51 protein-coding genes and 2 pseudogenes (2 of these 53 running past the window's edge) are annotated in these 56,070 nt (G+C 70.5%); 31 read left to right on the plus strand and 22 right to left on the minus strand.

From position 1 onward, the window contains the following. Positions 1–1,192 carry the 3' portion of a D-alanyl-D-alanine carboxypeptidase family protein gene (locus Aco04nite_RS16815; protein WP_244876054.1) on the plus strand. 92 nt of this gene lie to the left of the window's left edge, so only the last 1,192 of its 1,284 coding nucleotides appear in the window; its start codon lies beyond the left edge, outside the window; the stop codon is at positions 1,190–1,192. Here the strand turns inward: Aco04nite_RS16815 and Aco04nite_RS49615 are convergent. Next, the gene (locus Aco04nite_RS49615; protein WP_212998150.1) at positions 1,181–3,043 is read right to left on the minus strand and encodes a glycoside hydrolase family 5 protein; all 1,863 of its coding nucleotides are present in this window, start codon (positions 3,041–3,043) and stop codon (positions 1,181–1,183) included. The genes Aco04nite_RS16815 and Aco04nite_RS49615 overlap by 12 nt on opposite strands. A gap of 88 nt (positions 3,044–3,131) precedes the next feature. Here Aco04nite_RS49615 and Aco04nite_RS16825 point away from each other — a divergent pair, with 88 nt between their 5' ends. From Aco04nite_RS16825 to Aco04nite_RS16835, 3 genes are read left to right on the plus strand one after another with little or no spacing between them, the layout of a single operon-like run. Then, positions 3,132–3,686: an RNA polymerase sigma factor gene (locus Aco04nite_RS16825; protein ID WP_244876055.1), complete on the plus strand. Its 555-nt coding sequence runs from the start codon at positions 3,132–3,134 to the stop codon at positions 3,684–3,686. Continuing rightward, positions 3,683–4,738 (plus strand): hypothetical protein, encoded by a 1,056-nt coding sequence (locus tag Aco04nite_RS16830; RefSeq protein ID WP_212998152.1) that lies wholly within the window; start codon positions 3,683–3,685, stop codon positions 4,736–4,738. Before Aco04nite_RS16825 ends, Aco04nite_RS16830 begins: the two co-directional genes overlap by 4 nt. Positions 4,739–4,790: 52 nt before the next feature. Further along, on the plus strand, positions 4,791–5,621 hold the full coding sequence (locus Aco04nite_RS16835) for a helix-turn-helix domain-containing protein (protein WP_212998153.1): 831 nt from the start codon (positions 4,791–4,793) through the stop codon (positions 5,619–5,621). Between the two features lie 189 nt (positions 5,622–5,810). Here the strand turns inward: Aco04nite_RS16835 and Aco04nite_RS48860 are convergent. Further along, positions 5,811–6,011: pseudogene (locus Aco04nite_RS48860) on the minus strand (winged helix-turn-helix transcriptional regulator); the annotation flags it as partial. Positions 6,012–6,055: 44 nt separating this feature from the next. Here Aco04nite_RS48860 and Aco04nite_RS16845 point away from each other — a divergent pair. Next, positions 6,056–6,631 (plus strand): class I SAM-dependent methyltransferase, encoded by a 576-nt coding sequence (locus Aco04nite_RS16845; protein WP_212998154.1) that lies wholly within the window; start codon positions 6,056–6,058, stop codon positions 6,629–6,631. Positions 6,632–6,635: 4 nt separating this feature from the next. On the opposite strand, the gene Aco04nite_RS16850 is transcribed toward Aco04nite_RS16845, so the two are convergent. Beyond that, positions 6,636–7,394, minus strand: coding sequence for a DeoR/GlpR family DNA-binding transcription regulator (locus tag Aco04nite_RS16850; protein ID WP_212998155.1), 759 nt, complete (start codon positions 7,392–7,394; stop codon positions 6,636–6,638). A gap of 190 nt (positions 7,395–7,584) precedes the next feature. Here Aco04nite_RS16850 and Aco04nite_RS16855 point away from each other — a divergent pair, with 190 nt between their 5' ends. Genes Aco04nite_RS16855 through Aco04nite_RS16870 form a run of 4 tightly spaced genes read left to right on the plus strand, consistent with a single transcriptional unit; the run spans position 7,585 to position 11,718 of the window. Then, positions 7,585–8,913, plus strand: coding sequence for an ABC transporter substrate-binding protein (locus Aco04nite_RS16855; RefSeq protein WP_212998156.1), 1,329 nt, complete (start codon positions 7,585–7,587; stop codon positions 8,911–8,913). After that, a complete protein-coding gene (locus tag Aco04nite_RS16860) occupies positions 8,910–9,806 on the plus strand; it encodes a carbohydrate ABC transporter permease (protein WP_212998157.1) in 897 nt (298 codons plus the stop codon). The genes Aco04nite_RS16855 and Aco04nite_RS16860 overlap by 4 nt, the downstream gene beginning before the upstream one ends. Then, positions 9,806–10,657, plus strand: a complete 852-nt coding sequence (locus Aco04nite_RS16865) for a carbohydrate ABC transporter permease (protein ID WP_212998158.1) — start codon at positions 9,806–9,808, stop codon at positions 10,655–10,657. Before Aco04nite_RS16860 ends, Aco04nite_RS16865 begins: the two co-directional genes overlap by 1 nt. After that, positions 10,654–11,718, plus strand: coding sequence for an SIS domain-containing protein (locus Aco04nite_RS16870; RefSeq protein WP_212998159.1), 1,065 nt, complete (start codon positions 10,654–10,656; stop codon positions 11,716–11,718). The genes Aco04nite_RS16865 and Aco04nite_RS16870 overlap by 4 nt, the downstream gene beginning before the upstream one ends. Here the strand turns inward: Aco04nite_RS16870 and Aco04nite_RS16875 are convergent. Next, complete coding sequence (locus tag Aco04nite_RS16875; protein WP_212998160.1) at positions 11,715–12,380, minus strand: hypothetical protein; 666 nt, start codon at positions 12,378–12,380, stop codon at positions 11,715–11,717. The genes Aco04nite_RS16870 and Aco04nite_RS16875 overlap by 4 nt on opposite strands. 342 nt (positions 12,381–12,722) lie before the next feature. Here Aco04nite_RS16875 and Aco04nite_RS16880 point away from each other — a divergent pair, with 342 nt between their 5' ends. Further along, positions 12,723–13,088 carry a hypothetical protein gene (locus tag Aco04nite_RS16880; RefSeq protein WP_212998161.1) on the plus strand — a complete coding sequence of 122 codons (366 nt, stop codon included), beginning with the start codon at positions 12,723–12,725 and terminating at the stop codon, positions 13,086–13,088. A 44-nt stretch (positions 13,089–13,132) separates the two neighbouring features. Here the strand turns inward: Aco04nite_RS16880 and Aco04nite_RS16885 are convergent. Beyond that, a protein-coding gene (locus Aco04nite_RS16885) for an IS5 family transposase (RefSeq protein WP_212998228.1) occupies positions 13,133–13,950 on the minus strand; the annotation gives its coding sequence in 2 pieces (ribosomal slippage) (positions 13,133–13,620 and positions 13,620–13,950; 819 coding nt in all). A gap of 243 nt (positions 13,951–14,193) precedes the next feature. Here Aco04nite_RS16885 and Aco04nite_RS16890 point away from each other — a divergent pair. Continuing rightward, positions 14,194–14,409 carry a hypothetical protein gene (locus Aco04nite_RS16890; RefSeq protein WP_212998162.1) on the plus strand — a complete coding sequence of 72 codons (216 nt, stop codon included), beginning with the start codon at positions 14,194–14,196 and terminating at the stop codon, positions 14,407–14,409. Positions 14,410–14,587: 178 nt separating this feature from the next. Here the strand turns inward: Aco04nite_RS16890 and Aco04nite_RS16895 are convergent, their stop codons facing one another. Further along, positions 14,588–17,605 (minus strand): EAL domain-containing protein, encoded by a 3,018-nt coding sequence (locus tag Aco04nite_RS16895; protein WP_212998163.1) that lies wholly within the window; start codon positions 17,603–17,605, stop codon positions 14,588–14,590. A 90-nt stretch (positions 17,606–17,695) separates the two neighbouring features. Between Aco04nite_RS16895 and Aco04nite_RS16900 the strand changes: the two genes are divergently transcribed. After that, complete coding sequence (locus Aco04nite_RS16900) at positions 17,696–19,294, plus strand: chitinase (RefSeq protein WP_212998164.1); 1,599 nt, start codon at positions 17,696–17,698, stop codon at positions 19,292–19,294. A gap of 76 nt (positions 19,295–19,370) precedes the next feature. Continuing rightward, positions 19,371–19,817, plus strand: coding sequence for a hypothetical protein (locus Aco04nite_RS16905; RefSeq protein WP_212998165.1), 447 nt, complete (start codon positions 19,371–19,373; stop codon positions 19,815–19,817). A 34-nt stretch (positions 19,818–19,851) separates the two neighbouring features. On the opposite strand, the gene Aco04nite_RS16910 is transcribed toward Aco04nite_RS16905, so the two are convergent. Further along, positions 19,852–20,757 carry a serine hydrolase gene (locus tag Aco04nite_RS16910; RefSeq protein WP_212998166.1) on the minus strand — a complete coding sequence of 302 codons (906 nt, stop codon included), beginning with the start codon at positions 20,755–20,757 and terminating at the stop codon, positions 19,852–19,854. A gap of 82 nt (positions 20,758–20,839) precedes the next feature. On the opposite strand from Aco04nite_RS16910, the gene Aco04nite_RS16915 reads away from it, so the two are divergent. The 4 genes from Aco04nite_RS16915 to Aco04nite_RS16930 are packed head-to-tail and all read left to right on the plus strand — an operon-like array spanning position 20,840 to position 23,671. Next, entirely contained in the window at positions 20,840–22,258 is a 1,419-nt protein-coding gene (locus tag Aco04nite_RS16915; RefSeq protein WP_212998167.1) for a glycosyltransferase family 39 protein, read from the plus strand. Further along, complete coding sequence (locus tag Aco04nite_RS16920) at positions 22,255–22,848, plus strand: class I SAM-dependent methyltransferase (protein ID WP_244876056.1); 594 nt, start codon at positions 22,255–22,257, stop codon at positions 22,846–22,848. The genes Aco04nite_RS16915 and Aco04nite_RS16920 overlap by 4 nt, the downstream gene beginning before the upstream one ends. Further along, on the plus strand, positions 22,845–23,381 hold the full coding sequence (locus Aco04nite_RS16925; RefSeq protein WP_212998168.1) for an SMI1/KNR4 family protein: 537 nt from the start codon (positions 22,845–22,847) through the stop codon (positions 23,379–23,381). Before Aco04nite_RS16920 ends, Aco04nite_RS16925 begins: the two co-directional genes overlap by 4 nt. After that, complete coding sequence (locus Aco04nite_RS16930; RefSeq protein ID WP_212998169.1) at positions 23,375–23,671, plus strand: hypothetical protein; 297 nt, start codon at positions 23,375–23,377, stop codon at positions 23,669–23,671. Before Aco04nite_RS16925 ends, Aco04nite_RS16930 begins: the two co-directional genes overlap by 7 nt. Here the strand turns inward: Aco04nite_RS16930 and Aco04nite_RS16935 are convergent. Continuing rightward, the gene (locus tag Aco04nite_RS16935) at positions 23,663–24,742 is read right to left on the minus strand and encodes an alkene reductase (RefSeq protein WP_212998170.1); all 1,080 of its coding nucleotides are present in this window, start codon (positions 24,740–24,742) and stop codon (positions 23,663–23,665) included. The two genes, Aco04nite_RS16930 and Aco04nite_RS16935, sit on opposite strands and share 9 nt — an antisense overlap. A 231-nt stretch (positions 24,743–24,973) precedes the next feature. Here Aco04nite_RS16935 and Aco04nite_RS16940 point away from each other — a divergent pair, with 231 nt between their 5' ends. After that, entirely contained in the window at positions 24,974–25,468 is a 495-nt protein-coding gene (locus Aco04nite_RS16940; protein WP_212998171.1) for a MarR family winged helix-turn-helix transcriptional regulator, read from the plus strand. Positions 25,469–25,611: 143 nt separating this feature from the next. Here Aco04nite_RS16940 and Aco04nite_RS16945 read toward each other — a convergent pair whose 3' ends face one another. Continuing rightward, positions 25,612–26,343, minus strand: a complete 732-nt coding sequence (locus Aco04nite_RS16945; protein WP_212998172.1) for a GAF and ANTAR domain-containing protein — start codon at positions 26,341–26,343, stop codon at positions 25,612–25,614. 44 nt (positions 26,344–26,387) lie between these two features. Continuing rightward, complete coding sequence (locus Aco04nite_RS16950) at positions 26,388–27,119, minus strand: GAF and ANTAR domain-containing protein (protein ID WP_212998173.1); 732 nt, start codon at positions 27,117–27,119, stop codon at positions 26,388–26,390. A gap of 457 nt (positions 27,120–27,576) precedes the next feature. On the opposite strand from Aco04nite_RS16950, the gene Aco04nite_RS16955 reads away from it, so the two are divergent. The 3 genes from Aco04nite_RS16955 to Aco04nite_RS16965 are packed head-to-tail and all read left to right on the plus strand — an operon-like array spanning position 27,577 to position 29,296. Then, a complete protein-coding gene (locus tag Aco04nite_RS16955; RefSeq protein ID WP_212998174.1) occupies positions 27,577–28,317 on the plus strand; it encodes a hypothetical protein in 741 nt (246 codons plus the stop codon). Next, positions 28,314–28,739 carry a phage holin family protein gene (locus Aco04nite_RS16960; protein ID WP_212998175.1) on the plus strand — a complete coding sequence of 142 codons (426 nt, stop codon included), beginning with the start codon at positions 28,314–28,316 and terminating at the stop codon, positions 28,737–28,739. The genes Aco04nite_RS16955 and Aco04nite_RS16960 overlap by 4 nt, the downstream gene beginning before the upstream one ends. Continuing rightward, positions 28,715–29,296 (plus strand): DUF3618 domain-containing protein, encoded by a 582-nt coding sequence (locus Aco04nite_RS16965; RefSeq protein WP_212998176.1) that lies wholly within the window; start codon positions 28,715–28,717, stop codon positions 29,294–29,296. Before Aco04nite_RS16960 ends, Aco04nite_RS16965 begins: the two co-directional genes overlap by 25 nt. A 50-nt stretch (positions 29,297–29,346) precedes the next feature. On the opposite strand, the gene Aco04nite_RS16970 is transcribed toward Aco04nite_RS16965, so the two are convergent. Then, positions 29,347–30,366, minus strand: a complete 1,020-nt coding sequence (locus Aco04nite_RS16970; RefSeq protein WP_212998177.1) for a glycoside hydrolase family 6 protein — start codon at positions 30,364–30,366, stop codon at positions 29,347–29,349. A 253-nt stretch (positions 30,367–30,619) separates the two neighbouring features. On the opposite strand from Aco04nite_RS16970, the gene Aco04nite_RS16975 reads away from it, so the two are divergent. Further along, entirely contained in the window at positions 30,620–30,973 is a 354-nt protein-coding gene (locus tag Aco04nite_RS16975; protein WP_212998178.1) for a hypothetical protein, read from the plus strand. A gap of 19 nt (positions 30,974–30,992) precedes the next feature. Beyond that, positions 30,993–31,766 (plus strand): aminotransferase class IV, encoded by a 774-nt coding sequence (locus tag Aco04nite_RS16980; protein WP_212998179.1) that lies wholly within the window; start codon positions 30,993–30,995, stop codon positions 31,764–31,766. A gap of 101 nt (positions 31,767–31,867) precedes the next feature. Here Aco04nite_RS16980 and Aco04nite_RS16985 read toward each other — a convergent pair whose 3' ends face one another. The 3 genes from Aco04nite_RS16985 to Aco04nite_RS16995 form a co-directional block, all read right to left on the minus strand. Further along, complete coding sequence (locus tag Aco04nite_RS16985) at positions 31,868–32,632, minus strand: SDR family oxidoreductase (protein WP_212998180.1); 765 nt, start codon at positions 32,630–32,632, stop codon at positions 31,868–31,870. Positions 32,633–32,695: 63 nt separating this feature from the next. Continuing rightward, complete coding sequence (locus Aco04nite_RS16990; RefSeq protein WP_212998181.1) at positions 32,696–33,556, minus strand: SDR family NAD(P)-dependent oxidoreductase; 861 nt, start codon at positions 33,554–33,556, stop codon at positions 32,696–32,698. Next, the gene (locus Aco04nite_RS16995; RefSeq protein WP_212998182.1) at positions 33,556–34,299 is read right to left on the minus strand and encodes an SDR family oxidoreductase; all 744 of its coding nucleotides are present in this window, start codon (positions 34,297–34,299) and stop codon (positions 33,556–33,558) included. The genes Aco04nite_RS16990 and Aco04nite_RS16995 overlap by 1 nt, the downstream gene beginning before the upstream one ends. Before the next feature lie 110 nt (positions 34,300–34,409). Between Aco04nite_RS16995 and Aco04nite_RS17000 the strand changes: the two genes are divergently transcribed. Beyond that, positions 34,410–35,003 carry a TetR/AcrR family transcriptional regulator gene (locus Aco04nite_RS17000; RefSeq protein WP_212998183.1) on the plus strand — a complete coding sequence of 198 codons (594 nt, stop codon included), beginning with the start codon at positions 34,410–34,412 and terminating at the stop codon, positions 35,001–35,003. Positions 35,004–35,163: 160 nt separating this feature from the next. Further along, complete coding sequence (locus Aco04nite_RS17005; RefSeq protein WP_212998184.1) at positions 35,164–35,979, plus strand: alpha/beta fold hydrolase; 816 nt, start codon at positions 35,164–35,166, stop codon at positions 35,977–35,979. Between the two features lie 4 nt (positions 35,980–35,983). Here the strand turns inward: Aco04nite_RS17005 and Aco04nite_RS17010 are convergent, their stop codons facing one another. After that, entirely contained in the window at positions 35,984–37,012 is a 1,029-nt protein-coding gene (locus Aco04nite_RS17010) for an FAD-dependent oxidoreductase (RefSeq protein WP_212998185.1), read from the minus strand. Between the two features lie 44 nt (positions 37,013–37,056). Between Aco04nite_RS17010 and Aco04nite_RS17015 the strand changes: the two genes are divergently transcribed. Next, on the plus strand, positions 37,057–38,820 hold the full coding sequence (locus Aco04nite_RS17015) for a hypothetical protein (RefSeq protein WP_212998186.1): 1,764 nt from the start codon (positions 37,057–37,059) through the stop codon (positions 38,818–38,820). An 87-nt stretch (positions 38,821–38,907) separates the two neighbouring features. Continuing rightward, positions 38,908–40,014: a glycoside hydrolase family 27 protein gene (locus Aco04nite_RS17020; protein ID WP_212998187.1), complete on the plus strand. Its 1,107-nt coding sequence runs from the start codon at positions 38,908–38,910 to the stop codon at positions 40,012–40,014. A 43-nt stretch (positions 40,015–40,057) separates the two neighbouring features. Here the strand turns inward: Aco04nite_RS17020 and Aco04nite_RS17025 are convergent, their stop codons facing one another. Further along, a complete protein-coding gene (locus Aco04nite_RS17025) occupies positions 40,058–40,702 on the minus strand; it encodes a hypothetical protein (RefSeq protein WP_212998188.1) in 645 nt (214 codons plus the stop codon). A gap of 122 nt (positions 40,703–40,824) precedes the next feature. Between Aco04nite_RS17025 and Aco04nite_RS17030 the strand changes: the two genes are divergently transcribed. Both Aco04nite_RS17030 and Aco04nite_RS17035 read left to right on the plus strand, forming a co-directional pair. Continuing rightward, entirely contained in the window at positions 40,825–41,763 is a 939-nt protein-coding gene (locus Aco04nite_RS17030; protein WP_212998189.1) for a TAXI family TRAP transporter solute-binding subunit, read from the plus strand. 105 nt (positions 41,764–41,868) lie between these two features. Then, positions 41,869–42,666: pseudogene (locus tag Aco04nite_RS17035) on the plus strand (integrase core domain-containing protein); the annotation flags it as partial. Positions 42,667–43,347: 681 nt separating this feature from the next. Here the strand turns inward: Aco04nite_RS17035 and Aco04nite_RS17040 are convergent. Together Aco04nite_RS17040 and Aco04nite_RS17045 are read right to left on the minus strand one after the other, a co-directional pair. Next, positions 43,348–44,724, minus strand: a complete 1,377-nt coding sequence (locus Aco04nite_RS17040; protein WP_212998191.1) for a sensor histidine kinase — start codon at positions 44,722–44,724, stop codon at positions 43,348–43,350. A 46-nt stretch (positions 44,725–44,770) separates the two neighbouring features. Next, positions 44,771–45,430 carry a response regulator transcription factor gene (locus Aco04nite_RS17045; protein ID WP_212998192.1) on the minus strand — a complete coding sequence of 220 codons (660 nt, stop codon included), beginning with the start codon at positions 45,428–45,430 and terminating at the stop codon, positions 44,771–44,773. 157 nt (positions 45,431–45,587) lie between these two features. On the opposite strand from Aco04nite_RS17045, the gene Aco04nite_RS17050 reads away from it, so the two are divergent. Next, positions 45,588–46,532 carry an aldo/keto reductase gene (locus tag Aco04nite_RS17050; RefSeq protein WP_212998193.1) on the plus strand — a complete coding sequence of 315 codons (945 nt, stop codon included), beginning with the start codon at positions 45,588–45,590 and terminating at the stop codon, positions 46,530–46,532. A 12-nt stretch (positions 46,533–46,544) separates the two neighbouring features. Here the strand turns inward: Aco04nite_RS17050 and Aco04nite_RS17055 are convergent, their stop codons facing one another. The 4 genes from Aco04nite_RS17055 to Aco04nite_RS17070 all read right to left on the minus strand — a co-directional run bounded on the left by Aco04nite_RS17055 (position 46,545) and on the right by Aco04nite_RS17070 (position 51,202). Beyond that, entirely contained in the window at positions 46,545–49,373 is a 2,829-nt protein-coding gene (locus Aco04nite_RS17055; protein ID WP_212998194.1) for a glycoside hydrolase family 2 TIM barrel-domain containing protein, read from the minus strand. A 45-nt stretch (positions 49,374–49,418) separates the two neighbouring features. Beyond that, complete coding sequence (locus Aco04nite_RS17060) at positions 49,419–49,673, minus strand: TM2 domain-containing protein (RefSeq protein ID WP_203842970.1); 255 nt, start codon at positions 49,671–49,673, stop codon at positions 49,419–49,421. A 168-nt stretch (positions 49,674–49,841) separates the two neighbouring features. Next, on the minus strand, positions 49,842–50,801 hold the full coding sequence (locus tag Aco04nite_RS17065) for a D-2-hydroxyacid dehydrogenase family protein (RefSeq protein WP_212998195.1): 960 nt from the start codon (positions 50,799–50,801) through the stop codon (positions 49,842–49,844). Further along, complete coding sequence (locus Aco04nite_RS17070) at positions 50,798–51,202, minus strand: PPOX class F420-dependent oxidoreductase (RefSeq protein ID WP_212998196.1); 405 nt, start codon at positions 51,200–51,202, stop codon at positions 50,798–50,800. Before Aco04nite_RS17070 ends, Aco04nite_RS17065 begins: the two co-directional genes overlap by 4 nt. A 126-nt stretch (positions 51,203–51,328) precedes the next feature. On the opposite strand from Aco04nite_RS17070, the gene Aco04nite_RS17075 reads away from it, so the two are divergent. Next, a protein-coding gene (locus Aco04nite_RS17075; protein WP_212998197.1) for a fibronectin type III domain-containing protein crosses the window boundary here: on the plus strand, positions 51,329–56,070 show its 5' end (the start). It continues 8,515 nt past the right edge of the window; only the first 4,742 of its 13,257 coding nucleotides appear in the window; its start codon is at positions 51,329–51,331; the stop codon falls past the right edge of the window.

The raw sequence follows: 56,070 nt of genomic DNA on the forward strand, positions 1-56,070 counted from the left end.
TCTGCTCGCCGTGGCCGTGCTGGTGCTGGGGTTGCTCGGTGGGGGAGGGGGCTTCCAGCTCAGCAAGGATCTCCCCGCGGCGACCCTGACCGCTGCCCTGGCCGACACCTTGAAGATCCCGGGGAAGGCGATCGACATGCCCTGGCCGTCGGCCGGGTCGGCGGAGATCATGATCGAGGGGCTGGGGCGGCTCGGGCGGTCGGGGGATACGGCGCCGGCGGCGATCGGCAGTGTGGCCAAGGTGATGACGGCGTACGTGATTTTGCAGGAGCATCCGCTGGAGGGGGACGACGAAGGTCCCGGGATCACCGTGACCGCGGCGGATGTGGCTGACTACAACGCTCGGATCCCCATGGGACAGTCGCTGGTGAGGGTCACTGCCGGTGAGGTGATGACGGAGCGGGATGCGCTCGAGGCGTTGATGTTGCCGTCCGCGAACAATGTGGCGCACATGCTCGGGGTGTGGGATGCCGGAAGCGAAGCCGCGTTCCTGACGAAGATGAACGCGGCGGCGGACGAGCTCGGTATGGACGACACCGATTACACCGACCCGAGCGGGTTCCTGCCCAGCACCACGAGCACGGCCGCTGACCAGGTGATTCTCGCGCAGGCCGCGTTGAAGTCGGAGGTCTTCGCGGAGATCGTCGCGCTGCCGTCGGCCACCATCCCGGTCGTGGGGAAGATCCGGAACTACAATGACCTGCTCGGCAGCAACGGGGTCTTCGGGATCAAGACCGGGTCGACCGACGAGGCGGGCGGCAACCTCGTGTTCTCCTCGCATCTCACCGTGGCGGGTAAGAAGCTCACCGTGATCGGGGCGGTGTTCAACCAGCCCGGTGCGAACACGCCGGAGCAGCTCGCGCAGGTCAACAAGGTGGTCCGCAGGCTGCTCGCCAAGGTCGCGGCGGTGGTCAAGCAGTACACGCTGCTCGCCGCCGATCCGCTCGGTGAGGTCCGGACGGCCTGGGGTGCGACCAGCGCGGTCCGCCCCGCCGAGCCGGTCAAGGTCGTCGGGTGGCCGGGCCTGGCCGTGGAGGTCCGGCTCAGCACCAAGGCCCCGGGCCCCGAGGTGGAGACCGGGGCGATGGTGGGCACGGTCGAGGCCGGTCCCGCCGATTCTCCCGTACGCGTGGAGCTGCGCGCCGACACCGCCACGCCCGACCCGTCCCTGTGGTGGCGCCTAACCCACTAGCGAACGGCAGTAGAGCGCGGCGGGGTTGCCCGAGGAGAAGGCGCGGCGGGTGAAGGCGATGCCGGCGGCGTACTCGTCGTTGGTGCATTGGCCTTTGTAGTTGCCGGCGGCGAAGTCGCCGCCGGGGGAGCCTGCCGGGCGGTTGTCGCCGCGGTCGAACCAGACTGTGCGGCCGGCAGTGCCGAGGGTCCGTGACGATGGTGTGCACAGGGCGCTCGATACCGCTGCGCCGCGCGCCGCGTAGCCGGTCAGGAACGATCCGGCCGGGCACTGGAACTTCGTGTAGCCGGACGCCCAGTCGCCCGAGGTGGCGTAACGCTCGTCGGTGACCGCCTGGAAGGCGCCGGTGCCGAGGGCCGTGGCTGACACGTCGGTGCACAGTGCGCGGTTTCCCGTACGACTCAGGCCTATGAGCCTTTGATCGTCGGGGCAGGCGGCCTTGCGCGCGCCGTTGTCCCAGTCACCCGCCGCCCGCATGCGCAGGGACTGGACGTAGTCGCCGTGGTCGGGGCTGAGCATGGACCAGCGGGCGACCGGGTCGACCTGGCCGTTCCTCGAGGGGGCAGCGATTAACCGCTGCCAGTCGGCCGTACGCCAGTCGCCCGCGTCGTTCACCGAGGCGCGGTTGCCGGCCTCGTCCCAGAACAGCAGCGCCCAGCCGTTCGCGGCGCGGGTCTCCTGCCAGCCGACGACCGGCCAGTACGCGAAGTCGGCGTCGGCCTGGATGAGGTAGTCGACGAAGTTGCCGAACCAGGCGCGCTGGCTCGCCCCGGTGCCGGGGTTGCCGTCGATGCCGAACTCGCTGATCCAGACCGGGGCGGTGAAGTGCTGGCCCGTCTCGGCGGCCACGTAGAACGCCTGCTGGTAGAGCGTGGCGAACAGGTCGGCGCGGCTCAGGTCGCGGTAGCGGGGGTCGGTCGTCTCGCCGGTGCCGGTCGCGCCGCTGTGGTTCGGGCCGGTGTAGTCGTAGAAGTGCGCCGAGTAGACGAGTTTGCCGGAGGTGGTGAGGGTGTGGGACAGCTGGCGTACGGGTGCCAGCGTCGGCCTCTCGTGCGCGAACCCGTCCACGGGGATGCCCGTCCAGTTGATGCCCTCGACGATGATGAGCAGGCCGGGGTTGGCCTCGGCGAGGATCCGCTCGCCGGCGCGCTGGGCGGCGGCGAACCAGTCGTGATCGTCGCCGAGGCCCCAGTTCGGGTCGTCGAGCACGGTCCGGCGTACCTCGTTGTAGAGATCGGCCCCGACGACCCTGGGGTTGCTCCGGTAGCGGCCGGCCATGAAGACCCAGTCCTGCTCCCACGCGGCGGCGCTCTGGCTCGCGTTCCACCGTTCGTTGCCGTCGACGCCGCAGCACCAGCGGGTGGTGTTGGTGTGGTTGTTGAGGATCACGGCGAGCCCGGCGCCGGTCAGCGCGGTGACCACGGCGTCGTAGACCTGCAGCGGGGTCAGGCCGCGCAGCTGCGGATTGGCGGCGACGGCGGTGTCGGCCACCGGCTGCGGGTCGTGCACCATCTCGTTCGAGAACGGCAGCCGTACGCTGTTGAGCCCCAGCTCCGCGAAGCCCGCCACGATCCGGGTGAGCGGCGCCCGGTCGAGGCCCATGGGTACGCGCCCGGCGTTCTCCCCGGCGTGATGGGCGGCGTCGTCGTTCTGATCGCCGTCACCGTTCCACGTGCCGCTCGCGCCGTGCCAGTTACCGGACTTGAGCTTGAACCGGGCGCCGGTGGCGTCCACGATGTACCGCCCGCGGGTGCTCAGCGGTGCTGTCCACGCTTCCACCACCGCCGCTCTGGCAGGACTGGGCACCACAAGGGTGGCGGCGAGCAGGATCCAGACGATCAGTCGTGCCATGAGACCCGCGCTTTCATCGACGTTGATCCATTATCGGGGCACGGAAGTAGCCTGTCACGATGCGGCGCCTGCCGGACATGAAGAAGACGTGAGCTACGAGGACCGCTTCCGCCGCGTCTACGCCGCCAACTTCGAGTCGCTGCTGGCGTATGCCCTGCGCCGGGTCGAGCAGAGCGAGGACGCCGCCGACGTGGTCGCCGAGACGTTCCTCGTCGCCTGGCGGCGGGCCCGGGAGATGCCACCCGACGACGAGGCCCGGTTATGGCTGTACGGCGTCGCGCGGCGGGTGCTCGCCAACCATCACCGGGCCGGTCAGCGCCGCGGCCGGCTGGGGGAGCGGCTGCGGCTGCGCCTGCGGGTCGCCACCGGCGGTGACCCGGGCAGCGAGGTGCCCGAACGGCTCGCGGTCCGCGCCGCGCTGGCCCGGCTCGGCGACCTGGACCGCGAGGTTCTGATGCTCACGTTCTGGGAGGGCCTCGAACCGCGCGAGGCGGCCGCTGTGCTCGGCGTGAGTGCGGCTGCTGTGCGTACGCGGCTGTCGCGGGCCCGCAGCAGAATGCGCGACCTCGTCGGTGACGACCTGGGACCACCCGGACATGTACTCGACGTCATGGCCCTGCACGCCACCGAGGAGGACAGATGACCGACGAGCAGCTCGACCGGATGATCGCCGACGCCGACCCGTACCGATCGGGGACGGCCGCGGGTCTCGGTGGGGCCGACCGGAGTCTCCTGGAGGAAATCGTGTCCCAGCCCGTTCGTCACCCCTTCCGGGCCCGCCGCGGTATGGGCAGTGGCCTGGCCGCCGCCGGGGTCGCCGCGGCCGTCCTGGCGGTCGCCGTCGGCGCGGCCCTGCTGAACCGGAACGAGCCGGTCGGCGAGTACGCCGCCCCCTCGGCCACGTCGACCACCACCGCGGCGGACTTCTCGGCGATGGTGCTCAAGGCCGCCGAACGCAACCCCCGCCTGCTGATCGGCGAACCCGGCTGGACGGTGACGAACGTCAACGGCTTCGCCGACGACTCCGGCAGCATCACGTTCACCAACGGTGAGCACGAGCTCGGGATGGACTGGTCCCCGGCCGAGCTGTACCCCGACTTCTACCAGGACCGCCTCGATGTCAGCGAACCGGTCGAGGTCGAGGTGGCGGGCACGAAGGCCGACATCTTCACGTACAGCAAGGACGACTTCGCGGTCATGCTGCATCCCCGCGGCACGACGTACGTCGAGATGCGCACCTCATCCGGCTGGACGCGGGCGCAGTTCGAGCAGGTCATCGCGGACGTGAAACAGGTCGACGTGCAGAGCTGGCTCGCCGCGATGCCCCCGGAGATCGTCACCCCGGACCGGGTGGACACGCGGCTGGCCGAGGTCCTCACCGGCGTACCGGTCCCGCCGGGCTTCAGCATGACCGACCTCAGCGCCCTCGGCACCAACGACGCCTACCAGTTCGGCGCCCGGGTGACCGGCCGGATCGGCTGCGGCTGGATCCACGAATGGATCCGCGCGAAGAAGGTGGGCGACCAGGTCTCGCAGCAACGGGCCGCCGCCGCCATGAGCGGCAGTCACCACTGGAAGGTCCTCAACGACATGAACGCCGAGGGCGACTGGCCCGACATCTTCTGGGAGTACGCCGACCAGCTGGCCGCCGGCAAGATGCCCAAGGGCTACGAGAGCGGCCTCGGCTGCGAGTAGGGGGTGTGCCAGGGCCCCCTCACGGTGCCCTGGCACGGCCTACCGTGGGGGTATGAGCGACGCACCGAACCTGCTGGGCGATTTCCTGCGCGCGCGCCGGGAGCTCGTCACCCCCGATGACGCGGGCATTCCCGTGCTCGGGGTGCGCCGGGTGCCCGGTCTGCGCCGCGAGGAGGTCGCGATGCTGGCCGGCATCAGCGCCGACTACTACCTGCGCCTGGAGCGTGGCCGTGACCGCAACCCGTCGGTGCAGGTCCTCGAATCCCTGGCCCGGGTCCTGCGCCTCGACGATCCCATGCGCGTCTACCTGCTGAGCCTCGCCGGTGACAAACCCCGCCACCGCCCCCGCCGTCCCCGCAAGGAGACCGTCCCGCCCAGCACGGCCAAACTGGTGGCGATGCTCCCGATGCCCGCGTTCGTCGAGGGCCGCTACCTCGACATCCTCGCCGCCAACCCGATGGCCGGGGCCCTCTCACCGCGCCTGGTCGTCGGCGCCAACCGGCTGCGGGACGTCTTCCTCGACCCCGGCGAGCAGGATCTCTTCTTCCCCCACTGGGAAACGGTCACCTCCGGACTGGTCGCCAGCTTCCGCGAGGCGGTCGGCACGGACACCGACGACCCCCGCTTCATCGAGCTCGTCGGCGAGCTCTCCCTGGCCAGCCCGCTCTTCCGGCAACTCTGGGCCCGCCACGACGTCCGACCCCGCGGCGGCGCGGTCGCCGTTCCGTTCCACCACCCCGAGGTCGGCGAGCTCATCCTCAACCGCGAGAAGCTCCACATCGCCGGCACGGACGGCATGATGCTGGTCGTCTACCACCCCGACGCCGGCACCGACGCCGCCGACAAACTCGCGATCCTCGGCTCGGCGATGCTCAGCCGTTAGCGTGGACGCCGCGTTCCACGGCGGCGTGACCACCATCCACCAGTCGCGCAGGCGCACCGGCACCGCCTCGAAGCGGAACTGGATCACCGTCCGCCCGGACGGCACGGCGGAGTGGTCGACGCGGCGGTGCATGTCCCACAGGAGCAGCTTCGGGTCGAGGTCCGCGTCGCCGAGGGTGCCCATCCAGCGGGTGCCCCAGACGCCGAGCGCCATCACGATCGGCTCCAGCTCGCGACCGGCGGGCGTCAGCAGATAGTGAACCTCCGAGCCGGCCGGACGGCGGATCACCACACCGGCCGTGGCCAGCTTGGCCACCGGGCAGAACTGCTGGTAGGTCACTCCCATACCGAGCACGGTAGGCGCGCCACCCGATCGGGGGCCAGTACACATCCTGTACTGGAGGGCTCGTCCGGGTGACTCCTACCGTCAGGCTCATGACGACGGTGTGGGCACTCGGCGACTATCCATCGGTGGCGGGCGAGGTGATCCCGGCTCTCGGCCCGGTCCTCGTCGAGGCGTGCGGCGCCGGCCCGGGAATGCGGGTGCTGGACGTGGCAGCCGGCTCAGGTAACGCGGCGATCCCGGCGGCATTTACCGGTGCGGAGGTCACCGCCTCGGACGTGACACCGGAACTGCTGGACGCAGGGGCGAAGGAGGCGGCCCGGCGTGGGGTCCGGGTGCGCTGGGAGGAGGGGGACGCGCAGGCGCTGCAACCGCCCCCGCTGTGGGGCGACCCGGCCCACGTGACGGACCTGCTCGGCGCCGGCGTCACGGAGATCGACGCGCGGCGGCAGACCCTGCGGGTGAACGCATTCGCCACCCCGGAATCCTTCCGGGACTTCTTCAAGGCACGGTACGGCCCCACGGTCGCCACCTACCGCCGCATCGCCGGCAACCCGGAGCGGGTAGCCGCACTGGACCGGGACCTCGCCGGCCTCGCCCGCAGCCACGACCTCGGCGGCGGCGCCATGGACTGGGAATACCTGCTCCTGACCGCCACGGCCCGGTGACGGATCAGGCGCGCAGGACCTTGCAGCCGGCTGTGGCCAGGGCCTCGGCGTCGGCTGGGGGGAGGCGGGTGTCGGTGAGGAGGATGTCGACCTGGGCCAAGGTGCAGACCGGGGCGAGGGCGACGTGGCCGATCTTGGAGGCGTCGGCGAGGACGATGACGCGTTTGGCGCGCTGGACGAGGACCCGGTTGACGCGGGAGCCGGCGGGGTCGTAGTTGGTGCAGCCGGCTCGGGCGTCGACGCCGTCGACGCCGACGATGGCGACGTCGAGGTTGTATTCGGCGAGGAAGGTTTCGGCGCTGGGGCCGATGACCTCCTGGCTGCTCGGGCGGACCTCCCCGCCGGCGGCGAAGACGCGCAGGCCGGGGTTGGCGAGCAGGTCGGTGGCGACGTTGAGGGCGTTGGTGACGATGGTGAGCCCCTGGCGGTCGAGCAGCCCGCGGGCGAACTCGGTGACCGTGGTGCCGCCGGTCATGCCGATGACGCGGGCGCCGTCGACGAATTCGAGGGCGCGCTGGGCGATGCGGCGTTTCTCGGCGAGGTCCTGGGCTGATTTGAGGCTCAGCGGCAGGTCGTAGAACGAGTCGTGGGGGCGGACGCCGCCGTGCGTGCGCGTGACGAGGCGTTTGCGTTGCAGGGAGTCGATGTCGCGGCGGATCGTGGCCAGGGAGACGTCGAACTCCTCGGCGAGGGTGGCGACCTCGACCTCGCCGGAGTCGACCACGCGGGCCACGATCGCGTTGAGCCGCTGCGCACGTTGCATGCCGAGACTTTACGAACACGCGACACGATTGCGCAAACGCGCAGTTTTACGGGAGCTGGGTGATTGCTTGCGCAACATCTTTGTAAAACAGGCTTGACATGGGACTTTGAGCAGCCGCAGGGTGTGTCGGACGAGCAACCAGCGTGCGTGAGAAGTGAGCGAACACGCACAAGCGAAAGTAGGTCGCCGCATGGCACTGCCCCGGTTGATGACAATCCCGACCGCCGCCCTGGGGGTTGCCGGCCTGCTGGCCGCGTGCGGCGGGAACGGCTCGGACACCAAGACGCCCACCGCGGGCCCGACCACCGGCGTGACCATCTCGGTCGTGCTCGCCACCGATCCGCCGCCGCAGGCCGCGCTCGACGCGTTCACGAAGCAGACCGGGATCACGGTCAAGTGGACGAACGTCGACTGGGACAGCCTGCAGACGAAGATCACCGCGGCGGTGACCGCCAAGACGTACTTCGCGGACGCGACCGACGTCGACTGGTCCCGGGTCGGCCAGCTGTCGAAGCTCAACGCGTTCTACCCGATGGACGAGCTGATGGACACCAAGTCCCTCGAGGCGGACATGCCGCAGCTGACGTCGTTCACGGCGGGCGGGCACGTGGTCGGCGTACCCTATGACGCCTCTTTCAGCGTGACCACCGTGAACAAGAAGATGTTCACACAGGCCGGGGTGGCATTGCCGAAGACGCTGGACGAGTACACGGCGGCCCTGAAGACGCTGAAGAGCAAGGGGACCGTGCAGTACCCGCTGAACATCCCGTTCGCTGCGGCGGAGGGCCTGTCGACGTACTGGTACCAGACGACCGCCGCCTTCGGGGGCACCGTGCTGGACGACAAGTACAAGCCGGCGTTCACCGACCCCGCCTCGCCCGGTTACAAGGCCGCCGCGTGGATGGTCGACGCGATGAAGCAGGGCCTGGTGCCGCCGGGCAACATCAACGTGACCGACACCCAGGGCCAGCAGACGCTGATGGCCAAGGGGCAGGTCGCCAGCGTGTTCAGCGACTACTCGGGCATGGTCGGCAGCCTCTACAACGTGCCGAAGTCGTCCACCGTGGCCAATCAGGTCGCCTACCTGCCGACACCCGGCGTGACCGGCCCGGGAAAGAACAACTCCAACCCGGACGGTATCGGCGTGCCGCGCACGGCCAAGTACGCGCAGGCCGCGGCCCTGTTCATCAAGTGGTTCACCGACGCCGACAACCAGGCCGACTTCGCCGGTCTCAGCGGACCGGACAAGGCGATGCCCGGGTACGCGCTGCCGTCGCACGTCTCGGCCGTGCAGAAGCTCGCCGACAAGGGCAGCCTGATCGGCGGCAAGGACCTGGCGACCATGCTGCAGACCTCGTCGCAGCCGATCTTCCCGGGCGGCGCGCCCTCCTGGTACCCGCAGTTCTCGCAGGCCGTCTACACCAACCTGCACTCGGCGGCGACCGGCTCGGTGACCGTCGAGCAGGCCCTGAAGAAGATCGGCGACACGGCCGACCAGCTCTCGGCGAGCGGTTCATGACCGCAGGCACCGTGGCCGCCCGTCGCCGCCGGCCCGACCTGCTGCCGTACCTCCTGGTTGCCCCGCTCGCCCTCGTGATTGTCGGGCTGGCCGTCGTGCCGGCGGTGTACTCGCTGGTCCAGGCGTTCTTCCGGGTGCAGCCCCTCGACCCGCCGACCCGGTTCAACGGGTTCGACAACTTCCGGTCGCTGGCTCACAACTCGGCGGTGCTCGGCAGCCTGGGCAACACCATCGCGTACACCGTGATAGGCATGGCCCTGACGACCGTGCTCGGCATCGGCATGGCGCTCGCGTTGCAGCAGCGGTTCCGCGGCCGGTCCATCGTGATCGCCGTGCTGATCCTGCCGTGGGCGCTGCCGGGCGTGGTCGAGGGCATCGTCTGGAGCGGCATCTGGGACGCCAACGTGGGCCTTTTCAACAGCGCCCTGACGTCGTTTCACCTGGTCGACCAGTATCAGGTCTTCCTCGGCAGCAACCGCTGGCTGACCATCCTGCTCATCGAGATCGTGCAGGTCTGGCAGATCACCCCGCTCTCGGCACTGCTGGTGCTGGCCGCGCTGCAGAACATCCCGGACGAGTTGTACGAGGCGTCCGCGCTGGACGGCTGCTCGGCGTGGAGCCGCTTCGTGCGGATCACGCTGCCACTGGCCCGTCCGGGCATCGCGGTCGCCATGGTCCAGGCGCTGATCCTGACGCTCAACGTCTTCGACCAGCCGTACGTGCTGAACGGGGCGGCCGAGACCGGGGCGTCGCTGACGATGCAGACCTACTTCATCAGTTTCCAGAACCTGGACTTCGGCGCCGGGTACGCGTTGTCGTTGCTGATCACGCTCGCCACGCTGCTGCTCTCCTGGGTCGTGGTGCGGCTGGTCTACCGGAAGGTGGAGTTCTGATGGCCCGGCGAGCTCTGATGACCAGCCGGCATCCCGTGCGCTGGTTCGGCGTGGCGTTCATCCTGCTGTGGTCGCTGTTCCCGCTCTACTGGGTGGTGAACGTCAGCTTCCAGACCGACGCCGAGGTGGGCAGCAAACCGGCCCACTACCTGCCACCGCACCCGACCCTCGCCAATTACAAGGCGCTGCTGTCCGGTGCCGGTGACATTCCGGACCAGGTGCGGCAGGGTACGTTCAACATCGTCGTCGAGTGCACGGTGTCGACGGTGATCACGGTGGTGGTGGCGACGCTGGCGGCCTACGCGTTCGCCCGCATGACGTTCCGGGGACGCGATCTGCTGTTCTACGGCGTGCTCGCGACCATGGCGCTGCCTGCCTACGCCACCCTGATCCCGCTCTACCGGCTGATGAGCACCGCCGGGCTCGTCAACACGTACACCGGCATCATCCTGGTCTATGTCTCCGGATTCCTGCCGCTGGCCACCTGGATCATGCACAACTACATGGTGTCCCTGCCCGTGGCGCTGGAGGAGGCCGCGAGCGTCGACGGGGCGAGCCGCATGCAGGTGCTGACCCGGATCGTGCTCCCACTGGCGATGCCCGGCGTCGTGTCCACCGCGATCATCACGTTCCTGTTCGCGTGGGGCCAGTTCCTGTTCCCACTGGTGCTGTCCAGCGACATCTCGACGCAGCCCCTCACTGTCGTCATCACCGCGCTGCAGGGCCGGCACGAGGTTCCGTACGCGCTCCTGAGCGCTGCCGGGGTACTCGCCATCACCGTGCCCGCCGCCATCGCGGTCGCCCTCAACCGTTACGTCGTCAACGGCCTGCTGGCCGGGAGTGTGAAATGACATCGAATCTCATCGAGCCCGCCACCGCCCGGGAGATCGCGCAGCAGCCCGCCCTGTGGCAGGACGTCGCCCGGCACGTCACCGAGCGCCGCCCGACCACGAGTGCGTTCCTCGACCCGATCCTGAGCGACCCCCGGGCCCGGATCATCCTCACCGGCGCGGGCACCTCCGCGTTCATCGGCCAGGTGCTGGCCACCCACCTGGAACACACCCTCGGCCGCCGGGTCGAGGCGATCGCCACCACGGACCTCGTCGCCGCACCCTGCGACTACCTGAGCGGCGACGCCCCCACCCTGCTGGTGTCCTTCGCGCGCTCCGGTGACAGCCCGGAGAGCGTCGCGGCGGCCGACCTCGCCGACCGCTTCCTGGAGGACCCGTACCACCTGATCATCACCTGCAACGCCGACGGCGCGCTCGCCACCGCACGCGCCGGGAAGCCGGGCTCGCTGGTGCTGACCATGCCGTCCGCCTCGAACGACACCGGCTTCGCGATGACGTCGAGCTTCACCTGCATGCTGCTGACGGCCCGGCTCACGCTGGGAGCGCCGGTCTCTTCGGCAGTTCTGGACGGGCTGGTCGACGCTGCTTCCCGGGCGCTCGAGGAGACTCCCACGTGGGCGGGCGAGCTGGCCCGGCGCGGCTTCGACCGGATCGTGCACCTGGGCAGCGGTGCGCTGCAGGGCATGGCCCGCGAGGCCGCGCTGAAGATGCTCGAGCTCACTGCCGGGCAGGTGGGTACGTGGTTCGACTCGCCGCTCGGCTTCCGGCACGGCCCGAAATCGGTGCTCACCGACCGTACGCTCATCGTGGTCCACACCTCGGGCGACCCGTACACGAGGCAGTACGACGACGACATCATCGCCGAGCTGGCCGGGCACGAGGTGGTCGTCCTGTCTGCCTTGCCGGACGGCGACGACACCCTGCGGGCCCTCGCCTACGCGGTCCCGTGCCAGATCATGGCGCTGGAGTTCTCCCTCGCCCTCGGCCTCACCCCGGACAACCCGTTCCCCCAGGGCCAGGTCACCCGCGTCGTCTCCGGAGTGCGCATCCACCCCGTCTAACGAAACGCCAGGGACAACTGGTCGATCAGCTCGGTGCTGGTCGACCAGTCGTCCCGCGCACCGAACGCCACCCGGTCGGCCAGTGGCGCGTCGGGGGCTGCGCGCCGCGACCCGACGTAGGCGACGAGCTCAGCCACACTCTCCTGCCCGGCCGGGGTGAGCACCCGCGGGGCCACCCAGTCCCGGACCAGGGGCAGCGACAGCAGCAACATCGCGGCCACCACGAAGAACGCCACCGGCGGCGCCCAGTCGGGAGCGCCGCCCAGGGCCAGCACGACCGGCAGCACCGCCACACCGAAGAACGCGGCCCCGCCCACCACGAGCAGGCGCGGAACCGACCGCTCCGCACGCCACAGGCCCGCCTCCCAGGTCCTCCGCGTCGCCGCCCGCAGCAGCACTCCGGAGGTCCTGGTGTGCTGACCGGGCCGGAGCAGCAACGATTTCTGGCCGCCGGGCAGCAGCGCACCCAGCACAGCAGTCGCAGCCTCACCGGCGGCGGGCACCTCGCCCACCTCCACCAGCACCCCGCCGTCCGCGTGGCCCAACGTCAGCACCCCGTGCTCCGCGAGCTCCACCAGCTGCGCCAGCAATGGCCGCTGAGTGCCACCGAGCGGATACCCGGCAATCTCAGCAAGCCATTCGTCAGCAATGCGGTCACGCATGCGCGCAAGCGTAGTACGGCAGGCGATACCGCGGGCCCCCAGAGGATGAGACTGTGCATTCTCGATCCGCCCGGTCGCGCTGATGTACTGATCTGGCCGACGATCCGCTCAGCGAGGTCGTCACTGAGCCCGCCGAGCTATTCCGCGTAAGGGTCTGCGTGCTTTCAGTTACTGCCCAGAGCGGGCGCCGGCATGACAATCGTCGCCTTCCGAGCTGCCTCCACCGCCTGGCGTATGCCTAAATAATCGCTATTTGTCAATCGCATCAGTGTGATCCCTCTCAACCCCGTAATGGCACGCCCAGCCCTTCCGATCATGAAGTTCCCTGACAAGAATCAAGGAATGCAATTCGCGCAGCTGGAGATCTTCACGACCGTTGAATTGGCGTGGATGCGTGACCTTACGCGACGCCGGAACTACTCCGCGGCAACCGAAGAATTTCGGCGTGAGCATAAGGTCCGGCGCGCTTTCGGGAAAGCCCTCGGCCATGCTGCCCGGCTGCGGCGTGACTCTCCTGAGGCGCGGACGCCGGACGGCAAGCTCATGTGGATCGAGGCAGCACGTGCATTGTTCCGTGACGCGAACACCAGCCGGGCGCAGGCTGTCGCCGCACACGAGCGTGACCGCAGGCGTGCCGCCGGTGACCTGTTCAACTGGGCCCGGTTCACCAGCCGATGGCGAATCAAATACGGCACCGCCTGCGCATGAGACGACACCCACAGCCCTCGGCGAGACTCCCCGGGTAAAAGCCCCTAACACGATCTCTGTTCGTTCCAGTTGATCGGTCGGCGCCAGCAGATCAGGGCGCAGACGAGGCTGACGAGATCGTCGTGAATGTGGAGGCGGCGTTCCCACCGGACGGCCAGCCGGCGGAATTGGTGTAGCAGGGCGAAGGTCTGCTCGACGACGTAGCGCAGCTTGCCGAGGCCTTTGATACCACGGGTCTTGGGCTTCGGGATGATCGGTTCGGTGCCGCGATCGCGGCATGCCTGCCGGAACGCTTCGCTGCTGTAGGCCTTGTCGGCCAGCAGCGCGGTGAAGCGGCGTCGTGGCCTGCCTCGGAGTCCAGCGATCGGTGGGTAGCCGTCGAGCAGGTCAAGGGCCCGGCCGATGTCGGGCACGTTCGCACCAGAGGTGAGCACGTAGATCGGGGTGCTGTTGCCGTCGCAGATCAGATGATGCTTCGAGCCTGGCTTGCCGCGGTTGACCGGCGACGGGCCTGTCCCGGCACCCCCTTTTTAGCGTTGACGTGACTACCGTCCATCGCCGCTCGAGTCCAGTCGATCCGGTTCGCCGCGTTCAACCGTGCCAACAGGATCTGGTGGACCTGGTCGAACACGCCGGCCTCGGTCCACCGCAGCAAACGCCGCCAGCAGGTCATCCCCGAACCAAACCCGAGCTCCTGCGGCAGGTCTTCCCAGCCGATCCCGGTGTGCAGCACGAACAAGATGCCCTGCAAGCACAACCGGTCCGGGACCGGTCGCGGCCCGGGCGCCTTCGCCGGCCACGGCGGCAGCAACGGCTCGATCAACTCCCACAGACGGTCATTCATGACCCACGCCTTGCTCATACCCACCGAACGAGACTGACCTTCACATCGTCGCGCTGATCAACATCGATTCAGCAGATCGTGTTAGAAGCTTTTTGTGGTGCAACGAAGGGGCGCAGAAGCCCAGTAGGAAGGGGACTTTTCGGAGAGCACTTCACACGCCAGGGGCCCCCGCGCAGGCATGAGTGTCACCTGTAGCACCACGCTGCCCGTATCCGAGGACACCGTGATGTTCGTGTCCGCTCTGCTGCACGCCGCACACCGATGCCTCGTGACCAGGGCCGGAACCCGGTCGCTCGGCCGCTACAAGCCGGGACGATCCCGGTCCTGCGCCGGCTGCTCGACGGCACCCGGACCTTTCAGCCGGCCGCCGGCAACCAGGTCAGCGCCTCGACCGGCTACATCTACCCGCACGAAAGCCTCACCGTGCCGGCCGACCGGGCTTCCGGCCTGAACTCGGCGCTGCCCGCCGCCGTGTGAGGCGTTGCTGGTCGGTGTCGAGGTATGGCCGGCTGGTGGGAAAGCACGACAACCACGGCGAGAACGTGTAGATCATCACCGTCCCGGACGGCCGGCCGCTCTCGACCTCGGCCGTGCGGCCCGGCTGCGAACACGACACCGGCGCCCTGCGCCACCATGGCCGGGAAGCCGTGCTGGGTCAGGCGGGGCGGCCGGCGGGGAGGGCGGCGTCGGCGAGGGCTCGTTCGATGGGGACCGGGCGGCCGAGGTAGAAGCCCTGGCCCAGCGGCACGCCGCAGTTGACGAGGGCGTCGCGCTGCGCCGCTGATTCGATGCCTTCGGCGATGATGGTGCAGTTGTTCTCGCGGGCGAATTCGACCAGGGACCGGATCGATGCGCGGCGGGCGCCCTCGGTTTCCACGCCGGCAAGGCTTTCGCGGCCGAGTTTGAGGAAGCTGGGTTTGAGGGCTTCGAGGCGGGCCAGGGTGTCGTAGCCGGCGCCGGCGTCGTCGACCGCTATGCGTACGCCGGAGGGCAGGTTGTCGAGTTCTGCCCGGTCCGCTTCGGCGAGTTCCAGGATCAGCGGGCGGGTGGTCTCCGCGAGCAGCGGTTCCAGCTCGCGCGGTCGGCGCAGCAGGTCGCCCGAGACGTTGAGGGAGAGCCAGGTTCCGGCCGGCAGGGCGGTGGCCGAGGCGAGGGCGGCGCGGATGAGGGCGGCGTCGAGGTCGATGCCCTGGCCCTGGGCCTCCGCGGCGGCGAGGCCGCGTTCCGGGCGGGTGCCGTCGGCGAAGCGGGTGAGGGCTTCGTAGCCGACGACCTCGCCGGAGTTCAGGTCGGAGATGGGCTGGAAGACGGTGAAGAAGGTGAACTCCTCGAAGGTGCTGGAGCGGGCGGGGCGGACCGTGCGGCCCGAGGCCGGGGCCTGGGCCGAGCGGACGGCGACCAGGCCTCCGGTGGAGCCGCGGTCGGAGCGGTAGTGCAGAACCGAGGCCCAGTCGCCGATCGCGCCGGTCGGGGCCATCGCGCGGGCCTCGGCGTGGGTGGCCGGGCTGGTCGCCGGCGCAGCCGGAACGGCACGCTTGCGGGGCTTGACCGGGCGGTAGAGCCAGCTGCGGACGTGGGTGAAGAAGTCGACGATGGTGTTGCCCACGCCGACGAACGCCACCATCGCGTAGACCGACAGGAGCAGGTTCAGGCCGGCGAAGACCAGGTTGGACCACTGGTGCAGTTGGACGTCACGGATGGCGGTGTAGACGCAGAGGGCGATCAGGGCCATCGGGGCAAGCAGGTACGAGGTCGCGGCGGTCGTCCGGTTGCGGACTTTGGGCGTACGTTTGAACGCGCTCTTTTCGCCTGTCAGCAGCTGGAGGATCGAGGCGAAGCTGCCGGAGAGATTGACCGGCAGCAGGATCAGGTTGAACCCGTAGATCCGGAACACGTCGACGCGTTTGTAGCCGCACGCCTTGAGGTCCGCGCTCATCATCATGAAGTACGGCACCGAGACGAGCAGCAGGATCGGATTGAGCAGGTCCGCGTTGAACGGGTAGACGAGCATCACGACCAGGCACACGGAGCTCCAGAAGATGGAGGCCATGTAGTTCACCCGCAGGAAGAGCTCGCCGAAGCGGTTCTTCTGCCCGCGGGCCGTCTTCGCCCGGAACTGGTCCTTGAGCCGCGACAGGATGAGCAGCCCACCGTTCGCCCAGCGCTGGCGCTGGATGCAGAGCGAGCCGAAGTCCGGCGGGGTCGCGCTGTAGGCGAGGCGTTCCGGGTAGTTGTACAACGTCCAGCCGTTGACGCCGAGGTCGATCGTCGACTCGGTGTCCTCGATGACCGTACGGTCCTGGATGTAACGGCGGATCTCCCAGTCGCCCTCGTAGGCGACCTCGCGGATCTCGTCGAGGGCCTTCTTGCGCAGGACTGCGTTCGCGCCGACCCAGAACGTCGCGCCGTAGTGCGTCATGCCCTGGTGGACGATGTGCTGGATGTCGGTGGTGGCGCCGGAGATGCGCTCGATCCGGGTCGCGGAGCCGGGGAACGCGCTGTACGGCGTCTGCGCCACGGCGTCGCGCTCGTGGGCGCCCTGTTCGAGCAGGTGGACGAGGCGGAGCGCGTACTCGGGGAGGATCACGCTGTCCGCGTCGAGGGTGAGCACGTAGTCGGGGTCGGGGACGGTCAGCTCGGCCTGGCCGGGGCCGGCCGGGACGAGGGCGACACCGAGCGGCGTACTGACCTCCTGGAAGCTGCCGCCCATCAGGCCGATGTAGCTGTTGAGGTTCATGGCCTTGTTCGGCTCGCTCGACAGCGACACGTACTTCTTGCGCTCGAAGCTGCTCATGGTCGCGTCGAAGACGGCGAGCAGGCGGCGGTGCAGCTGGTGCATCCGCGGCACCGGCAGCGTCGCGTCCTCGTCGGCGCCGCCCTCGAGGGCTTCGGCGATCGTGCCGAGGTCCTCGGCGAGCGCGTTGAGGATGTGGTCGACGAAGAAGACGTCGGTGTGGTCGACCATGTCCTGGCTGCGGCCCAGGCCGATCAGCCAGCCGGCCGAGTAGCGGTATTCGGCGGCGAGGTCACGCATGTCGTCGATGGTGGTGGCGCGCTGGTCGCGCTCGTCGAGGGCGTCCTCGAACCTCTCGTACGCGGCCCGCACCCGCTCGTACGGAACGCTCATCTCGGCCTCGATCGCCCCCGGCAGCGCGCGGGCCGCCAGCAGCAGGTCCCGTGAGGCCCGGGTCTTCGGTTGTTGCGGGTCGTCGATCAGCAGCACGACCCGCAGGCCGGGGTATTCCTGCAGCGCCGCCGACAGCAGCGTGGTGCGGATGACCCGCTCGTCCTCCTGGTACGACGGCACCAGGACCGTCACCGTCGGCGTCTCACCCTGCAGGAAGCTGTCGAGCATGACCCGCGGCGCCCGGTGATGGGCCCGGCTGCGGTAGAAGAAGCCGATCCGGGTGATGAGGTACGCGGTTGCCGATGCCGCCAGCCCGGTCACGACGACCATGTACACGATCGCCTCGACCGCCAGCCGCGCGCTGCTGGCGTGACCGGCGATGAACTGCTGGATGATCGTACCGATGATGTAACAGGCCCAGACGGTGATCGTGAGGACGATCGCGAGCCGGCCACGGTTGATCCGGCCCTCGGAGACGGGAGGCGCCACGAGCGGGTGCGGGGCGGACCGCCGATCCGCGCCCCACTGTCTCGGAGATGACTGCATGCCCCTCTCATCGGCGGCTGCGCGACCCCGCCTGAATGTTTTGTGATCACGAGGGCTTCAGCGGCGCGGAAAACTGCCGATCGGGGGGTTATGGTCACTCAGCAGGCGGTGCGGCCGGATTATGACCCGCTCGCCGACCCGGACTGGCAGGAACCCGAACCCCCGGCCGAGCGGCTGTCGTGGCTCCGGCTCGGCTTCCTGATCCTGCTGGTGGCAGGTCTGGGCACCGGGGGTACGTTCGCCGTGCTGCACCTGCGTGACACGTCCGGCCCGACCGCGAAGTCGTGGGCCGTGCCGTACGTCGACGTCACGCTCACCCCGACGTTCGAGTTCCAGGATCCGGACGCGAACCCGTCCAACAACGTGGCGCTCGCGTTCGTCGTCGCCGATCCCAAGGACGGCTGCTCACCGAGCTGGGGCGGCGCTTACACCCCGGACGAGGCCGCCGCGTCCCTGGAGCTGGACCGCCGGATCAGCCAGCTGCGCGCGGCCGGCGGCAACGTCATGCTCAGCGTCGGCGGGCTCAACAACAGCGAGCTGGCCGTCGCCTGCACCGATCAGGCCAAGCTGACCGACGCCTACCGGCAGCTCGTCAAGCGCTACGACGTGGCGACCCTGGATCTCGACATCGAGGGCACGGCCGTCGCCGACCAGGCCTCCCTGACCCGGCGGGCAACGGCACTGACAACAATCCAGGCGGAGCGTACGGCCGCAGGTGACCCGCTCGAGGTGTGGCTGACGCTGCCCGTGGCGCCCACGGGGCTGACGGCCGACGGACTCGCCGCGGTCCAGGCCACGCTCAAGGGCGGCGTCTCGCTGCGCGGCGTCAACGTCATGACGATGGACTTCGGCTCCGAGCAGGGCTCCGACCCCGACATGCTGGAGCTGAGCACCGACGCCCTCGAAGCCACGCACAAGCAGCTCTCCGACCTGTACCTGCGGCTCGGCGTGCAGCTCACGTCGCCGCAGGTGTGGTCCCGGATCGGCGCGACCCCGATGATCGGGCAGAACGACGTCGACGCCGAACGCTTCACGGTCGACGACGCGAAGGGGCTCGCGTCGTACGCCGTCGACAAGGGCCTCGGGCGGGTGTCGATGTGGTCGCTGAACCGCGACGCTCCGTGCAAGGGGACGTTCTCGAACGTCGTCGTGCACTCGAACACGTGCAGCGGCGTACCCCAGGACGCTCTGGCCTTCTCCTCGGTCTTCGCGGATCTGCCCGGCGCCGCCGTCGGCACCTCGGGTCGCGAGGCCATCACCGTCCCGACCCAGGACACGACCGCCGACGACCCAGCGACCAGCCCCTACCCCATCTGGCGGCTGACCGCGCAGTACGTCGGCGGCTACAAGGTCGTCTGGCACGGCGTCGTCTACGAGGCGAAATGGGCGAACGCCGGCTCGGACCCGTCGGCGGCCGGCGACTCCACCACCCCGACCCCGTGGTCGGTCATCGGCCCGGTCGGCTCCGGCGAGAAAGCCCCCGTCCCGAGCCCCACGGTCACCGGCGTCACCGCCCGGTGGTCCTCGACCGCCGTCTACGCCCGCGGCGACCGGGTCCTGTTCAACGGCCTGCCCTACGAGGCCCGCTGGTCCTCCACCGGCGACGCCCCTTCGACCGAATATCCGATCGGCCCGGACGAGCCCTGGAACCCGCTCTTCACCGTGCCGGGCGAACCCGCGACGCGGTAGCTGATTCAGGTTCGTCCATGCACTCAGGGCGATGCGCGCGGGCGTCGGCTGGGGGTCTCAGGGTACCGTTTCGCCGGTGGCGGACACTGACCCTCTGGCTGCCGGGCTGGCCACCCTGCTGGAGTGGAATGCGGAGCGGCGCCGGAACTTCGCGGCGATCGTCCAGCTGACCGGGGCCGGGGCGGAGGCCGCCGAGCGCGATCCGGCGACGCTTATCCCGCGGCTGCAGCGATACGTGGAGGCGTTGCCGCTGGCCGAGTTCGAGGCGGACGACTGGTTCACCCTGCAGACCGATCTCGCCACTTTTCTGGGGCGGCTCGCGGCGGTGAGGCGTGCCGCCTACTGGGGCGTCCGTGCCGCCCCATCTACGCCGCGCGGCTACCGCTACGTGGTTGCCACCGCGGACGGCCGTGCCGCTGATCCTTACGAGATCGTCGCCCTGGAGTTCCAGGAGGACGTTGTCGATGTTGTTCGCATGATCGCGACGGTCGAGGCGACGCTGGACGCTGCGGTGACGGGGTAGCTGCGCCGGTCAGGGCGTGAGTTGGGTGCTTCGGTCAGGGCGTGAGGTGGGTGCTTCGGTCAGGGTGTGAGGGGTCAAGGGTGAGGTGGGCGCGGAGGTGGTCGACGGCCGCGCGGGCCGTGGCTCCGATGGCGACGTCGATGGCGGGCTGGCGATCGGTCAGGGTGTGCGCCCGGGTGAAGGCGGCCACGACGTAGCTGCGGCCGTCGGGGTAGGTGACCACGCCTGCTTCGTTGCGGATCGCGGGGAGGGTGCCGGTTTTCGCGGCGACCTTCACGCCGTCCGGGAAGGCCGCTGCCAGGCCGTGCGTGGTGAACGCCTGCGACATCCACGATCGGACCAGCGCGCAAGCCTGCGGCGGCGCGGCCCGGTCGGTCCAGATCGCCTCGAGCAGGGTGCCGATGTCGCGGGCGGTGGAGGCGTTGGTGCGGGCCGGGTCGATGCAGGACAGGGCCCACACCGCAGCCGGGTCGGCCTCGGCGATGCGGTCGTCGACATCGGTCGCCTCCGGCAGGGCGAGATCGGTGACGATACTCAGCAGCACCGACTCGATGTCGCCGCGCACCTGGGTGTCGTGCAGCCCCAGATCCTCGACGACGGCGTTGACGGCCGGGTGGCCGACGCGCTCGAAGATGACGTCGGTGGCCGCGTTGTCGCTCATCGTCAGCATGAACAGGGCCAGATCGCCGAGCGTCATGGTGACCGGGCCGGAGCAGCCCGCCGTCCCCGCTCCGCCGACCTGGTAGCGCGGGGGAACGGTGACCACCTCGGCCGGGTCGAGCTCACCGGCCACGACCGCACGGGCGAACGCCACCGCAACGATCACCTTCACCACCGAGGCGAGGATCACCGGCGCGTCCGCCTCCACCGCCACCTCGTCGGTCCCGCCGACCTCCCGCACGTACAGGAAACCCTGCGCCCCGGCCTCATCGAAGATCATGACCCGACCATAGCTCTGCCCGTTCGGGTGGTGGGGCGTCGAGCCGGGCCGGCTGCTTGCGTGCCGTGAATAGGTTGGCGCGATGGGGGAGAGAGCGTGGCCTGGGCGGATTGTGCCGGTTGCGGTGCCGGGGCTGGGGATGCTGGCTCTGGGGCTGGCCGGGGCTACGCGGTCGATGCTGAGCTGGGACGAGATTGCCACCGTGGATGTGGCGCGGCGGTCGGTGCCGCAGATCTGGCGGCTGATGCAGCACATCGACGGGGTATTCGGGCCCTATTACCTGCTCATGCATTTCTGGACCGGGATCGCCGGGCGCGGGGTGCTCGAGGTTCGGCTGCCGTCCATTGTGGCCATGGCGGGGGCGGCCGCGCTGACCGGTGAGCTCGGGCGGCGTCTTTTCGGGACGGTGGCCGGGCTGGTCGGTGGGCTCGTGTTCTGCGCAGTTCCCAACATTTCACGGTACGCCGCGGAGGCTCGGCCGTACGCCATGGCCTGTCTGGTCTCGGTGGTGAGTTTGATTCTGCTGCATCGGGCGTTGAGCCGGCCGGGGAAGGCGCGCTGGCTCGCGTACGGTGCGGCGGTGGTGGGTCTGGGGCTGAGTCATGTCATCGCTCTGACCGCGCTGGGGGCTCATGGTGCGGTGGTGCTGATGTGCCGGCGGCGGGCGATCGGGGCGTGGGGTGTCAGTGTCGCGGTGGCGCTGGTGGTGCTCGGGCCGATCTTCTGGCTGGGGTCGGGGCAGCGGGGTGCGCAACTGCACTGGGTGCCACCGATGACCGTGGAGGCGGTGCGGAACTTCCCGGTGAAGCTGACCGGGTCGGCCGAGGTGGCGTGGCTGCTGATCGGGCTGGCCGTCACGGCGGGGTGGCGGGCGCGGCGGCACGTCCTCGCGATGGCGTTCGCGGCGGTGGTCCCGCTCGGGGTGATTCTTGTGGTGTCCGCGCACGGGCCGTCGTTCTGGGTGAACCGGTATCTGCTGTTCGTGCTCGCGCCGACAGCGATCCTGGCGGCGGTCGCGCTGTGCCGGGCCGGGACTGCCCGGGTCGTCGTCGTGTTGCTTCTGCTGGCCGCCGTCGCGTACCCGGCGCAGTGGACCGTGCGCGGGCGGACCGTGAAGAACGGCACCGACGACCGCAGTGTCGCCCGGATCATCCGGGCCGGTCAGCAGCCCGGCGACGGCATCATCTACCGGCCGGGGTCGCGGACGTTGCGGCCCGGCGTCGACTACTACCTGCGCGATGATCCGGGGCGGCCGCGGGATCTGCTGCTGCGCCGGGACGCCGCCGACGAGGCCAGCCTGGTCGCGGGGGAGTGGCCGGGCACGGCGGACCGGCTCGGGGCGGGGCGGGTGTGGCTGCTCGTCGGGGCACGGGAGGAGGATCCGCTCGCGCATCGGGGGGATCTGGCGGCGGTGCTGCGTACCCGTTATGTGCGGGCCGGCGTCTGGCAGGTCAAGCGGGGGACGCTCGCGCTCTTTGTCCCGCGTACGGTGGGACCGTGACCCAGGACAATCTCTGGCTACGCCAGCTCGCGCAGAACCCCGGACACTCCCGCAACTACGTTCAGCGGTTCCGGGACCTCGCCGCGAACGGTGCCGACCTGGCCGGGGAGGGCCGCCTGATCGACGCCATGGTGCCCCGGGGCGCCCGCATCCTCGACGCGGGCTGCGGCACCGGCCGGATCGGCGGCTATCTGGCGGGTGCGGGCCACCAGGTGACCGGTGTCGACCTGGACCCGGTGCTGATCGCCGAGGCGAACGCCCAGCACCCGGCCTCGACCTGGCTGGTCGGCGATCTGGCCGAGTGGGAATCACCCGGCCCCGGATTCGACGTCGTCGTCTGCGGTGGCAACGTGATGGCGTTCCTGGCACCCGCCACCCGGGTCGAGGTGCTGCGCCGGTTCGCTGCCCACCTGGCCGAGGGCGGGCGTGCGGTCATCGGTTTCGGAGCGGGGCGCGGCTACGAGTTCGGCGACTTCCTGGCCGACGCGAAGACGGCCGGCTTCACCGAGGATCTCCTGCTCGCGACCTGGGACCTGCGTCCCTTCACCGAGCGCGCCGACTTCCTGGTGGCCGTCCTCACTCCGGCGTGACCGCCCCCGGCGAGTGGTCCGGCATTGCGGACCTGCTCCGGCGGGTGCCGGTGCCGGTGCCGCCCGGTGCGGGCCCGGTGCTGGGTGCGACCGACGAGCAGATCGCTTCGATCGCCGGACACTACGAGAGTCCACTTCCCGATGTGTACGTGCGATGGCTGCGCTTCTGCAACGGAACGCCGGCCGGTCCCGGAGGGCTCTACGGTGCCGGGACGTCATGGGACGGGCTCGACGCGCTGCGGATCCTGCAACGCCATCCTTGCTGGGCCACGCTCGGCTGGATACCCGTCGCGGGAGACGGCAACGGCAACACCTACATCCTCGACACGGATGCCGTCTATTTCGTGGAGGCGATGGACGAGAGTGAACCGGCCTACACAGCGGCCGGCAGCCTCCCCGTCTTTCTCCGCTTCCTGCTGGAAAAGGAGCTCGGCGAGACCAGGTGGCCCTTCGACGCGGCATATGTCACCGCCGCGGATCCCGGCATCCTGAGCGTCACGGATTCCGGGTTGCTGCCCTGGCTCAGTTGGTAGGGAAGTCGACGCTGCGGGCGATCTGCTCGCCGGGCTGGTGGCCGTCCTGCTCGACCGTCGCGGTGTGGACGGTGGTCGAGCAGGGGTTCGTAGCCGGTGATGCCCTCGATGGCGTACTTCGCCGCGGCGTAGTGGCCGAAAGCCCGGGCTCCGGCGCGGAGGTGGACCCGGTGGTCGTGGACCGCACCACCGGGCACCCCCTCGACGACGCCGACGCGTACGTCTTCACCGCCGGCCCGGCCGCCGGTGAGGCGATGCGCAACCGCTATGGCCCGGCCGGCTCACGCTGACGGCGTCGCCAGGGTGGGATAGTCGGTGTAGCCGCGGTGATCGCCGCCGAAGGCCGCCGCGAAGTCCGGGGTGTTGAACGGCCCACCTGCCGCGAGCCGGGCGGGCAGGTCCGGGTTCGCCAGGAACAGCGCACCGTACGCGATGACGTCAGCAGTCCCGTCCTCGATGAGCTGGAGTGCGTCCACCCCGGTCGGGGCGGGCTTCGTGGCCGGGTTGAGGATGAACGTCGCCGGCCATTCCGCACGCAGCCGCCTCGTCAGGTCGCGATCGGTGCTCTCCATGACGTGCAGGTAGGCGAGCCCGAGCGGGGCCAGCCGGGCGACCAGCGCGAGGTAGGTCTCCTCGACGTCGTGCTCGGCGATGTCGTTCGTCGTGTTGTGCGGGGAGATCCGGAAGCCGACCTTGTCCCCGCCGACAGCCTCGGCGACCGCGGCTGCGACCTCGACGGCGAACCGGATCCGGCCCTCGACCGAGCCACCCCATCCGTCCGTACGCCGGTTCGCGTTCACGGACAGGAACTGCTGGACCAGGTATCCGTTGGCGCCGTGGATCTCGACGCCGTCGAAGCCCGCGGCGATCGCGTTGCGTGCCGCGTCTGCGAAGTCGCGGATCGTCTCGGCGATCTCCTGCGCGGACAACTCTTTCGGCGTGGTCAGGTCCTGCAGGCCGGTGTCGGTGAAGACCTGCCCGCTCGCGGCGACCGCGGACGGCGCGACCGGGGTCAGGCCGTCGGGCAGCAGGCTGGGGTGCCCGATCCGGCCGCCGTGCATGAGCTGCGCGAAGATCACGCCGCCCTCCGCGTGCACGGCGTCGGTGACCTTGCGCCACGCCGCGACCTGCTCGGCGGAGTGCAGGCCCGGCGTGTTCGTGTAGCCCTGGCCGACCACCGACGGCTGCACGCCCTCGGTGATGATCAGGCCCGCGCCCGCCCGCTGCGCGTAGTAGGTGGCCATCAGGTCCGTCGGGGTCGCACCGGGACCGTAGGCCCGGCTGCGCGTCATCGGGGCCATCGCGATGCGGTTGGCCAGCTTCGTTCCGGCCAGATCGTGTGAGTCGAATGCCGACGTCATGATCGTGATCCTTGTCCCGAGGGGTTTACCTGTCCAGACAAGTAAAGCGCGTTCGGGGCGGGTTGGAGCACGTTAGTAAGCCACATCACGGCCAGGTAGACTCGGCTTCATTGTCCGAGCACATTCCTGGAGGGTCCCGTGTCAACCAAGGCTTCTGGACCAACTAAGGCTCCTGGACCAACCGAGCCTTCTGGGCCAACCGAGCCTTCTGGATCAACCGAGGCTGGGCCGGTGGGGGAGCCGGCGGACTGCGACGTGGCCTGCGCTCCGGCCGGTCTTTCGATGCCGGCCAGCGCGGCGGCCGGTCCGGTCAGCCACGCGATCTTCCGGGTCGCCCGGCTGCACCGCATGCACGTCGGTCAGCTGCTGCGCCGCGTCGGCCTGCACCCGGGTCAGGAGCTCGTCATGATGCAGCTCTGGGACGGCGGCCCGCAGCGCCAGACCGACCTCGCACGGTTGCTCGGCTCGGACGCCGCCACCATGACCCGCACCGTCCAGCGGCTGGAGCACGCGGGATTCGTCCGCCGCATGCCGTGCGCCACGGACAAGCGCGTCACCATCATCGAGCCGACCGCCGCCAGTCTCGCCCTGCGCCGCGAGGTCGAGAACATCTGGGCCGAGGTCGAGAGCCGCACCCTCGGCGACCAGAGCGACGCCGACCGCGCCGAGACCCTCGCCGCCCTCGAACGCATCGAGACCAACCTGAAAATCGTCGCCCGTCCATGACCCGACGCATACGCTGAGCGCGCAGGACCGGCCCTGTGCGCTGATGATGGCTGATCATGTGGACCCGGCGTTTGCCGACGAGGGGACGTCCGAGTACACCCGCGATGTAGCCGGTGGTGTTCACCGGGCAGGGCGGTGACGGTTCAGGAGTCCTTGAGCCGGGCGAGGGCCTGCGGGTCGGTGACCATCGCGTGGGCAACGTCGGTCAGCTTGCGGCTGTGCCGCCGGGCATACCCGCGGATGACGACGAAGGCCTCGTCCACGGTGAGACCCATGGACTGGGCGACCACGCCCTTCGCCTGTTCGATGACGACGCGGCTGTTGAGGGCGCCCTGCAGCTGCTCGGAGAGGACCTCGCCCTGGCGGATGGCACGCTCCTGGAGCAGGGCGATCGCGGCGACATCGGTCAACGCCTGGATCACCGGGACGTCCGCATCGGTGAGGTTGCCGCCCAGGCTGGTGCCGAAGACGTTGAGCGCGCCGATCACCTGACTGCGCAGCCGCAGCGGGAAAGCGTGCACCGAATGGAAGCCCGCGGCGGCGGCCCGCGGTGCGAAACGGGGCCAGCGTCCTGCCGCCGCGCCCAGGTCCACGTTGACGACGGGCCGGCCCGTGCGGACGGCTTCCAGGCAGGGGCCCTCATCGGTCTGCAGCTGGAACAGCTCCACGAGCGAGACGTCCTCGTCGGAGCCCGCCATGAACTCGAGCTTGCCCCGCTCGTCGGCCAGCAGCAGCCCGACGGCGCCCGCTCCGACCAGGGAAGCCGCCCGGTAGGTGAGGGTCTGCAGGAACTCGATCAGGTCGAAGTCGTCGACGAGCGTGTCGGCGACCTCGACGAAGATCTTCGCCAGTCGTTCCGGGGAAATCATGGTCATCCCTGCCTCCTGGCACGTTCTCGGCTCATCGGCGTCATCGAGGTTCACGGTTTCTCGGTGTCGAAGTGCAGGCGGCGGGCGACGATGTCGCGGGCCACGTCGGCGAGGCGGCGCTCCTGCGCGTACGCGTGGGCCCGGATCCGTGCCATCGCCTCCGTGAGGGAAACGCCGAGCTGCACCATCACCATGCCCTGCGCCTGGAACAACTCCGCGCGGTGCCCGTCTGCGTAGTCATTGTTGTCGATCTCCCGGACGCGGCTGTCGCGGGCCTGGACGTGCCGGTCAAGCAGGGCGGCGACCGTGACGTCGGCGACCGTGAGCGCGTCGGCGAACTCCCCGGCGGTGAGCGGGCCGGTGCGGTCGCGGAACACGTCCAGGACACCGAGGCGGGCCGCGCCGATCTGCAGCGGGAACGCGAACACCGCCCGCAGGCCACCCGCACTGGCCGCCGGTGTGTAGAAGGGCCAGCGGCCGCCTGCGTCGGTCGAGGGGTCGCCGAGGTCGGGGATCAGCACCGGGCGGCGGCTGGCGAACGCGTCCATGCACGGACCCTCCCCGAGGATGAACTGCAGCTCCTCGATGTGTTCGCTCGCGGGATCCGAGGCGGCGGTCTCACCCCGGGTGCCGTCGTCGGTCATGACGCTGACTCCGGCACCGGAGGCGGACAGCACCTCGGCGGCAGCCGCGCAGACCCCCCGCAGGAAGCCCGGCCGGCCGCCGTGGACGGCTGCTTGCCGGGTGATCAGATCGGCGATGAACGCACTGCGGTCCTCCATGGGCTGCACCTTCCAGCAAGGTGCCGCCGGAGACCAGGGCAGCAGAACCGGCAGATCCGGTTGGCGGGGACTTTACCCGGTGCAGGCGATTGCTACGCCAGTAGTCACCGGTCACGGAATGTCAGCCTCGATGGCCCGCGCCCGCACGAGTGCTTGCCGCGGATGCCCCATGGGGAGGGCGGGGTCGGTCGCGAAACGGGTGCCGGAATCCCCGGGCATGATCCTCCCCTGACGGAGAAATGCTCGATGCCGGGGGCCGGGGCAGCGACCCAGAAGGGCTACGCCGTCGATTCTAGTCCGCTCAGGACTTTCGCGCCTCGTCCGAATGCGCTGTCCGGGCGCGTCCGACTCTCGGGCCGTACCGTACACGGAGAGATATTTGTTCTTGGGCAAGCATGTGTGATCAAGCAGGTCAGGGGTAGCCGTTGAGCGCAGCACTCACCCCCTGGAGGTAACCATGAGTGATTTTTCATCGGGAGCTCGGTTCCCCGACGAACCTTTTACCGACCCGGCGTACCCGGTGTCCGATCCGTACACCACGCCGGTTGAACGCTATCCGGCCCGATCACCGTCCACGGCGGACACCGGCGGCGACGACTCGAAGGCCAGGCAGGTCGCGGATCAGACGTCCCGGGCAGCCGGTGAGGTGAAGGACACCGCGAAGGAGCAGGCGCAGAAGGTCGCGGGTGAGACCAGGGCTCAGGCCCGCAACGTGGCGTCGGACGTGCGTGACAAGGTCGGCGAGCAAGCCCGCACGCAGAACGACAAGCTCGTGGGCACCATCCGCGAGACCGCCGACCAGCTCGACGAGATGCGCGGCGACCGGCAGGACTCGCCGGCCGCGGCAGTGGTCTCCCGGGTCGCGGACGGTGGTCGTCAGCTCGCCGACTACCTCGACCGCAACGGCCCGGACGGCGTGCTCCGCGAGGTCCAGGACTTCGCCCGCCGCCGCCCCGGTGCGTTCCTGGCGACCGCGCTCGCCGCGGGATTCGTGGTCGGCCGGCTCGGCAAGGGTGTCGCCAAGGCGGACCCCGGCGCGGGCGCCGACAAGCCGCACACCGACTCGTTCGAGTCCTTCAGCACCGGCGGCACGGACTATCCCACCGGCGGTACCGACTATCCCACCGGCGGCACCGACTACGCCGCCACCGGCACCGGCGTCCCCGTCGTGGTGTCCGAGGAGAGCTGGACCCGATGAGCTCGCCCTACCCCGCCCCGAACAGCGATCGTGCCGACGAGGTGTCGCAGGCCTCGATCGGTGAGCTGATCGGCAACATCAGCGACGACCTCACCAGCCTGTTCCGCCAGGAGGTGGAGCTGGCGAAGGCCGAGCTCAAGGAGGAAGCGGGCAAGGCCGGCAAGGCCGCAGGGATGCTCGGCGGCGCCGGGTTCGCCGGTTACCTCGCCGTGGTCCTGCTCAGCTTCGCCCTGGTCTTCGGCCTCTCCAACGTCATGGACGCCGGCTGGGCCGCGCTCATCGTGGCGGTCATCTGGGGAATCGCCGGCGCCGTGCTCTACACGACCGGCCGTAAGCAGCTCAGGAACGTCGACCCGATGCCGCACCGCACCGTCGACACGATCAAGGAGGACGCGCAATGGCTCAAGAACCCGACAGGCTGAGGCAGAGCATCGAGGAGACCCGCGCGTCGCTGACCCGCGACGTCGACATGCTGGCGGAGAAGACCAGTCCCACGAGGGTCGCCCAGCGCCGCTGGACCGCCGCCAAGGAGAAGGTCATGGGCAGTTCGCAGCAGGCCCGGCACGCCGCCGGGGACACCGCGAGCACGGTGCAGGACAAGGCGTCGGAGCTGACCGGCAAGGCCGGCGAGGCGGCGCACGACGTGGCCGGCTCGGTCCGCAAGGCCCCGCAGGCCGTGGTCCAGCAGGCGCAGGGCAACCCGCTCGCCGCGGGCATCATCGCGTTCGGTGTCGGCATGCTGGCCGCCACGCTGATCCCGGTGACCGACGTCGAGCGGCGTGCCGGCCAGCAGCTCAAGGACAACACCGGCGACCTGACCGACAGGGTCAAGGATGTCGCGACCGAGCTGAAGGACGACCTCTCGGGCAGCGTGCAGCACGCCGCCGGCGAGGTGAAGGAGACCGCGCAGGGCGCGGCCCGTACGACGAAGGAGAGCGCGCAGTCGGGCGCCCAGGACGTGAGATCCTCCGCCTCCTGACGGTTCCCTGATGAGGATCGGAGGCGCTTGCCGGCGCCTCCGATCCTTTTCTATGCCCCCGTGATGAGGTGCCGGGCGAGTTCCGGGTCGAACGTGCCGGCCGGGGTCGCGGGGGCGATGCCACAGGTGCCGTCCGAGTTGCCCGGGTTCTTGATCCACAGCCGCAGCGCGGCCGGGTCGGCGGTCGAGGCCGCGCCGATCCTGCGCCCGGGCGGGTTGCACCACTCGCCGCCGTGGCCGTTGCCGTTGCGGCTGGTGTCGATCACGTAACCGGTCGCCGTGCCGAGCTCCTTCCTGATGTCCTCGGCGTACTGCTGGGCGCCGGCGGTGCCGACATAGTTGGCGACGTTGACCGTGAAGCCGTGGACCCGGGCGACACCGGCGTCCCTCAGCCGCCGGGCCATCGTCGCGGCCGGGGTCCAGCGGGGGTTGGCGCCGTCGAGATACGCCCAGGTGTTCGGGGCCTTCTCCGCGAACATCCGGGCGGCGAACACGAGCAGGGTGTTGCGGGTCTCCTTCTGCCCGGCGCTCAGGCACGAGAAGTCGCCGAGCGAGTCCGGTTCGATGATGACGATCGCCGGGCGCGTGCCGATCGCGGCGGCGAACGTCGAGATCCAGGTCTGGTACTCCAGGACTGTCCGCGCGCCGCCGGCCGACTCGTGGCCGCACGCGTCCCGGCCCGGCAGGTTGTACGCGACCAGCACGGGCAGCTTGTCACCGGCGGCCTGCGCGGTCCCCGTGTACTTCCCGACCGCCGCCGCGATGTCGGAATCACTCGTCCCGGTGAACCAGCGCGCCATGGGCCGGCTGCTGATCGAGGCCCCGATGGCGGCGGCACGCGGGTCACCCGGATGGGCGGCGACCCAGCTCGCGGCGGGCAGCTTCGGATCGGTGAACAACCCGGTGGTGATGGCGAGCGGCCCGGACCCCGCGCTGGTCGCGGCCCCCTTCGTAGTGCCGGCCCCGGTCGTGTCGGCGGCACCCGTCGTGCCGCCCCCGCATCCCGCCAGTGCGCACACGACGGACAGGGCCGTCCCGGCGATGATCATGATCGATCTCCGTCTTCGCATGGCGAAGCACTGTAACCGCTCAGCGGCGCGCTGAGCCCCGGGTGACGCGGCGGCGGTGGCGGCCTGCTCGTCCTCGGGGGTCCACTGCCGCCAGCAGCCGCTGACGGGCGAAGCGCCGCCTTGACCGGCGAGGCCGGCCAGCTCAGCATCCCGTACCTCCTCGACAACCCGGTCCCGCAACTCGCCGCCGACGTCGACGGCAACCCGGCCACGGCGGTCCAGCGCGCGTCCTGGCGAACGCTACGGTCGCGGTGTGGATGCTCTGACGCGTGACCTGCTGTGGCTGGGGTGGGAGGACTACACGCTGTTGTGGCAGGTGGTCCTCAACGCCCGCCATGTCAACGAACTCTCCTCGCTCCGGGAGGCCCAGGACGTCGCCCACGGCGTCCTGCAGACCCTGCTGGCCGGCAACCTGATCGAGCTCTTCCGATGCCCGTGGGCGATGGACAACGACGCCTACCGCCTCGTCGCGCCGGCCGAGCACGCCGCCGTCCTGGGCGACGACCGCTCCTGGACCATCGAGGGCGCCGACGGCCGGGATCTGGTCTGGTTCGCGACCACCGACGCGGGCCTGGAGCGCTACCAGCAGGGCACCGGGTGGCAGTAGCCGGTGGCAGGATGGCCCGATGGCGTATGTCGAGATCAACGGCGCTCCGGCGGACGCCGGGGCCCTCCACAGGGTCGCTACCGGCAACTATGGTCACTTCACGTCCATGCAGGTGCGGGATCGGGCTGCGACCGGTTTGACCCTGCACCTGCAGCGGCTCCGGGCGGCGTCGGCGAGTCTCTTTCCCGACGTGCCCGTCATGGCGGACGAGCAGATCAGGTCCTATCTGGACCATGCGCTGCGGGCTGAGCGGGATGCCTCCGTGCGGGTCACCGTCGTGCCGGGTGCCCGGGGCACCGACGTGATGGTTTCTGTCTCCGCGCCGGTTGCGGATGTGACGCTGCCCGCGCTGCGGGTCCGGACGATTCAGTACGAGCGGGAGCTGCCCCACCTGAAACACGTCGCGACGATGGGGCTGACGTACCACCTGTTGCAGGCGCGGCGGGCGGGGTTCGACGACGTGCTCTTCGCGGGACGGGACGGGCTGCTGCGGGAGGGCTCGGTCTGGAACGCCGCGTTCTGGGACGGCGAACGGGTTGTCTGGCCGGACGCCCCGATGCTGGCCGGCATCACCATGCAGGTGCTGCGGATCGCCCTGCAAGAGCTGAGGATCCCCGACGAGGTACGGCCGTTGACCTCGCCGGGCGGGATGAGCGCCGCGGCCGCGGTCAACTCGCAGTGGCCGGCCCAGCCGATCGCCGCGATCGACGAGACGGTGTTCACGGGCGGCGACGAGCTCACCGGCCTGTTGCGGCGGGCCTGGGACGTCGTGCCGTGGGAGCCGATCAGCTAGGAGGCCGGCTGGGACTGCCGGTACCGGCCATCCCGGCGAGCACGCTGACCGTACCGTCCGTAGTGGGAAGGCTTGTCACGGTGGCGGGGCGGCCCGATTTCTCAGGGCAGGCGGGGTGGTCCGCCGACGATGACGTCGAAGCCCGCGTCGACGGGGATCAGGGCGCCGGTCAGCGCGCCGGTGCGGTCGTCCAGCAGGAGCTCGATCACCGCCGCGACGTCGTCCGGCTCGATCATGCGGCCCAGCACCGAGTGGCCGGCGAGATGCTCACCCATCTCCGGGGCCATGAAAGCGGCGCTGGCTTCGGTGCGGACGGCGCCCGGCGCGACGGTGTTCACGCTGACGCCGTAGCGGCCGGCCTCCGCGGCGACCTGCTGTGCGAAGGAATTCAGCGCCGCCTTCGACACCGCGTGGGTGAGCTGGCGCTTGCCCGTCCAGCCGGCCGCCATGCTGGACAGGTAGACGATGCGTCCCGACCCGGCCGCCCGCATCACCGGCAGGACCCGCCGGGTGATGAAGAACGCCCCGCCGAGCTCCGCGCCGACCTTGCCGATCAGCTCGTCCCAGCTGGTCGTCTCGACGTCGCTGAGGATCGGCTGCCGGACGTTGGCGTTGCAGACGAGCGCGTCGATCCGCCCGTGCTCCGCCAGCACGGCGTCGACCAGCGCGTCCACCTGACCGGGGTCACAGACATCGGCGCGGGCGGTGCTCGCGCTCGCTATCTGTGCCGCCACGGCCGTCGCTGCCCCGGTATCCCGGAGGTAGTTGACGACGACGTGATAGCCGCGCCGGCCCAGCATCAGCGCCGTGGCAGCACCGATGCCCCGCCCCGCACCCGTCACCACCGCGACCGGCTTCTCCGGCATCCGGCACCCTCCACTCAGGTCCTCACCGCATTATCGCCCACGGTCCGCCGGATCGCATTGGCGTCACCGCTGCAACTGCAGGGTTTCGCCGAAGCCCATGCGGGTGACGAAGGCCTCGCGGGTGAGGTCGGCGAACGCCATGACGTGGTCGACGCCGGCCTCGGTGAAGTCGACGACGGTGCGGAAGGGCTTTTCTCCGCGGGGCAGGGCGAGGACCCGGGCGATCTCGTCGGCGACGCCCTGCGGGTGGGGGTTGACGCCCGGCCGGACCAGGCCGGCGGTGGCCTGCTCGTTGCGTTCGACCAGCGGGTCGAGGCCAGCGTAGGCCGCTGTGACCGCTGCGTCCGAGGCGTGGCTGGCGTTGGGGAAGTGGGAGGTGCCCTGGGTGATGGCGCCCGGCATGACGATGGTGGTCTCGATGCCGAACTGGGCCGCCTCGTAGGACGTCACGACGGCGAGGGCGTCGAACGCGGCCTTGGAGGCTACGTACGGGCCGAGGAACGGGGGTGTCGTCACGATGATCGTGCTGCCGACCCAGAGCAGCGTGCCCGATCGCTGGGCGCGCAGGTGGGGCAGGGCGGCACGGTTGACGCGGTGGGCGCCGACGGCGTTGATGTCGAGGAGACGGGTGAGGTCGTCGTCGGTGAAGGCCTCGACGTAGCCGACGTAGAGGTGCCCGGCGTTCTGGATGACGACGTCGAGACGGCCCGCCTGCTCGACCACGGCGGCGACGGCGGCGTCGGCGGACTCCTGCGACGTGACGTCCAGCTCGACGGTGTGCAGGTCGAGGCCGTCGACGTCCGTGAACTCGTTGCCGGCGACGCTTTTCATGCTCGCGTAGACGGTGTGGCCCTGGCGGGCGAGGGTCAGGGCGGTCAGGCGGCCGATGCCGGTGCTGGAGCCGGTGATGAGGACGACGGACATCAGGCGGCACCGCCGTTGGTGTAGAGGACCTGGCCGTTGATCCAGCGGGCCGGACCGGCGAGGAACGCGGCGACCTCGGCGATGTCCTCGGGGGTGCCCAGGCGTTCCATTGGGTTCAGGCTCGCGATGTGGTTGATGACCTGCTCGCTCTTGCCCTCGAAGAACAGCGGGGTGGCCGTGGGGCCGGGGGCGACGGCGTTGACCGTGATGTCGCGGCCGCGCAGCTCCCGGGCCAGGATCAGGGTCATCGCCTCGACGGCGCCCTTCGACGCGGCGTACGCGCCGTACGTCGGCATCTGCAGGCGGGTGATCGACGTGGAGAAGTTGATGATCGCCCCGCCCGCGCGGACCTGCTGGGCGGCGAGCTGACTGATCACGAACGTGCCGCGGACATTCGTACGCTGGATGCGGTCGAACGTTTCCAGGTCCATCTGCGCGATCGGCGCGAGCGGCATGATGCCCGCCGTGTGCGCGACGACATCGACCCCGCCGAACGTGTCGGTCGCGTGCTGGAACAGCGCGGCCATCTCCTCGTGCTCGGCGACGTCGCCACCGAACGCGGTGGCCCGCCCGCCCGCGGCGGTGATCTCCTTGACGGCGTCCTGGGCCTTGGCCTCGTTGCCGCTGTAGTGCACGACCACGGCGAGACCGTCGGCCGCCAGGCGTGCGGCGACGGCCCGGCCGATGCCGCCCGAACCGCCGGTGACGATGGCGACGCGGGCCGGGTTCTGCGTGTCACTCATGGGAACTCCTCAGCTTGTTCACGAATCAGCATGTGTACGAATCAGCATGTGTACTGGCTGTCCATATGAAGCTAGCGCGATAAAGACAACTTGTCCACTACTATGAGGGCATGAGTGAGACTGCACAGCGGCGAGGGCGTGGCCGGCGACCGGCCGGCGAGGTGCGCGAGGGTGTCCTGCGGGCCGCCGCCGGCCTGCTGCTCAGCGAGGGGATCAAGGCCGTGACGTTCGACCGGGTCGCCACGGCTGCCGGGTCCAGCAAGATGACCCTCTACAAGTGGTGGCCGTCCGCGGGCGCGCTGGCCGCGGAGGCGTACTTCGCGCACAGCGAGCATCAGCTGGAATTCCCCGACACCGGCGACATCAGAGCAGACCTGACCGCGCAGCTGTGCGCGTTCGTCCGGCTGATCACCCATGAGGGCACCGGACCGGTCCTCGCCGGCCTGATCGGCGTCGCCCAGACCGACCCGGAGTTGTCGGCGGCGTTCTCCGAGCACTACTCGGCACCCCGGCGGGCGCTGGCGGTGGCCGCGTTCGAGAAGGCCCGCGACCGGGGGCAGCTGCGCGCCGACATCGACCTCGGCATCCTCGTCGACCAGCTCTGGGGCGCCTGCTACAACCGCCTCCTCATCCCCGACGCCCCCCTCACCGAGGACTACGCCGTCGCTCTCGTCGCCAACGCCCTCGACGGCGCCGCGCCCTAGGAGCCGGGCCGCGTGGTGTGCGGGGTGACCGTGATCCGGGGGCGGTGGCAGTGGGGTTCACCCACTTCGGGGCGGGGTGCAGTAAATCGGCCGATGCCGTGGCGCCGGGGTGGTCGCAGGCTGGGAACCGCCAGCAAGCGAGCACCGGAAGGAACGTCACATGCCTTACATCACCACTGCCGACGGCGCCGAGATCTTCTACAAGGACTGGGGGAGCGGCCAGCCGGTCGTCTTCAGCCACGGGTGGCCGCTGAACTCCGACGCGTGGGACGTCGAGCTCAAGCTCGCCGCCGACAACGGGTTCCGGGCGATCGCGCACGACCGCCGGGGGCACGGCCGTTCGTCGCAGACGTGGACCGGCAACGACATGGACACGTACGCCGCCGACCTGAACGCGCTGGTCGACGCGCTCGGGCTGACCGACATCATCCTGGTGGGGCACTCCACCGGCGGTGGCGAGGTCGTGCTCGCGGCGCAGTACGGTGCCGGCCGCGTGGCCAAGATCGCGACAGCGGGTGCGGTGCCCCCGGTCATGGTCAAGAAGGAGTCGAACCCGGACGGGCTGCCGATCTCGGTCTTCGACGGGTTGCGGGCCAACACCCTCGCGGACCGCTCGCAGTTCTTCCAGGACCTGTCGGAGCAGTTCTTCGGCATCAACAAGGGCTCGGGGATCTCGCAGGGCCAGCGGGACCAGTTCTGGCGGCTCGGGATGCAGATGAGCCTGCCGGCCGCGTACGACTGCATCAAGGCGTTCTCGGAGACCGACTTCACCGAGGACCTGCTCGCCCTCGACGTCCCGATCCTGATCGCGCAGGGTGACGCCGACCAGATCGTGCCGATCGCGGACGCCGCGTACAAGTCGATCGAGCTGGTCAAGAACGGCATCCTGAAGGTCTACCCGGGTGCCCCGCACGGCATCGCGGGCGCCTACCAGCAGGCCCTCGACAAGGACCTGCTGGAGTTCTGGAAGAGCTGACCCGTCAGCTGGTGCCCATCCGGGCGCTTGCTGCGACCGTCTCCTCGGTCTGGGCCCGTCGCCGCCGCTCATAGGCGGTGAACGCGGCGGGCCCGTCGAGCGAACCCAGGGCGGAACCCAGCGCGACGGCGTCCTCCAGGGCCATCGACGCGCCCTGGGCCGCGGCGGGGGCGGCGGCGTGCGCGGCGTCGCCGACCAGCACCATCCGGTCGTTGTGCCACGTCGGGGTGGTGGGGATGTCGTACGAGTCCCCGCCCACCACGGCGTCCGCCGGGGTCGCCGACACGATGGCGGCGGCCGGGGTGCTGTCCGCCCGGGCCGCCTCGAGCACGAGCTCCCGCCACTGCGCGGGACCGGTCGAGCCGGCACGGGCCTCGCCGGTGATCCGCGAGAACCACCACGTGCGCCCGTCACCTGGCGCCGTGAAACCGAAGAAGGCCTTCGAGCCGAGGATCATGTGGTACGCGTCCGGAGCGCTCGCCGCCGGATTGCCCTCGGCATAGCCGTAGACGACGTGCTGCCCCGTGTACCGCGGGATCGGCGCCTGCGGGTCGATCAGGTGCCGGGTCGGGGAGTGGATGCCGTCCGCGCCGACCAGGGCGTCGCCCGTTGCTGTGCTGCCGTCCGCGAACCGCACGAGCACCCCGGCACCGTCCGGCACGGCGCCGGCCAGGCGTTTCCCGTGTACGACCGGAATGCCCCGGGCCACCACCAGGTCCTGCAACGTTCGATAAAGGGCGGCGCGGGTGAGCGTACGTGCCGGACCTTGAATGTCCTTGTGACGCACGTGCTCGCCGCCCGCACCGAAGACCTCCACCGCCGCGGCCGGGTAGGACGAGCCGATCACCGCCGCGGCAGCGCCGACGCTCTCCAGGGCGGCCATGCCGTTCGCCATCACCGTCAGGAACGCGCCCGCGTCGTCCCCGCCGGACTCGTGCGCCTCGAAGACCACGGCGTCCACACCGGCCTGATGAAGGGCGAGCGCGGTCGCGGCACCGGCGACTCCGCCGCCCGCGATGAGGATCTTGGTCATAGTGCACGCCTTCCGCCGGATGATTGTCCCTATTCTCTGATGGCGTGGGCCTCGATGACGACTTGCTGCTGCTGCGCGCTTACGAGCCGGTCACCCGGTTCACCGACGGTGAGTATTTCTTCCCGGTCTCGGTCGAACGGTACGTGCGCCGCGCCTCGCTGTGGCGGGCCGAGCCGGGGGCGAGCGCGGTGGACGAGACGCCGCCCGGTGGTCTCACGCTGGAGCTGCTGGCCGCGGCGGGCGGTGCCGAGCAGGGCCTGAAGATGTCGCTGTCCGGGATCGGCAGCAGCCCCGGCCCGCTCGGCGTCGCGCACATCCCGATCCGGGAGCGGCCCCGCAACCTGAAACGCACCAGCCGGCTCGCGTCGGTCGGGCTCAGTGCGCGGCTGCTCGACGCGGTGATCCGGTTCTCGCTGCTGTTCCGGGGCAGCGTTCCCGGTGGCAGCGCGGCGCATTCGTTCCTGCTCCAGCGTGATCATCTGGAGCCGGAGAAGCCCACGTACTACGGCCGGGTGCTACGGGACTACCCGTGGATCGTGTGCCAGTACTGGTTCTTCTACAGCTTCAACAACTGGCGGTCGGCCTACGGCGGGGTGAACGAGCACGAGGCCGACTGGGAGCAGGTGACCGTCTATCTCGACGGGAGCGGGGTGACCGGGCCGGACGGGCTGCCGCCGGTGCGCTGGGTGGTGTTCTCCGCGCACGACGAGACGGGTGACGATCTGCGGCGGCGCAGCGACGACCCGGACCTCGAGCTGGTCGGCGGGCGGCACCCGGTGGTCTACGTCGGCGCGGGGTCGCACTCCGGGGCCTATCTGAGCGGCGATTATCTGATCACCGTACGCCCACCGAAGTTGAAAGGCCTGGTCAGCGGTCTGCGCTGGGTGGCGGGCCTGCTCGCGCCGTGGTCGGCGAAGGAGCAGTCCGTCGGCGTGCCCTATGTCGACTACGCCCGTGGTGACGGCCGCGCCGTCGGCCCGGCGCAGCCCGAGTCCTGGCATCCGGTCGTCATCAACGACGAGACGGCGTGGGTCCGCGACTACCGCGGACTGTGGGGCCGCGACACCCGCGACCGGCTCGGCGGCGAGCGTGGTCCGGCCGGCCCGCGCTATCACCGCGACGGGCGGGTGCGGCCGTCGTGGGGTGACCCGGTCGGCTGGGCGGGGCTGGCGAAGGTCGCGCCGAACCCGGCCGCGGAGCAGGCCCTCGTCGAGCTGCGCATCCAGCAGAACGACGACCGGCTCGCCGCCCTGGACCGCGAGATCGACGACCTGCGCGGCGAGCTGACCGTCGCGGCGGCGGGCCTGGCCGTCTCGGCGCCCGAGGTCCGCGCACTCGCCGGACGCGAGCAGAAGCTGCTCGACCTGCGGATGGAACGCACCCGGCTGGCCGACGAGCAGACCCGCAACGCGACCGGCGCGGCGGGCCGCGGCGAGCACCACCCGCATGCCCACCTGCTGCACCGGCGGGTGCCGATGGCGACGGCGACCGGCCTGCGCGGCAGGTTCATCTCGTGGTGGGCGGTGATCAGCACCCCGCTCGTCCTCGCCGCCGTCGCCGCCGTGGTGTCCCCGCTGTTCGTCGCCGCGCCGCTCATCGCGCTGATCGGGCTGCTGGTGCTGCTGTCGGTGGAGGGTCTCGCCCGGGGCAAGTTCCTCGCCGTCCTGCTGCGCATCCTGCTCGCCGCGGTGGCGGTCGCGTTGCTGGTCCTGCTCTGGTTCGACGGGCGCTACGTCGTGACGTTCGCCCTCGTCGCCGCCGGGCTCTGGGTCCTCGTGATCAATCTGCGCGAATTCCTGCGTCGCTGAGTCCTACCCTTCCGGGTGCGGCGGTGGTGCTTGCGGTTCGCCCGGGGAGTCGCGAAGCTCGTCGCTTCCCCCCGATCGGAGAAAACCATGCTTGCCGCCACCCCGCCGATGGGCTGGAACAGCTGGAACCAGGTCCACTGCTACGAGCTCGACGAGAACGTGGTCAAACGGGCCGCGGACGCCCTGGTCAGCACGGGCATGCGCGACGCCGGCTACGAGTACGTCGTGGTCGACGACTGCTGGCAGGCCCACACCCGCGACGCGGACGGCAACCTGCAGCCGCACCCGAGCCGCTTCCCGGGCGGGATCGCGGCGCTGGCCGATTACGTCCACGAGCGTGGCCTCAAGTTCGGGCTCTACTCCTCACCCGGCACGGACACCTGCGCGATGCACTACGACGAGTACCCGGGCACGCTGCTCGGGTCGCTGGGCCACGAGCAGCAGGACGCCGACCTGTTCGCGTCCTGGGGAGTCGACTTCCTCAAGTACGACTGGTGCCTCGCCGACATCAACGCGGGCCTCGAACCGGTGCCGGCGTTCACCCACATGCGCGACTCGATCGCCGCGACCGGCCGGCCGATCGTCTACTCGATCTCCGAATACGGCCGCTACGAGCCCTGGAAGTGGGGCCCCGGCATCGGGAACATGTGGCGCACCACCGACGACCTGTTCGCCGAGTGGAATTCCGTAGCCGGCGTCATCGACCAGCAGCTCGCCCTGATCCGCGGCCCGCACACCAGCCGCCCCGGCGCCTGGAACGACCCCGACATGCTCCAGGTCGGCAACGGCAACCTCACCGACGACGAGAACCGTACGCATTTCAGCATCTGGGCCATGCTCGCCGCACCCCTGTTCATCGGCACCGACCTCGACGCGCTCAGCCCCATCGCCCGCGAGGTGCTGCTCAACACCGCCGTCATCGCCGTCGACCAGGATCGGCTGGGCAAGCAGGCCACGGTTCTGGCCGAGCGCGACGGCACGGTCGTGCTCGACAAGGAGCTGACCGGCGGCGATCACGCCGTCGCGCTCTACAACTCCACCGGCGAGGCCACGACGATCAGCGCCGCCCTGCCCGGGTCCGACCACTACGAGCTGCACGACCTCTGGACGGGCGCGCGTACCGAGGGCTCGGGGGAGATCTCCGCCCTCGTCGGCCCGCACTGCACCGAGATGTTCCGGGTCACCCCGCGCTGATCACCCCGCGCTGATCACCCCCGTGCCGATCAGCGCGGGATGCTCATGCGCTGACCAGCTCCGGGGCCCCGAGGACCGCGGCGTCAGCGGCCGGGACCGCCACCATCAGGCAGCCCGGCCGGCTGATCACCTCGGCGCGCACCTCCAGCAGCCGCGCGGCCCGGACCAGGACCGTCGCCAGGTCATGGTTGCCGAGATGGACCCGCACCCGATCGGTACGCCGCCGGCGGCCCCCGGCCAGCAGCACCGCCCGCCACGCGGTGTACGCCAGCGCGAGCCGCTGCGTGTGCCGCGGCGACGAGCCGCCCAGGGGAGTCGCGTCGAGCAGCGACTGCCGGCCCTGACGCCACGCGGTCGCCATCATCGCGGTCGCGGCGGCGCGGCGTGACTCGGGCAGCAGCACCCGCTGCACGTCGTACGACCACCGGTTGCCGCCGGAGTGCACGTCGTGACGGGCCGGGAAGCCCAGCCCGGTCAGCAGGGCCGTCAGCCGCGCCGCCGCGGCCGGCTGGTCGAACTCGGCCAGCACCCCGCGCGGGGCCACGACCGGGGGACTCGCCAGTGCCTGCTGCGGGCGGCGCCGCCCGGGCAGACCGGCGACCTCGGTGCACCGCACGAGGCACGCCGCCTCGAAGGCGGGCGGCAGGGCGTCAGCGAGGACTACTGTGCGTACCCGATCGGGGTCCATCGGTAGCTCCTTGAGGTGCGTTTCCCGTTACCGTCCCCGATCGGACCGTTCGGCCGGTACAGCTGCGGCGAGGACTTGAGGGAAACTTGCGCGGACCGGGTGGTCCTGCGTGAGAGATACGGATGATCCTGCGGAGCGGAATTCCCAGCGCGGCCCTGGCCGGAGTCCTGATCTTGCTGACGGCGGCAGGCTGCACGTCGCCGACCCCGGCGCACCGCGAGATCCGGATCGCCACGGGCAGCCCCACCGGCGTCTACTACGCCGTCGGCAACGCGCTGGCCGGGGTCATCGAGCAGGACCTGCCGGGGTACGAAGCGCGCGTGCTCGTCACCGACGCGTCGGCGCAGAACGTGCAGCTCGTGCTCGGCAAGGGCGCCGACGTCGGGTTCACCCAGGCCGACATCCTCGTCGACGGCGGCACCCCCGCCCCGGAGCTGGCGTCGCTGGGCCGCGTCTACGACGACCTGCTGCACCTCGTGGTCCCCGCGGACAGCCCGATCCGGACCCTCGAGGACCTCAAGGGCAAACGGGTATCGGTGGGTTCACGCGGATCGGGGACCGTGGTGACCGTCGGGCGGCTGCTGACCGTCGCCGGGCTGGCCACCGCCGGTGCGGTCGACCGCCGCGAGCTCAACCTCGACGACTCCGTACAGGCACTGTCCGACGGCGACATCGACGCGTTCTTCTTCTCGGGCGGCCTCCCGGTCGCCGGCATCAAGAAGCTCAGTGTCCAGACCCCGACCCGGATCGTCGACCTCTCCAAATGGGCCGGCCGCCTGCGCCGCACCTACAGCGACGTCTACGTGGTCCGCACCATCCCCACCACCGCGTACGACCTGCCCGCCGTGGCAACCGTCGCCGTCCCCAACCTGCTCGTGGTCCCCGCCTCGATGCCCGACGACCTCGCCTACAACCTGACCCGCCTCCTGATGGAACGCCGCGAGGTCCTCGCCGCCGCCCACCCCGCCGCCGAACGCCTCGACCCACGCACCGCGATCGCCACCCTGCCCGTGCCCCTACACCCCGGCGCGGCCCGCTACTACCGCTCCGTCAAGCCCTAGCTGTAGTGACCACGAGCGTTGTTGACACGGCGTGGCGACTTGATCAATGAGGAGACCTCCGGCGAGGTGGAAGTTGCGAAGCTCTCACCTTGACCGGAGGCCTCTACGGCTCACCGTAATGCCCGGCTTACCGTGCACGGACGACGCCTACTCATCCAGCGTGTCATCGATGACCAACGTCCCGTCGCCCACGTTGTCAAAGAACTCGGCTGCTCCCGCGCCACCGGCCACAAATGGCTGGCCAGGTGGCGAGCCGAAGGCGACGCCGGCCTGAACGGCCGGCCCAGCACAGCCCACCGGCTAGCCCGCAAAACCGATCCCGACCTCGAGGCCCGGGTCTGCGCGCTACGGACCCGGCTCAAACGCGGCCCACGTCGGCTGGCGCCGCTGCTGAACATGCCCGCCTCCACGATCCACGCAGTCCTGACCTGGCACGGCCTGCACCGCCTCGCCTGGCTCGACCGGCCCACCGGACAGGTCATCCGCCGTTACGAACGTGACCGCCCCGGCGAACTGCTGCACGTGGACGTCAAAAAAGTCGGCCGGTTACGCGACGGCGGCGGCTGGCGTGTCCACGGCCGCGACAGCGACCAGAACCGGCTCGTTCACCTCGAACGCAACGCCGGCCGCAAGGTCGGCTACGAATACATTCACGCCGCCATCGACGACCACACCCGCCTCGCCTACGCCGAGATCCACCCCCAGACCAACGGCAAAGCCGAACGCTTCAACCGCACCATGTGCGACGAATGGATCTACTCCCGGCCCTTCGCCAACAGCCAAGACCGCGCCGACGCCCTACCCGGCTGGCTACACACCTACAACCACCATCGAAGCCACACCGCCCTCGGAGGCCAACCACCGATCAGCCGCGTCAACAACGGTCCTGACCAATACACCTAGCCGTCCTGCCCGGATGGGTCGCGGGGGCGCGGCCAGCGGGGTGACGCCGAGCTCGGCTTCGCCGAACGGGCGGACCGGCCCGTGGGACTGCCGTAGCCGGTGGGCCGGGCATGCTCGGCGCCGATTGTGTCGACTCGGCCGGGCCGAGTCGTAGAGCTCTGCGCTCGGCCGGGGCCTGGTGCGGCCGGTGCGCGAGGTGGGCCGTGTTCGCGGCCAGGGTCCTGGGAGTGCATAAACCGGTCGGCTGCGACAGGGGTCAGGGTCTTGGAGAGATGATCCGCGGGGGCCGCGATCTGCCTGATGCAACGCCGCGTAGCCGGAGGGGACGGAGGCAACGCCGCACGCTGCACCAAGCCGGAACAGCGACGTTTTGAAAAACGACCCGGAGTTACGAAATCTTTGGTGTCTTCTGTCTAAACAAGAGGCTGCATGGCCCCGGATAACTATTCAACGAAGTGGGCCTCATCCTGGGCAGGTGACGGCGAGCAACCGGTATGCCGCTCACCGTCCCGGATTCACCCCCTAGATCCAGCTGGCGGGCGTGGCTGGCCGATGGTGCTGATGTCGCACTATCAGGCGATTTATCCAGGCCGTGAGAATAGTTATGCGGGCTCCAGCAATTTCACCACCAAAATACAAAAGGGTCCGGCATCGGGGGAATCACTTGATGTCACGCGGCGCCTACGGTTTTGCTGCCGGAAACCAGAGTTGCGCGGCCAATCCACCTTCGTCCGCGCGGGACAACGACAGCCGCCCGCCGGATGCCTCGGCCAGGACGGCGACGATCGGCAGGCCGAGCCCGGCGCCGTCGACGTTCTGCGCGTCCGGGGCCCGCCAGAAACGCTGCGTCGCCTGCCGGCACTGCTCGTCGGTCATGCCCGGCCCGGTGTCGCGAACGGTGACCTCGACGCCGTCGTCGTGGCCGGTCACCGCCACGACGACCCGTCCGCCGGCCGGGGTGAACTTCAGGGCGTTGTCGATCAGCGCGTCGAGCGACTGATCGAGCGCGGTCGCGACCAGCAGGGCATGACGCGGCTCGTCCGGGGTCGCGGTGACGAGGCCGATGCCGCGCCGGTCGGCGAGCGGGAGCCAGGCCTTGCGGCGGTTCAGTGCGATCGCGACGGCGTCCGCCACCTCGACGCTCGGGCGTTCCCGTTCGGCCCGGGCCAGCGCCAGCAGCCCGTCGAGCACGTCCGCGAGCCGGTCGGTCTCCTCCAGCACCATCTCGTGGTCGGCGCGCGCGGTGTCACCGGCAAGCATGCCGCCCAGATCCTCCACCCGCAGCCGGAGCACGGTGAGCGGGTTGCGCAGCTGGTGACTGGCGTGCGCCACGAAGGACCGCTGGCGTTCGAGGGCCTCGGCCACCGCGTCGGCCATCTCGTTGAAGCTGGCGGACAACCGCCGCAGCTCGGGTGGCCCCACCCCCGGCGGCACGCGGGCACCGCCGTCGCCGGCCGCGATCTCGTGGGCCGCCGCGTCGAGCCGGGTCACCGGTCGCAGGACCCAGCTCGCGAGCCGCACCGCCGCGGTCACGCACGCCAGCACGGCGAGCACCCACACCATGCCGAGGACCAGCCAGTCGACGATGACGGCGCGCCGGCTGCGGCCGGTCGGCGAGATCGTCAGCACCGCGCCCAGCACGGCCCCGCCATCGCTGACCGGCACGGCGACGACCAGCGGATGCTCCTCCCACGGCCACAGCGTCGCCGGGGTGCCCACCTGCCGCCCGGCCAGCGCGCCCCGCACGGCCGGTCCCGCGCCCGGCGGATCACTCACCGGGTCACCGAACCCCGTCAGCAGGCGCTGGTCCTGATCGATCAGCCGGGTGCTGATGCCGTAGAGGTCGTGATACTGCCGGAGCTCGCCGATGACTGAGTCCAGCTCGCCGGTGCGGATGGCGGGCGCCGCCAGCGACGCGAACCGGGTCGCGTCGGCGAGCCGGTCCGCGAGCAGCACCTCGGTCTCGCGGTTGGTCTGCGCGATCGCCAGCGGCACCTCGAGGGCGAGCAGAACCAGGCACAGCAACAGGACGTACGTGGTAACGAGTCGCGTGCGCACACCGCCCCCACCGTCGTCATCCCTGCCGCCGTCAACGGGGCCGTCGTCAGTCGGTGCGCAGACGGTACCCGACGCCCCGGACGGTCTCCACAAGCTCGGGGCGGCCCAGTTTCGCGCGCAGCGACGCGACGTGGACCTCGAGGGTGTGCTTGCCCGACCAGGTGGTCTGCCAGACGTCGAGCAGGATCCGCTCGCGGGTCAGCGCGTCACCCGGCCGCCTCGCCAGCGACGCCAGGATGTCGAACTCCTTGCGGGTCAGGGCGACGGGCTGGGAATCCAACTCGACCGTACGCGCGGAGAAGTCGATCCGCAGCGCCCCCATCTCGGCGACGTCCCGTGGCGGCGGCCCCGGCCGGGCGGCCCGCCGCAGCAGCGCCTCGATCCGGGCCTGCAGCTCCGCCATGGAGTACGGCTTGACCACGTAGTCGTCCGCGCCGACCCGCAGCCCGGTCACCCGGTCGCGTTCCTCGGCGCGGGCGGTCACCGCGATGATGCCGAGGTTCGCGCTGCGGGCCCGCAGGGTGCGGCACACGTCGAGGCCGTCGCCGTCGGGCAGGTTGAGGTCGAGCAGCACCAGGTCGCACGGGGCCGCCGCGAGCGCCGCGCCGGCGGTGGCCGCGTGCTCCACGTCGTAGCCCCGGCGCTGCAGCATCGAGACCATCACCGCGGACACCCGGCGGTCGTCCTCCACCAGCAAAATCCGCATGCTCCGCCGCCGATCTTCCGCCCGCACCCGCCCGTCCGAGGCCAGAAGATAACCCCCGGATGTTTCGCCTCCCGGCACCCCGGGTTCAGGTTGGGCCCCGCTCCCCTGTGACCGTAGTCGCTTCGTGCACGCCGAAATGTAACGCTACGTTTGACTCATGACTGAACTCGGTAACAGCGGCATCGAGGTCTTCCCGCTCGCCCTCGGCGGCAACACGTTCGGGTGGACCAGTGACGCGAGCACGTCGGAGCAGGTCCTCGACGCCTACCTCGCGGGCGGCGGCACCTTCATCGACACCGCCGACGGCTACTCGGCGTGGGCTCCCGGCAACTCCGGCGGCGAGTCGGAGACGATCATCGGTGCCTGGCTGGCTGCCCGCGGCAATCGCGACCGGATCGTCCTCGCCACCAAGGTCAGTCAGCACCCGCAGTTCCGCGGCCTGTCCGCGGCCAACGTCGCCGCGGCGGCCGACGCCTCTCTCACCCGGCTCGGGACCGACGTCATCGACCTTTACTGGGCGCACTACGACGACGCGAACACCCCGCTGGAGGAGACCGCCGGCGCTTTCGACGCGCTCGTGCGAGCCGGCAAGGTGCGCGCGATCGGGGTGTCCAACTACACCGGCGACCGCATCCGGGAGTGGTTCGAGATCGCCCGCCGCGCGGGCTACACCCTGCCCGTCGCGGTCCAGCCGCACTACAACCTGGTCAAGCGCGGTGCGTACGAGCGTGACATCGCCCCCGTCGCCGCCGCCGAGCACCTCGCCGTCGTGCCCTACTACGGCCTGGCCAGCGGCTTCCTGACCGGCAAGTACAAGACGGCCGCCGATGTGGCCGGAGCCCGCGGACCGGGCGCCGGCTCCTACCTCAACGATGCCGGGCTCGCCGTCGTCAAGGTGCTCGAGGACATCGCAGCGGGCAGTGATGTCGCCCCGGCCACGGTGGCACTGTCCTGGCTGCGCGGCCGTCGCGACGTGGCCGCCCCGATCGCCAGCGCCAGCAAGGTCGAGCAGCTCCCCGCGCTGCTCGCCTCGGCCACGTTCGAGCTCGGCGCCGACGAGCGCCGCGCCCTCGACGAGGTTTCGGCGAACGTCCCGCAGTAGGAGCGGGCCGGATCAGGCCCGCAGGATGACGCGCAGGCGTTGCGGGGACGGCGTGAGCTTGTAGCCGGGGAGCACGCCCTGACCGCACGAGGCGGTGCCGACGCCGCTGGTGGCGGCGTCCAGCGAGATCCACGTCTCCGTGGCGGCGGGGAGTTCGTGATCGTGGGCGGTCGCGGCGATCGTCGCGCGGGACCACGGGCGCACGGTCAGCGACACGTCCGTGCCGAGCACACGCAGCGAGGTTGCCCCGAGGTCGATCAGCGCGTCGTCGACCAGGTGTGCGCCGTGTTCCTGCGGGCGTACCGTCCGGACCGCGAAGTCATCGGCGCTCGCGGTGAACGTGCCGTAGCGCGCGCCCTGGCCGGTGTCCGGATATCGGGGTCCGGGGCCGTAGCCGGTCCAGGTGACCTGCCGGGCCGGCGCCGCCACGCGCAGGTCGAGGCCGGCGCGGGCCCAGTCGCACGGCCACGGACCGTAGGGTTCCAGACTCAGGTCGAGGGCGAGCGCGGTGCCGTCGGTGGTCCAGCGCCAGGTCGCGGCGACGCCCGCGGAGCGCACGGGCAGGCCGTGACGGGTACGCACCACGAGCGCGTCGCCGTCCTCAGCGATCTCGATCAGGCGGGTCCGCAGGTCGTCCAGGCGCGCGTTCGCCCAGCGGACGGCGACCGGAGGCAGGTCCCGTTCCTCCCAGCCGGTGCCGCGGTCGTTGTCGGTGGGTGCCCGCCACAGGCTCACGGCAACGTCGTGCAGGTCGAGCTCGCCGAGGCGTACCGGCATGCCTGTGCGCTCGTCGAAGACCGCGGGCCCGAGACGCAACGGGACCGGAGTCAGGGTCGGCGCCGGGCGGTGCGGGACGTGCTGGACCCACGCGACCTCGTGCCCTGCCTCGCACCCGTCGCCGGCCGCACGCCGCCGCAGACTGATGGTCACCGGGCCGTTCGTGGCGGCCGGTGTCAACGGCACGACGACCCGCGCGCCCGCCGGCACCGGAGGCAACTCGATCGGCGTGGAAACCCCGTCGACGACGGCGACCGCCGCCAGGTGCGCCAGGTCCAGCGCGTGATGGCGGTTGACGACGGTCAGCGCCGACAGATCCGGGGCGAGTTCCAGGCCGACGGGGGAGAAGACACGCGCGAGGTCGGCGAGCGCGGGGCCGGGCGTCCTGTCGGCGTGCACGAGCCCGTCGATGACGAAGTTGCCGTCGTGGACGCGTTCGCCGAAGTCACCGCCGTACAGGCTGACCGGGCGGCCACCGATCTCGTACAGCGCGTGCTCGACCCATTCCCAGATGAACCCGCCGGCCAGCCGCGGATAGGTGTGGAACAGCTCCTGGTATTCGCTGAGCCCGCCGGGCCCGTTGCCCATGGCATGGGCGTACTCGCAGAGCACGAACGGCAGCGAACGCCGGTGCTCGTCCTCGTCCGGGTCCGCGAGAGCGCCGATCCGTTCGACCTCGCCCGTCATCGCGTACATGCGGGAGTAGAGATCGACGTGCACAGAGCGCTGGTCGCCCTCGTAGTGGACGAGCCGGTCCGGGTCGCGTTGCTTGGCCCAGATCGCGGTCGCGTCGAGGTTCGCGCCGGTGCCGGCCTCGTTGCCCAGGGACCAGATCAGCACGCTGGGATGGTTCTTGTCACGCTCGACCGTGCGGCGCATCCGGTCGGTGTACGCGGGCAGCCACTGCGGGTCGTCGCTGGGGTTGCGGTGCCAGTCCTCGGTCACGAAGCCGTGCGTCTCGAGGTCGTTCTCCAGGACGAGGTAGATCCCGATCTCGTCGGCGAGGTCCAGGAACGCCGCGCCGGGCGGGTAGTGCGAGGTGCGTACGGCGTTGATGTTGTGCTGTTTCATCAGCAGCAGCTCGGCGCGCGCGGTTCCCAGGTCCACCGCCCGGCCCTTGCGCGGGTCGTGCTCGTGCCTGTTCACGCCGCGGAAGAGCAACGGCGCGCCGTTGAGCAGCAGAGTGGAGTTCTCGACGTGCACGGTCCGGAAACCGATGCGCAGGTTCACGGTTTCGAACGGCGTGCGCACCTGGGCCGCGTACAACTCAGGTGTCTCTGCACTCCAGGGCCGGACGGATGGCAGCTGATGGTCCACGCCAGGGGTGAAATCGCCGAGACCGTCGACGCTGATGCTCACCTCGGCGCCGTTCTCCCCGGCGCCGCTATCCCTGCCGTCGTCTTCCGCTGCGCCGTCTTCTACGTCGACATCGATGCGCAGGGTGCCGGCGCCGTTGTCGTATCCGGCGTGCACGAAGACGTCGCGGATCCCGCCGCGCGGGCGGGCGAGCAGCGTGACGCTGCGGAAGATGCCGGGCATCCACCACATGTCCTGGTCCTCGAGGTAGCTGTGCGCGGACCACTGCGCCAGGCGTACGAGCAGCAGGTTGGCACCCGCCCGCAGCACCCCGGTGGTCTCGAAGTCCGTGGTGAGCCTGCTCCCGCGCAGCGTCCCGAGCTCGACGCCGTTGAGCCACACGGTCGCGGCACCGTCCACGCCCTCGAACCGCAGCACCGAGGGGTGGGCGAGCACGTCCGCGTCGGCGGTGAACTCGAGGCGGTGATCGTGGACGGGGTTGTCATCCGGCGGGAACGGCGGATCCATCGGGAACGGATAGTCGACGTTCGCGTAGATCGGGGCGCCGATCCCCTGCAGGGCCAGATGGCCGGGCACCTCGACCGGCGACCAGATCCCCTGATCGTCATCGGTGACGTGGCGCGGGGTCGGGAACGACCGCACCAGCCACGTACCGTCGAGCACCTGCCGCGGCGCGTCGGAGTGCAGATGTGCACGGGGCGCGCGGCCCCCGCTGCCGGGCAACGGCGACGCCAGGTTGCTGATCACCCTCTGCAGGCTACTCAACCCCCGGCGCCGCCGCCTTCAGCTATGTCAGGAGTCGCGCAGCGGACGGCCCTGGCCGTCCACGCCACCGTTGACGAGAATCATGATGCCGTCGATGAAGCCCCACAGGCCCCCGATGCCACAGGTGAAAACCGAGGCGACGAGCTGGAGCACACCGGTACGGGTGTGACCCATGTAGAACCGGCCGATGCCGAGCGAGCCGAGGAAGATACCGAGAAGCCCGGCGACGAGCTTGCTCTTGTCCGAGACACCGCCCGGCTGCTGGTACTGAGGTGTGGTCATGACGCGGAACCATAGTGATCTCTATGTGCTCCGCTACGCCCGGGGTCCACAATATGGGACACCGCCCGCCCAAACCTGCCCGTTCGGCTGGTCACGATCAGCTGTGCGTACCGTTCCGCCCCCTGCTTGCCGGCCGGAATTGTGCCTGACCGCGGCCGGCTGTCCCGGTCAGGGTGTGAGGATCCGCAGGGGGGTGCCGGACTGCCAGGCGGTGATGTTCTCGATCGCCTGGGTGTACATGGTGCTGTAGGTGGTTTCGGTGACGTAGCCGAGGTGGGGGAGTAGGACGGTGTTCGGGGCGCCGCGCAGGGGGTGGCCGGCCGGTAGGGGCTCGGTGGTGTAGACGTCGAGGCCGGCGCCGCCGATGGTGCCGGTGGTGAGGGCGGCGGCCAGGGCGGTTTCGTCCACGATGGGGCCTCGGGATGTGTTGACCAGCAGGGCGCCCGGCTTCATGGCGGCCAGTTCGGGGGCGCCGATCAGGCCTGTGGTGCGGGGGCTGAGTTTGAGGTGGATGGTCAGGATGTCGCTGGTGGCCAGGAGTTCGTCCTTGGGGACCCAGGTGGCGCCCGCCTCGGCGGCCCGGTCGGGGGTGAGGTTCTCGCTCCAGGCGTTGACGGTCATGTCGAAGGCCTGGGCGATGCGGGCGACCTGGGTGCCGAGGCGGCCGAGGCCCAGCACGCCCAGGGTGCTGCCCGCGAGGTCCGTGCCGACCGTGGTCTGCCAGCGGCCGTCGCGCAGGGCCCGGTCCTCGGTCACCACGTGGCGCCGGCAGGCGAGGATCAGGGCCCAGGTCAGTTCGGCGGTGTTGGAGCTCTTGGGCGAGGCGGGCATGGCCATGGCCGTGCCGCTGACCGTGACGCCGTGGTCGGCGGCCGCGGCCAGGTCGATGGAGGCGTTGACCATGCCTGTGGTGACCAGGAGCCGCAGGTCGGGCAGTCGGTCGAAGGTCTCGGCCCGGAACGGGGTGCGTTCGCGCATGGCGATGACGACCTGGGCGCCGCGCAGGGCGGCGGCCAGGTCGTCGAGGTTGTCGATGTGGTCGTGCAGCACCTCGACGGAAGCGCCGTCCAGGAAGCCCAGGAAGGACGACGCCACCCGCTGGTAGTCGTCCAGGACGACGATCCTCACTTGAGTTTGCCCCAGCCGTGCCAGCGCTCGATGGCGAGCCGGGTGAGCACCCGGGGGCTCTCGCGGTCGGGGTACGCGTCGCCGTTGTAGTGGCGGGAGATGCGGTCGATGCCGGCCAGGTCGACGTCCTCGACGATCTCGGAGACGGTGCCCTGCAGGCTGACGTGGGTGTACCAGTCGTCGGAGGCGAGGACGGTCAGGGAGACGCGGGGGTCCTTCTTGAGGTGCTTGATCCGGACCCGGGTGGCGTCGAGGCCGAGCAGCACGTGGCTGTCGTCCTCGAGGAGGTACCACGTGGCGACCGTGACCGGGCGGCCGTCGGCGGCGACCGTGGCCATGACGGCCGGGTTGGGAAGGCGGAGCAGGTCGAGGACCTGGGTGGGCAGGGGCAGGGCTGTCATGCGAGCAAGCCTAGAGGATTCCCGATTCTTCATGCCGAAGCGTGAATGTGCGAGGTTTGCGAGCTTTATTCTGAATAGGCTCGCGAGTGGCGGTGATCACGCGCTGCCTGCCTCGTAGGAGAGTCGATGACGTCACGCCGGGCGGTGGCGCTGTTCACGATCATTGTCCTGGTTTCGCTGTCAGCGGTGGTCGGTCTGTCCGGCCCGGCAGCGGCGGCGGGCGGGTACGTGCTGTCCCTCTACGGCGGTACGGGCGCGGCGAGTGCCCCCGTGGCCGGTCCGGTCGGGTCGAGTCCGATCGGGCATCCGGACGCGATGGCGACCGACGGGGCGGGCAACGTCTGGGTGTACGTGCGCTCCGCGTGCCGGGTCGTCAAGATTTCCGCGGCGGGGACGCTGTCCCCGGCGGTGGGTAACGGGACGTGCGGGGCGGCTGTTGCCGGTGATGCGACGTCGTCGCCGTTGTCGAGCAGTGTCAAGGCGCTCGCCGTGGACGGCAGCGGGAACCTGTTCGTCGGGGACTACGGCAACGCGCGGGTCTTCAAGGTCACGACCGGCGGGACGCTGTCGGTCTTCGCCGGCAACGGGACGACGACCGCGCCGGTAGCGGGATCGGCGACCTCGACGGCGGTGCGGCCCGACAGCATGGCGGTCGACGGGTCCGGGAACCTCTTCGTCGGCTGTGTGAGCCAGGCCCAGGTCGTGAAGATCACCGCGGCGGGAGCGCTGACCCGGTACGCCGGGACGGGCACCGCCGGCACCCCGATTCTCGGCGGCGTCGCCACGCTGACGCAGATCAACCAGCCCGCCAGCCTCGCCGTCGACACGACCGGGAACCTCTACGTCGGAGACATCGGCAACAAGCGCATCTACCAGGTCAGCACCGCGAACGTGCTGAGCTTCTTCGCCGGCTCCGGGACGACCGCGACCCCCGTGCCGGGCAGCATCACCTCACCGGTCCCGGCGCCGTACGCGATGGCGTTCGACAGCGCCTCGATCCTCTACGTCGCGGAGAACTACAGCCATCAGATCCTGTCGTTCACGCTGGCCGGGCTCGGTGCGCCGACGCTCGTGGCGGGCACGGGCGGCACGGGTACGCCCGTCGCCGGCACCTCGACGAGCTCGCCGCTGGGCACGATCCCGGCTCTGGTGGCGACCGCGGCGAGCACGGTGCTGGCCGGCGACACGGACAACAACTACCTGCTCCGCATCGCCGCACCGACCGTGCCGGGCGCCCCGACCGGCTTGTCCGCGGTTCCCGGCCCGTCGAAGGCGATCCTGACGTTCTCCCCGCCGGCGAGCGACGGCGGCAGCGCGATCACCGGGTACGAGGCGTCGACGAACAACGGCACCACGTGGGCGGCGCTGACCACGACCGGGTCCAGCACGAGGACCGGCACGGTGACGGGCCTGATCAACGGCATCGCCTACACCGTACGGGTCCGGGCGGTCAACGCCGTCGGCACGAGCACGGCGAGCGCGAGCACCACCGTCACGCCCGCGACAGCGCCCGACGCGCCGACCGCGCTGATCCCCGTGGGCCAGGACGCGCAGGTGAACCTGACGTTCGTGCCGCCGCTGAACAACGGGGGCAGCGCGATCACCGGGTACGAGGTGTCCACCGACAGCGGCTCCACGTGGTCGGCGTTCGCCGCGACGGGCGTGCTGGGGCTGTCCGGGAACGTCACCGGGCTGACGAACGGGACGGCGTACACCTTCCAGATCCGGGCGGTGAATCTCGTCGGCCCGGGCCCGTCGACGGCTGCGGTCACCGCGACGCCGCGGGGTGCGCCCTATGCGCCGGCGAATCTCACCGCCGTCGCGGGTAACGCCCAGGCGACGCTGACGTTCACGACGCCGGCCGACGGCGGCAACGCGCTGCTGGGGTATCAGGTGTCGACCGACGACGGCGCGACCTGGGCCGGGCTGACGGTCACCACGGCCGGGACGACCAACACGGCGACCGTGACAGGGCTTACCAACGGCACTTCCTATCCCGTACGCGTCAGAGCCCTGAACCTGGCCGGCACCGGAGTCCCCAGCTCAGCCACCACCGTCTCCCTCGCCGCGCTCGTGCCCGACGCCCCGACCGGGCTGATCGCCGTCGCCGGGGACGCCCAGATCGCGGTCAGCTTCACGCCCCCGGCGAGCAACGGCGGCAGCGCGATCACCGGCTACGAGGCGTCCACGAACAACGGCACGAGCTGGAGCGCGCTCGCCACGACGGCCGGTCTGCTCGGCGCGCGGAACGCGACGATCACCGGTCTGACCAACGGGACGTCGTACACGGTCCGGGTGCGTGCGGTGAACGCCGTCGGCCCGAGCCCGGCGAGCACGAGCGTCACGGTGACTCCGCGGGGGGCGCCGTACGCGCCGGCCAATCTCACGAACGTCCCGGGCAACGGTCAGGCGACGCTGACGTTCACGACGCCGGGGGACGGCGGCAACGCGATCCTGGGGTATCAGGTGTCGACGGACGACGGCGCGACCTGGAACGGGCTGACGGTCACCACGGCCGGGACGACCAACACCGCGACCGTGACGGGCCTCAGCAACGGGACCGTCTACCCCGTACGCGTCAGGGCCGTGAACCTCGCCGGCACCGGAGCGGCGAGCTCGGCCACCACCGTGTCCCTCTCCGCGCTCGTGCCGGATGCCCCGACGACGCTGATCGCCGTCGCGGGGGACGCCTCGATCGCGGTCACGTTCGTGCCCCCGGCGAGCACGGGTGGCAGCGCGATCACGGGCTATGAGGCGTCGACCGACAACGGCGCGACGTGGGGTCCGCTCGCCACGACCGCGGGCCTGCTGGGCGTCCGGAACGGCACGATCACGGGCCTCACCAACGGTACGGCGTACGCGGTGAAGATCCGCGCCGTCAACGCCGTGGGTCCCAGCGTCGCTACAGCGGCTGTCAGTGCCACGCCGCGCGGTGTGGCGTATGCCCCGGCGAACCTCACCGCCGCGCCCGGTGACCGCCAGGCGACCGTCACGTTCACGACGCCGGGGGACGGCGGCAACGCGCTGCTCGGCTATCAGGTGTCCACCGACAACGGCACGACGTGGAACGGGCTGACGGTCACGACGGCCGGCACCACCAACACCGGCACGGTGACCGGCCTGACCAACGGCACCACGTACGCGCTCAAGGTCCGCGCGATTAGCCTGGCGGGTAACGGCATCGCGAGCTCGCCGGCCTCGGTGACGCTGCCCGCGCTGGTGCCCGACGCGCCGACCGGGCTGGTCGCCATCGCCGGGGATGCCTCGATCGCGGTCACCTTCGCGCCCCCGGCGAACACGGGCGGAAGCGCGCTCACCGGCTATGAGGCGTCGACCGACAACGGCACCACGTGGAGCCCGCTCACGACGACCGCGGGCCTGCTCGGCGTCCGGAATGGCACGATCACAGGTCTGACCAACGGCACCGCGTACGCGGTGAAGGTCCGCGCGGTCAACGCCGTGGGTACCAGCGTTGCTACAGCAGCTGTCAGCGCTACGCCGCGCGGTGTCCCGTACGCGCCGGCCAATCTCACCGCCGCCCCCGGTGACCGCCAGGCGACGGTCACATTCACCACGCCGGCCGACGGCGGCAACGCGATCCTCGGCTACCAGGTGTCGACCGACAACGGCGCGACCTGGAACGGGCTGACGGTCACCACCACGGGCTCCACCAGCACCGGCACGGTCACCGGCCTGACCAACGGCACGACCTACGCGCTCAAGGTCCGCGCGCTGAACCTCGCGGGAACCGGCATCGCGAGCACGGCGGCGTCCGTCACGCTGCAGACCCTCGCGCCCGACGCGCCGACCGGGCTGGTCGCGGGCGCCGGGGACTCGTCGGTCACGCTCAGCTTCGCCGCACCGGCCGCCAACGGGGGCAGCGCGATCACCGGGTACCAGGCGTCCGTCGACAACGGCACCACCTGGACCACGCTCAGCACCACCGACGGCCTCCTCGGGGTGAAGAACGCGACGATCACCGGCCTGACCAACGGGACCACGTACGCCGTACGCGTCCGCGCGCTCAACACCGTCGGCCCCGGCCCGGCGAGCGGGAGTGCGAGCGCAACCCCGCGCGGGGCACCGTACGCGCCGACCGGCCTCTCCGCCGCGCCCGGCAACACGCAGGCGACCCTGACGTTCACCACCCCGAACGACGGCGGCTACGGGATCCTCGGCTACCAGGTCTCCACCGATGACGGCTCCACGTGGGCGGGGCTCGCGGTCACGACGTCCGGAACCACCAACACGGGTACGGTCACCGGCCTCACCAACGGCAGGACGTACGCGCTGCGCGTCCGCGCGTACAGCCTCGGCGGCACCGGCGCGGCGAGCGCGGGCACCGCCGTGGTCCTGCCAGCCCTCGCCCCCACGGCACCGTCCGGGCTGGTCGCGATCGCGGGGGACACCACCGTGGCCCTGATGTTCGCGCCGCCCTCGGCGAACGGTGGCGCCGCGATCACCGGTTACGAGGCGTCCACCGACGACGGCACCACCTGGTCGGCGCTCGCCACGACCGACGGCCTGCTCGGCATGCGCAACGCGACCCTCACCGGGCTCGTCAACGGCACCACGTACGCGATCCGGGTCCGAGCCCTCAACCCGACCGGCCCGAGCCCGGCCAGTGACAGCGCTTCGGCCACCCCACGCGGTGCGGCGTACGCGCCGACCGGACTCACCGCCGTCCCCGGTAACGGCCAGGCGGTGCTGACGTTCACGACGCCGGCCGACGGCGGCAACACCCTCCTCGGCTACCAGGTGTCGACGGACAACGGCGGCACGTGGTCGGCGCTGACCGTGTCCACATCCGGCACGACCAACACGGCGACCGTCACCGGGCTGACGAACGGCATCACCTACTCCGTACG

The organism is Winogradskya consettensis (genome assembly GCF_018332715.1).
Classification (GTDB): Bacteria; Actinomycetota; Actinomycetes; order Mycobacteriales; family Micromonosporaceae; genus Actinoplanes; species Actinoplanes consettensis.

Excerpts from the sequence above, each read along its gene's own strand:
- Aco04nite_RS49615 (WP_212998150.1), bottom strand. The coding sequence starts at position 3,043 with ATGGCACGACTGATCGTCTGGATCCTGCTCGCCGCCACCCTTGTGGTG.
- Aco04nite_RS16830 (WP_212998152.1), top strand. The coding sequence starts at position 3,683 with ATGACCGACGAGCAGCTCGACCGGATGATCGCCGACGCCGACCCGTAC.
- Aco04nite_RS16835 (WP_212998153.1), top strand. The coding sequence starts at position 4,791 with ATGAGCGACGCACCGAACCTGCTGGGCGATTTCCTGCGCGCGCGCCGG.
- Aco04nite_RS16845 (WP_212998154.1), top strand. The coding sequence starts at position 6,056 with ATGACGACGGTGTGGGCACTCGGCGACTATCCATCGGTGGCGGGCGAG.
- Aco04nite_RS16850 (WP_212998155.1), bottom strand. The coding sequence starts at position 7,394 with ATGCAACGTGCGCAGCGGCTCAACGCGATCGTGGCCCGCGTGGTCGAC.
- Aco04nite_RS16855 (WP_212998156.1), top strand. The coding sequence starts at position 7,585 with ATGGCACTGCCCCGGTTGATGACAATCCCGACCGCCGCCCTGGGGGTT.
- Aco04nite_RS16860 (WP_212998157.1), top strand. The coding sequence starts at position 8,910 with ATGACCGCAGGCACCGTGGCCGCCCGTCGCCGCCGGCCCGACCTGCTG.
- Aco04nite_RS16865 (WP_212998158.1), top strand. The coding sequence starts at position 9,806 with ATGGCCCGGCGAGCTCTGATGACCAGCCGGCATCCCGTGCGCTGGTTC.
- Aco04nite_RS16870 (WP_212998159.1), top strand. The coding sequence starts at position 10,654 with ATGACATCGAATCTCATCGAGCCCGCCACCGCCCGGGAGATCGCGCAG.
- Aco04nite_RS16875 (WP_212998160.1), bottom strand. The coding sequence starts at position 12,380 with ATGCGTGACCGCATTGCTGACGAATGGCTTGCTGAGATTGCCGGGTAT.
- Aco04nite_RS16880 (WP_212998161.1), top strand. The coding sequence starts at position 12,723 with ATGCAATTCGCGCAGCTGGAGATCTTCACGACCGTTGAATTGGCGTGG.
- Aco04nite_RS16890 (WP_212998162.1), top strand. The coding sequence starts at position 14,194 with ATGCCTCGTGACCAGGGCCGGAACCCGGTCGCTCGGCCGCTACAAGCC.
- Aco04nite_RS16895 (WP_212998163.1), bottom strand. The coding sequence starts at position 17,605 with ATGCAGTCATCTCCGAGACAGTGGGGCGCGGATCGGCGGTCCGCCCCG.
- Aco04nite_RS16900 (WP_212998164.1), top strand. The coding sequence starts at position 17,696 with ATGGTCACTCAGCAGGCGGTGCGGCCGGATTATGACCCGCTCGCCGAC.
- Aco04nite_RS16910 (WP_212998166.1), bottom strand. The coding sequence starts at position 20,757 with ATGATCTTCGATGAGGCCGGGGCGCAGGGTTTCCTGTACGTGCGGGAG.
- Aco04nite_RS16915 (WP_212998167.1), top strand. The coding sequence starts at position 20,840 with ATGGGGGAGAGAGCGTGGCCTGGGCGGATTGTGCCGGTTGCGGTGCCG.
- Aco04nite_RS16935 (WP_212998170.1), bottom strand. The coding sequence starts at position 24,742 with ATGACGTCGGCATTCGACTCACACGATCTGGCCGGAACGAAGCTGGCC.
- Aco04nite_RS16945 (WP_212998172.1), bottom strand. The coding sequence starts at position 26,343 with ATGACCATGATTTCCCCGGAACGACTGGCGAAGATCTTCGTCGAGGTC.
- Aco04nite_RS16950 (WP_212998173.1), bottom strand. The coding sequence starts at position 27,119 with ATGGAGGACCGCAGTGCGTTCATCGCCGATCTGATCACCCGGCAAGCA.
- Aco04nite_RS16955 (WP_212998174.1), top strand. The coding sequence starts at position 27,577 with ATGAGTGATTTTTCATCGGGAGCTCGGTTCCCCGACGAACCTTTTACC.
- Aco04nite_RS16960 (WP_212998175.1), top strand. The coding sequence starts at position 28,314 with ATGAGCTCGCCCTACCCCGCCCCGAACAGCGATCGTGCCGACGAGGTG.
- Aco04nite_RS16965 (WP_212998176.1), top strand. The coding sequence starts at position 28,715 with ATGGCTCAAGAACCCGACAGGCTGAGGCAGAGCATCGAGGAGACCCGC.
- Aco04nite_RS16970 (WP_212998177.1), bottom strand. The coding sequence starts at position 30,366 with ATGCGAAGACGGAGATCGATCATGATCATCGCCGGGACGGCCCTGTCC.
- Aco04nite_RS16980 (WP_212998179.1), top strand. The coding sequence starts at position 30,993 with ATGGCGTATGTCGAGATCAACGGCGCTCCGGCGGACGCCGGGGCCCTC.
- Aco04nite_RS16985 (WP_212998180.1), bottom strand. The coding sequence starts at position 32,632 with ATGCCGGAGAAGCCGGTCGCGGTGGTGACGGGTGCGGGGCGGGGCATC.
- Aco04nite_RS16990 (WP_212998181.1), bottom strand. The coding sequence starts at position 33,556 with ATGTCCGTCGTCCTCATCACCGGCTCCAGCACCGGCATCGGCCGCCTG.
- Aco04nite_RS16995 (WP_212998182.1), bottom strand. The coding sequence starts at position 34,299 with ATGAGTGACACGCAGAACCCGGCCCGCGTCGCCATCGTCACCGGCGGT.
- Aco04nite_RS17000 (WP_212998183.1), top strand. The coding sequence starts at position 34,410 with ATGAGTGAGACTGCACAGCGGCGAGGGCGTGGCCGGCGACCGGCCGGC.
- Aco04nite_RS17005 (WP_212998184.1), top strand. The coding sequence starts at position 35,164 with ATGCCTTACATCACCACTGCCGACGGCGCCGAGATCTTCTACAAGGAC.
- Aco04nite_RS17010 (WP_212998185.1), bottom strand. The coding sequence starts at position 37,012 with ATGACCAAGATCCTCATCGCGGGCGGCGGAGTCGCCGGTGCCGCGACC.
- Aco04nite_RS17020 (WP_212998187.1), top strand. The coding sequence starts at position 38,908 with ATGCTTGCCGCCACCCCGCCGATGGGCTGGAACAGCTGGAACCAGGTC.
- Aco04nite_RS17025 (WP_212998188.1), bottom strand. The coding sequence starts at position 40,702 with ATGGACCCCGATCGGGTACGCACAGTAGTCCTCGCTGACGCCCTGCCG.
- Aco04nite_RS17030 (WP_212998189.1), top strand. The coding sequence starts at position 40,825 with ATGATCCTGCGGAGCGGAATTCCCAGCGCGGCCCTGGCCGGAGTCCTG.
- Aco04nite_RS17045 (WP_212998192.1), bottom strand. The coding sequence starts at position 45,430 with ATGCGGATTTTGCTGGTGGAGGACGACCGCCGGGTGTCCGCGGTGATG.
- Aco04nite_RS17050 (WP_212998193.1), top strand. The coding sequence starts at position 45,588 with ATGACTGAACTCGGTAACAGCGGCATCGAGGTCTTCCCGCTCGCCCTC.
- Aco04nite_RS17060 (WP_203842970.1), bottom strand. The coding sequence starts at position 49,673 with ATGACCACACCTCAGTACCAGCAGCCGGGCGGTGTCTCGGACAAGAGC.
- Aco04nite_RS17070 (WP_212998196.1), bottom strand. The coding sequence starts at position 51,202 with ATGACAGCCCTGCCCCTGCCCACCCAGGTCCTCGACCTGCTCCGCCTT.